Below are 57,671 nucleotides of genomic sequence, written 5' to 3'. Positions count from 1 at the left end.
GTCGCAATAATAGAGAGCATTCCTGCTATGTTGGTCGGGCTACTTCTCATCAGCGGCGGCGCGTTTTTTACTCATACATTGGCATACGCATGGGTAAGTCAGAAAGCGACTACCGCCAAAGCAACGGCTACCGCACTTTATCTTGTGCATTATTACGTCGGCGGAAGTATTGGAGGTTTCTTCTTACTGTATTGTTGGCAACACGGTAAATGGACTTCTGTGGTTGAAGGTGGATTAGCCTTATACCTTGTCCTGTTTGCATTGTGTTGGAAACTTTCCAAGCTAGATCGAGCAGAGCAAACTACGGCACTTGTCGCAGACTCTCGTTAAATCCTCTCCTAAACTTTCCTTTACCGTTGGGCACATACTAACCAACGGTAATCAATATTAATGTAAGTAACAAATAACGTTAATAACTTTTCTCGTTACAAACCTTAACTAATTGTTTAAGGTTTATTTACTTTGTGGCTATCCAACAACTCACAGAGTTATTAACGAACTACACCGTTAATATTAATGCTAACATTCTACACGAATCCGTGTATTAGCCCTCTAACAAACTTCCATGAAAAATTGTTAGAGGGTTCTTTTTAAAATATGAAATCACAAGATCGATAAATTGAAAGTTTTGTATAACAAGGACTATTAAAACCATTAGCCAAATAAGCAAAAATCGTTTAACAATATAATCACAATAACAGTAAAAATAGTTAATTAATCAACAAACCATGTCAGCCTATATAATCAAAATTAACATAAAACGAAGATTTTATGAGAGGTAAACAATGGGACGCGCTACAGCACAACGCAAACCTTTCCAAATTCTTACCAATCCTGATATAGAGAACTTATTGGGTGAGAACGCCCCACCTCTTTTCCCCGACGGGACACTATTCATAAACCGAAAAGTGAGCAAAGTGTATTGGTGTGTCGTATCTAACGGTGATTTGATGTCATTTGGAGGGCATGTTGGACGAAGTAAGAAAGCCTCGTCGCATAAGCTGCTGACAAGGCTAAGCGGCGATTTTATCGGTGGTTGGTTCTTGTGTCATGACATTAAGGTCATCTATACCGGGAATATCTCTCAACACCAATCTATCACTGAAGTAATTAAACATCGCAAGGTCTTTCGCAAAAGGCAAATTCCCGTAATGGAACCGACGATAAGAACCTTGAAAGATGTTAGATGTGCAAAAGATCTATGAACATCAATAATGAAGAAACCAAACATGACCAATAACAATATTCAAGTATTCTCTTTTTTCTCGTTATGTTTAGTTAACAATTGGCTAATACGAGATCTACTATCTTATTTTTCTCTCAAAAGAACATCTACGTATTAGTTATGAACACACTAACAATAAATGAACTATATGACCGTTTGAAAGAAAAGAAAGTCGAATCTGTCTGTTCTCAATGTGGCTCTGAATATTGGCGAACACCAAAGATCAATAGTCGCTATTCCAATATTTCGGCTCTACCAGATACTATCTATACGGTGACGATGGGCAACATTGAATATGCACATCTCTGTTGCGATAAATGCGGTTTCACTCGTTTTTTCTCAAAAGCGCTACTTTTTAGTCAGTAGCGGCATAAGAAGATGGATAAAGAAACGCTCGCACTCATCCTACTTTTATTTTCTGCCTGCGCTGTCGCAACGACAACGTATTACTTGCTCAATGCTTGTTGATATGGCGCGCATAGTTAAGTTTTTAGACCACCCGCTCACAAAGACCCTACTCAAGGTCTGCACTACTGACTGTGTTGAGCGTCTGGCCATTGCGATGATGTGGCTCTGCTTTCTTCTTTTGATAGCTCCAGCGTTTCTCACTCTCATGGAATTACTCACTTAAGGTTTTTTTGTTTTTAAGCGATTACAAGTGTCAATCAAACAAAGACAAACAAGGAGGAAGTACCTATGAAAAAACTGATATTTCTAGCGCTATCACTAGCTGCTCCGCTAGCCTTCGCTTACACAGTCAAGTACGACTATGAGTTTAAGAATGGTGATCATCGTATTTGCCATTACGATGACAACGGTCGTGACTACGTCGTTGAAGTCCCACTAGCTAAGTCTTGTCCTGCGGAGGTAGAAAGAAAATCCGATTAACGATAAAAGCCATCTTATACAAGATGGCTTTCTACTTTGTTGACTCAAAGAAATACTTCGAATTCTATGCTGTAAGTGTTAATTACGCTCTTTGGTGACATCTAGGTGTAAGCCCAATTGGTTAGCCATACTAAGTTCGTTTCGTTCAACAATATCTTCGATTATTTTGCCTTCATTATTGAAACGGAAATAGGTAAGGCTAGTCCATGTCACATCTTTTCCTGACACATCAAAACCCATCCACGTGTTTGAATTTTCAGCCTTATGCGTTAACGCCACGACTACTTCGCCCTCAGTCTCGATGACTCTTTGAAACGTTGTTTTCACACTTTCGTACCGTTCAGTAACACAAGATTTGAGCTTAGCTTCAAACTCTTCAAGCCCTCGTAATGTTGTTCCGCAATCCGGTCTATGGATCAAAGCATCAGCCGCAAAATATTCGCCCACACGCTCTGTTGCCTTTCCATCAACACAAAATTCAAAATAGTCTTTAATTGTTTGAACTTGTTTACTTGTCATCTTTATTCTCCTTTTACTTTACCTTTGTTTTTATTGTTATTTTATTAGCATCAGTAGATTTGAATAGACTTTAAAAGGTGGATAGGATGTCAACAATTAGTACACAATAAGAAGAACCATGAATCTACTTACACTTATGCGCTCGTTTATCAGTACAGTTGAAGAAGGCAGCTTCACTGGTGCTTCAAAGCAATTAGGCGTATCCAAATCTCTGGTTAGCCGAAACATTCGAGATCTAGAAAATCATCTAGGTACGCGGTTAATGAATCGTTCAACGAAAACACTGTCTTTAACTGATGCAGGTAAACACTACTACCTTGAGTCAAATATTTTAGTGACTAAGTTGGATACGCTGAACGACAGCATTAGGCACGATAGCGTTGCAATGTCGGGTACGTTGAACGTTCTCGCACCGAATGGTCTTACCGAAATCATGTTAATGCCATTCATCTGCGAATTTTGTACTAGGTATCCAGAAGTTAAAGTTAACCTACTCCTTGATGACGGAGTAAACGATATCTCTTCGCAAGGCTATGACGTCGCCATCCGCTCGGGTAACTTAGTCAAACAAGACCTAGATCTTGTTGCTACGAAACTCACTGAAAACCAATGCATTGTCTGTGCGTCACCACAATATTTGCAAAATCATGAGCCGATTCTACATCCAACAGACTTATTGTCTCATCGGGTAGTTGAAGACCCAAATCTTAAAAACTATTCTCTATGGCGTTTTCGCAAGGGCATAGAAGAACACGACATTGAGGTTTCGCCTTCGATTTCGGTCAATAGTGTTCAAGCCATTAAAGTGGCGCTGCTCAACCACTTTGGTGTCGCTATGCTCCCAAGACAATTGACTAAAAAAGAAATCATTGATGGTAAACTCATCGAAGTGCTCAGCCACTACCAATTACAAAACCGGGCAGTGTACGCACTCTATCGAGAACGAGTTAATACACCTCGAAAAGTCAGAACGTTTATTGAGGAACTTAGAGCTTTCTTAAAGCATTGACTATGATTGACAGTGATCCAAAAGAGTTTCAAATCCGCCTCAACTGCATTAGCATGTGGCGAACTGACGCTTTAACCAAATAGATGCGAGCATCATCTCACTTCAGCTGTTGGATTTTTGATGTCTCGGCTTAAGCAACTGAATAACAACAATGTGTTGATTACGAATATATATGAAAGAAATTAGACCCTTACGTGAAGAAGTAGTAAAGATCGAGCAGCAAGTTCAACAGTGGTTGAAAGATGTGGTTATTGGTTTAAACCTTTGCCCTTTTGCCGCTAAACCTGAAAGAAACAAGCAAATCAAAACCTTTGTTAGTCTGGCCGATAATGAAGAAGGTCTTTTAGAAGATATTCTGGGCGAACTGATGTTATTGGAGCAAACCGAAGTGACTGATCTCGAGACCACGCTGGTTGTAGTTCCGAACATGCTTGAAGACTTTATGGACTATAACTTCTTTATTGATTGGGTCGAAGCGCTTATCAAACAAAATGATTGGGAAGGTATTTACCAAGTCGCGACATTCCACCCAGATTACTGCTTTGGTGGTGCAGAGCCAGAAGACCCAGAAAATCTGACCAATCGTTCTCCCTACCCTATCTTCCACCTTATTCGAGAAGAAAGTATGGAGCGAGTGCTAAAGCACTACCCGAATCCGGAAGCGATCCCAGATAATAATATTGATCGCGTCAGCGCTCTAAATGAATCGGAAAGAAAACAATTGTTCCCATATCTATTTGGTCATTGATCAAATTCAAGCTCTGCTCAAGTCAACCTTACATTACGATTTTAGTCGTATCGAAACCGTTAACTCAGTGGTAGTTTCACCTTAATTGATTTGATGAGACTACCACCATGAAACCTTGGATTAAATTTATCCCTTTGATTCTGCTTGTCACCTATTTTGTGACCTACGACATCATGGATCAAATGGGACATGACAACGCAGCCCAAACTACGGCTCAAATAGAGTCAACAAAGTGATTAGTCTGCCCACTATGCTGTTAGTTTAGTGGGCGAACTTTTCCACGTATAAATGCCATACAATTCTGACAAGTCTTTGCTTTGTAGTATTCATGCCTACTGATACACTACAGCTATCCTTAAGACTCTATTCATTCAGCATTTTAATATGAGTTTATCTCTAACTATCTACAATACTGTTGGAGAAACAGGCATCGAACTTGCCACTTTTTCTAACGCTTGCTCCGATAGCATTCTCGCCCAATGGAATGCCATATCAACAGCAAACCAAGTCACGCCTCACTACCTCGTGCTTTTGGATGGCAAAGATCATGTGAATAGTAAGTTTATTAATCAAAAAGAGGTGTATCAGTTACTAGAACTATGGGGCAATTTCGATGACTTTTATACTGAACTGCCAACTGACAGATGACACTTCCAACACAAACTTGTGTCTAGTTAACGCCCATTTTACTGCGCTATTGAGTACAAGATGTTAAAAGGCCACCTCGAAAGGTGGCCTTTAAGTACGACGACTCGGGACCCTAATTCCGAAACGACGTTTTCCAAAAAGTACGTGTACTTTCTGAAACTGTAGACCAACCCGTTCTCGTATACATGACACCGATTGGTCGAAATTCACAGCTTGTTTTGGGGATCGAAATAATTCTAATAACAATCATGATCTTATTCAATCTTACAGTGATTAGATCGTGAACAAAGTGTACACACAAATTAGCAATAGTGATAATTCAATCACACTTATATCTACAATACGCATATATCGCATTGCTAGCGAAAAGCTATGGTGTTTGATAGGATCGTAAAACCTATACCAAAAGACAGAAATCGATGAAATTAACCAAACTTACCCAAGAGATTTTCGATCACCTTTATCGTGATATCACTGAGTTCCGTACTACATTTGACCTACCAGTAAATGACTCTAATTCTCTAGATGATGCAGCGGATACTTTGCATAGCTCTCTTGCTATCGAAGAAATGACTGAGTTGGCCGAAGCTGACAGCAAAGTCGAACAAGCGGACGCGATCATCGATTCTGTTTATGTCTTAATGGGTCGCTTAGTGCACCTTGGCGACAGCAAAGTAGAAGATAACGTGGCTATCAGTTACCTTATTGAGCTTCTACTGCATGTAGCAGCCAACCGCGACATCGACTTCATCAAATGCTGGGATGAAATCCACTCTAGTAACATGAGCAAAGTATGCCGCAACGAGCAAGAGTATGCGGAAACTGAAGCGCACTACGCGAAGCAAGGCATTGCCCTAATGGCCGTTCAAAAAGGCGAATACATCATCGCAAAATGTGCTGAAGATTTCGTTTCTGAAGCAAAAACAATTCGTAAAGGCAAAGTACTTAAATCCGTCTATTACCGCCCAGCAGATCTAACTCCTTTGGTATAGACCGAGCGACTTGCTTTAAAATGGCTATCCTTGTGATAGCCATTTTTGTTTCCCTTAGAATCATTCACCCCTTCGCTTTATTTCTACCTATCAAAACTGCAAGTTATGATTGAGCATCTATGCACATAACGAGATGAGCGTACAATGCCAGCCATTCGATACCAAGGCAAAAAACCTAATGCAAATTTATAAAAACTGGCGCTAGTTTAATACCTTAGTGCTATCGAATAACTCTTGTCGGCGCTCTCCCAAGCGTCACAGCTATACGCAGACTGATTGAGGCATCTTTGCCTTCTTGAGGTCAACACAGCATTGGTCACGGCATGTAAGTAATTACACGATTACTCACTGCGATTAGGTATCGTCCCAGATATCTGGTTGTGACTACAAAATCCCAAAAATGAACGCTCGGCGACAGCCGAAACAAAAAGAACTTAGGTTCTAAACGACAAATTCGTACTTGCGCTCGCGCGAAACGAAGTTGGCTTTTTACAATTTGATAATTAGGACAGAACTCATTTATATGGCAGTTTTTAGTAAAGAAGAGTGGTTTAGTAACATCAGCAACGATCTCTTAGCAGGTATTGTTGTTGCCCTAGCATTGATTCCAGAGGCTATTGCCTTTTCGATTATTGCAGGATTAGATCCTAAAGTAGGCTTGTATGCCTCGTTTAGTATCTGTGTCGTCATTGCTTTTACTGGCGCAAGACCTGGCATGGTCTCAGCGGCTACTGGAGCCATGGCTTTATTGATGACCTCTTTGGTTAAAAACCACGGATTGGATTACCTTTTGGCAGCAACCCTGTTAACCGGAGTGATTCAATATGTAATCGGTTGGCTTAAACTGGGCAATCTGATGCGATTTATCGCCAAATCGATCATTACTGGGTTTATCAATGCGCTAGCCATTTTGATCTTCATGGCACAATTGCCTGAGTTGACCGATGTGACATGGCACGTGTACGCACTAACACTAGCAGGATTAGGCATCATTTATTTGCTTCCTTTAATTCCTAAAATTGGCAAGGCGTTACCCTCTCCTTTGGTGTGTATTGTCGCGATTACCCTAATCAGTACCTACCTGGGTTTTGACGTCAGAACCGTTGGTGATATGGGTGAACTGCCTAATACTTTACCAGTGTTCCTTTTACCTGATATTCCATTCAATTTAGAAACGCTGCAAATCATCTTCCCTTATTCACTTGCCTTAGCAGTTGTTGGCGTGTTGGAGTCACTAATGACGGCGACCATCATTGATGATTACACCGATTCAACCAGTGATAAGAACAAAGAGTGCAAAGGTCAAGGTATTGCTAATATTGTTGCAGGATTACTGGGCGGCATGGCTGGTTGTGCCATGATTGGTCAGTCTATGGTTAACATGAAATCAGGAGGAAGAACTCGACTGTCCACCTTATTTGCCGGCGTAGCATTGCTGGTAATGGTAGTTTTTCTTGGCGACTTCTTAAAGCAAATCCCAATGGCTGCACTTGTCGCTGTGATGATTATGGTTTCCATCTCCACCTTCTCTTGGAAATCGCTGGTCGAGATAAAACATCACCCACTCCAATCCAATGTCATCATGCTAGCAACGGTGGTATCCGTGGTTATGACACATAATCTCGCCATCGGCGTGCTAGTTGGCGTACTTTTGGCTTCCGTATTTTACGCCAATGCCAGTATCTCTATCATGGATGTGGTCGACGAAGTTATTGTTGATGGAGAGCATATTACTCATAAGGTTCATGGGCAGATTTTCTTTGCATCAGCCTACGACTTCGTTGATATGTTTAGCTATGACAATGAGCACCCTGTGGTCACAATCGATTTATCAGATGCTCACTTTTGGGATATTACCGCGGTTGATGCCTTAGATAGAGTGGTATTACGTTTTTCCAAACTTGGTAATCAAGTTGAAGTCATCGGGATGAATCCTCAAACCGAAGCTCTGGTCAAAAAATACGGTAAATATGACAACCCTAACTTCTTAACTATGACATTCGGTCACTAATCACCATTGGGAGAACCAACAATGAGCTTACGTTATGACGAAGAACTCGCTACCTATTTTGGTGATGAAGATATGAAGTTAGATCGGCTTTTGTATCTACTGGAGCAAACGCGGAGATATGAATCAAGATTATATTGGATGAAATTGAAAGTGATGATTTTTGGGATCGCAATTCCATCCATTTTATCTGTTATTGCGATTTTCGTGGCTCTCAACCACTAATGTTAATTCTTCAGTTCAATCATTAAGCTAAGCATAGGTTAGCTGTACAAAGCTAACCTATTACGACGATGAGGCTGTTCGTCCAAATGCGCTGATCATTCTATTAACGGCATCATTAATCTTCAAAAATAAGATAGGCTCTGCCGTTATGCTCAACCTTTTGCACATTGGTCCTGTAAACCGAGTTAATGTTCTCAACTGTCAGAACATGCTGGCTACTCCCTACCGCTTCGAGTACACCATTGCTCAATAGCACAACATTGTCCGCCCTTCTCAAAGTCACGTTCAGATCGTGATTCGCCACAACGACAGTTGTACCCTGTCCAGTGACAAGATCTATGAGTCTATGGAGGTATTTTTCCTGGCCAATATCAAGTGGAGCCGCTGGTTCGTCCAGAATTAGATATTTGGCTAATGGGTTGATGGGTTTCCAAACTTGAAGACAACAAGCCGCTAACCGCACTCGCTGCCACTCACCACCAGATAAATGATGGACGGTACGACTCAACATGGTATCCAGATTAAGCAGTTCGACAATAGATAGAATGGCTCGATTTACCTCTTCGCTGTCATCTCTGCAATTTGCAGGAATGGATAACGAAAGAAACTGGTAAACAGGCATATTGAACGCTGGGCGAGCGGATTGACTGAGATACGCTCGCGTTAATGCAATATCTGGCAGAGATAAGGTCGACAGCGCCGTACCTTCAATAACAATGTCACCTTGATAGTCAATCACACCAGCTAAAGCTGCTAGTAAGGTGCTTTTGCCACTACCGTTCGGACCAATAACATGCGTTAGTTGTCCCGTTGGGATATCGATCGTCAATGGTAGTAACCTAGTGCCAATAGTTAGGTTATGAACTTGAATCATGACTCTTCACCAGCATCCAAATAAAGATCGGCGCTCCTATTGTCGTGGTCATCACTCCAACGGGTAGCTCAGCAGAATCCAATACTAGTCGCGCAAGTATGTCAGAGATCACCAACAATGTTGCTCCCGTTACCGCAGACAATGGCAACAGATAACGGTTTTCAGTGCCGAAAGCCAAGCGAAGTAGATGCGGGACAACTAATCCAACGAAGCTAATCACACCACCTAAAGCAACCGAGCCACCTACCAACAGCGATACACAAAGGATGAGTTGCCAACGGACGCGGTTTACATCCACACCCAATTGCTTAGCGTGAACTTCTCCTACCATCAACTTATCCAAAACCTTACCTTGAAGGCATAGCCAGACGCCTATTGGAATCATTAACACCGTGAGAACATGTTGATACCAACTTACGCCACCGACGCTTCCCATCAACCAGTACATTAACTGGCGAAGACTAAGCTCGTCACTGAAGTAGAACGCCCAAGTCACCACAGCGCTAGATAGAATTCCAAGTGCGACCCCCACTAACAGCAGTCGAGTTGTTGTCAATCTCATGGTTTTGGCCATACTCACCAATATCAAGGTGAAGCCAAGTGCCCCAACCACCCCAGATAACATAAAACCCAGTGGCGTCGCAGCCGCGGGAAAAGCAAACAAAATGATCACCATTCCCAAACTGGCACCGCCTGAAATACCCAGGACACCAGGTTCTGCGAGTACATTACCTAACAACACTTGCAGCGAAGCACCAGAGAGCGCGAGCGCGGCTCCAATCGCAGCGGCAGCAAGCAGTCTTGGTAAACGCAAATCATAGAGAAGACGAGACTCAAGTGCGGTCTGAGGTGAGAACGGATTAATAAAAAGCTCTCCAACCGATAGGTGGAGTAACGCGAAAATAACTAAGACGCCAGTCATCGCAATAATCAATTTGCGCCAGCGTCTTTGGTTTTGATTCAGTAACTGATTGAATTCCATTTGAGAAGCATAACAGCGGCGATGCAGAACGCCACTGTTTTTCGATCAATCGTAGACCAGTTGGTCATCCTCATAGCGGGTTGCCACTTTAACCACCATCAAGGCAGCGCGTTGCCCAACCACCACTTTGCGGTTCGGAAAAACAATGGCTTCATGATCGTTCTTTGCCATTAATGGTTTATCACCGTCATGGCCAAAGACTTCACCGTGTTTAAACTCTGTGAAATTCTCGACATCATCGTCAAACAAGAAGCCAAAATCATCATGGTGACGAACCACAGTGCGTGACACACGATAAATGACTGGCTGCTTCGCTAAATGCTCTGGTGTTTCTTCAGACAACAGATCTCGAGTAGCAATATCAAACGCAAGCAGTTTTTCCAGATCGTTTTCGCCAATTCGCGCTACACGCCCAAGCTCCATTGTTAACGCTTGTGCGCCATAATTCTCGGCGGAGAACCAACTAAACGTGCTCGACGGCGCATTGGATAACAGCACCGCATCCATATGCGCACTCGCAACGTAATCAAACAGAGCCTTGCTTCTTACCGCATGTCGTGAACGAGGGCTAACGACAAAAGAATAGTGTTTTGATTCACGAATCGCACAGTGCAAATCCAAATGCCAGCGACTTGCCTCTTCTGTTCCTTGATAAAACTTGTCGACTAACAATCTCAAGTGCTTAGCAATCGCCACCTCACGGTTTACGGCGTGCTCTTTACTACCGAATAATCGATTTAGATTCTCATCAATAAAACGCGTATGTCGGTTGGTAGCCTCTGGATGAGCAATGATAAACAGACAACGAGCATTCAGCTTTAAAAAGCCCGATTCTATGTCTTCCACCATTTTGCTGACCAGTTCCATCGGTGCTGTTTCGTCACCGTGGATGCCACATGAAATTATGATGTGTTTACTGTCTTTGTCTAGATGTTTTGGGGTAACTTCTAATACCCCACGATAACTCAGTTCCATTTTCACTCCATCTGGAGTGTTCAGCGATTTTGCAGTGAACTCAGTTTCGGTTTCCAATGTATCTTTCAGAAATGACTGGCGAAAAAGCGATTTCGTCATGCGCTGCTCCCTATCTAACAGCGGTATGGTAATGAAACATTCAATAAATTTATACGGATATGATCGCGTTTATCGAAGTAAGTCTCGTAACTTTAAGGCAAAACACCTATTTTACCGAAAAATCAATGTTGAGCACTACGCATGTGGTGACATAACTACTCTATCACCACATACGTTTCAGGCTTTCTTAACTTTCTAGGCTATCAAGCAAAGATTCAAATTCATCCACTTTCAACGCCAACTTAGCCATTCCTTCATTCCAAAATGAGGCTTGAGTGAGGTCTTTACCCATGTGCTTCAACACAACCTCTTCAGCTAAATAAGACCCTGTATCTCGTAACAAGGAAACATAGTCAGGGAAGAATGCCTCTCCTTTGGTTGTACGCTGTGCATAAACACCCTGGCTAAATAGATAACCAAATAAATATGGATAGTTGTAGAAACTCAGTTCTGAGATGCTGAAATGCAGCTTGCTCGCCCAGAAATATGGATCGGTTCCTGACATGGAATCACCATACCAATCACTCCATGTTGTCGACATAAGTTCGCACAGTTGCCTAGCGTCCAACTCATTTGTTTCTCGGGCTTCATAGAAGGCTTTTTCAAACTCATAGCGCACTGGAATATTGATCGTCAGAGCGTAGGCAGAAGATAACTCCTCCCACAGCATTTCTAGCTTCTCTTCCGTGGTTTGCGCTTGATCTAACAAGTAATCTCGAACGATATTTTCAGCAAAAATGGAGGCCGTTTCTGCCAAAGTCATCGGGTAATGAGTGCGACACAGAGGCAAGTCACGCATCACCCAGTTGTGAAAAGCATGTCCTAGCTCATGAGCTAACGTTAGCAAATCCGAGCGGCTACCACCCCAAGTCATAAAGACCAATGGCGTGCGTGTCGCGGCAAGCTTGGTACAATACGCGCCTAAACGGCGGTTGTTTGACGGCTCCGCATCAATCCAACCATTATCAACCATGGTTTGAACAAACTCCGCCATGGATGGGTCGACCTGTTCAAATGCGGCTTTAATGACCACGATGCCTTCTTCAAAAGAATAGATTTGTGCTTCGCCACTGTTTAATGGTGGCATCGCAGCTAGGTGGTTCCAAGGTGTCATCGCATCAAGTCCATGAACGCGAGCCATTAATCTTCCCGCTTTCTGACCTATTGCTTTACTCTCATTAGCAGCAGACATCATCGCATCCAGTGTTTCTTGTTGAATACGATTCTCGCGCAAGCTAGAGTCTAAGAAATGTTCTTGCTTCGCTTTTGAACGCTTTTTACCTTCATTGTGTCGCCAACCGGCTAAGGCATTCACGATGGCAGCAAACGACGTTTCATTAGCTTTCATGGCTGATTGAATGCCTTCCCAAGCAGCTTGCTGCTTAGCAAATTCACCACCATACAAGAGACTCGCCGCTGTTGAAAATCCTACGGTTTCAGAGCCGGAATCCGTTTTGATATCAATGGTCAGTGAGCCAGTAATATTATCGTATAACCTGCCCCATGCATCGCGTCCGTCCACTTGCATCGCTGAAAGCAGTTGCTCTTCCTCAATGCTCAGCTGAGTCTCGGCTTTGCGCTGCAATAACTCAATTTGAAAACCTTGCCCGGAGACTGAAGGATTATCATGATTTAAAACTTGTTCTATGAATGACACTTCCGCCAACGCTAGGGTATTTTCATACGGCGTAAACGCCTGCTCTAGCTCTGAGTTGAGCTGAGCAATACGTCCAATTAACTGTTTGGCTTGTGTATTTTGCGCATCTGTAGAGGCATAGCAATTTGCCAAGGTATTTACGGTCGCCAACAAAGTGCCAGCCGCCTCCATGGTTTGAATCGCATTTTGCATCGCTGACACGTTTTGACGTTCACCACTATGGCTGTTCAACAATTCAATAGAACGTTGAATCAAAGCAATGTCTTGCTCTACTTTTGGATCATCAAGATTTTGATAAGCTATTGATAGATCCCAAACGGCTTTGTTCATTGCGATATTTCCTTGTATTAGTGTTTCGCGAAACCTAAACATCATTGATTCCACGATACCTAGATAACGGTTGCTGACAGCCTTCGAAGAGGCACAGCTGCCGTAACTCACTGTTATAACTTAAAAGAATGTAGAGAGGCCCCGACCGTTTTCACTTTTACATGCGCAGGGAACTCGGAATTAAACTGTAAATGAGTGATAGAGGCATTGCCAATATCAAGCGTTGAGTAGAGCTTTGGATTGGCCCAATCTAAACCAACAACTTCCGCTAAAATCAGTCGAATTACACCACCATGAGCAACTACCAATGTTGTTTTATTGGGCTGACTAAGTAACGCCAGAAGGCTGTGCCAACCGTGAAGAACACGAGCTCTAAATTGACTCAGTGACTCGGCTTGTGGAAGAGGATGGTTCACCGGGTCACTCCAAAACGGCTCGACGCTCAACCAATCTTGTTTGCTCATCTTATCAAATGGGACACCATCAAAGGTACCAAAGTTCATTTCAGCCAATTCATCGACGTGCGCTACATCGATATTCATCGTTTGACTTACCATTTGCGCTAGCGTGGCACAGCGCTTTAAAGGAGAAGAGTAGATGTTTTGAATATCAATTTGTGTGGCGGCCAAAGCTGAGACAATGTCTAGGTTGGTATTCTTAGCAACTTCAACATCGGTTACGCCGTATAAAGCTGGAGGCGCCGATACTTTGCCGTGACGCATCAGTAAAATGTTCTGCATTACCTTCCCTTGTTACTCCACTCCGCAGTTACTTCAAAACTAACGGTAAACCAGCGGCGACAAACACAACTTTCTCTGCAATCTTTGCGATTTGTTGGTTCATACGCCCCCCATTATCCACAAAAAGGCGAGACACTTCGCCCATAGGCACAACCCCTAAGCCGACCTCGTTCGACACGACAATTACATGCGCATCACATTGTGCTAAGGCCTTGACTAAGGTTTCAATTTCCCTCATTAAACCCAGATCATCACAGTCGTCACCTAAATGGAAAAGGTGGTTGTTCAGCCACAACGTGAGGCAGTCAATAAGTACGACATCCGACGATGAGAAGGTCGATAATTGCTCCACCAGCGCCAATGGGCACTCCCACTCTCGCCAGCCAAGTCCACGTTGGCGACGGTGGTGCTCAATACGAGCGCGCATTTCGTTATCAATTGGCTCAGAGGTTGCTACATAATGCTTGGTAAGCCCCTCGCTAGCGTCAATTAAATCCGACACTCTATTTTCTGCAAAGCTTGATTTGCCTGAGCGAGCACCGCCTATTATCAATTCTACTGGCACAGACTTCTCCTATGGCACAGTGTATGCGAGCAAGATAAGGTAAACCGACAGCTCCACGATTTGTTGCGCAGCGCCAAGGCAGTCACCTGTGAATCCACCTAATCTCGCCATAAGCCAACGTTTAAATCCTATTCGAAATAACAATGCCCAAATCACTAAAGTAATAGTGATTTGCATACCCCAATAAACCGCTGGAAGCAGTGCACACACAGCGAGAAAAATAAGCTCTTTTTGTGTTTGTTGATTAGCTAGCGGTTTGCTTTTGCTACCCTCTGGATCAGACACATACGGCATCGTCGATATCAACGACGCCGCGACGGCTCGACTAAAAACATACGCCAGAATAATAGCGGCAATGAACTGGTTGTGGTTAGCAAGCTCTACAAGGGTGACGAACTTTAACAGTAACACCATCACGAGTGTGCTGACGCCGTATGTTCCAAGTCGGCTGTCTTTCATGATAAGCAGTCGTTTTTCGACCGTCATTCCACCGCCAATGCCGTCTGCCATATCTGCGAGGCCATCCTCATGAAATGCACCCGTTAATAGCAAACTAAACACCATTGTTATAACAACAGCGACAGACACTGGAAGCACAGTACTCGCAACAGTAAAAACGAGCCCACACAGTGCCCCAATAACAAAGCCCACTGCCGCAAAATAACGACCGGAGCGATTCATCCGCTCAGTGGAATATGGCGTGTCTTTAGGTATCGGCAAACGTGAAAAAAAACTCAATGCGAGACAAAACAGTTGCCATTGATAACGCCACCAACTGCGAGATTTTTCGTTACTCACACTGTTACTCCAGCACTTTCGAAGCTTGCCATTGAGTTATAAAACTCAGCTGAACATTTAATAAGTGGATACGCAAGTGCCGCTCCAGTCCCTTCACCTAATCTTAGCGACAAGTCTAAAAGCGGCTTCGCGTTAAATTGTTCCAATACATAACGATGCGCTGCTTCTTGAGAGGTATGAGAGAACATTAAAACATCTTCTAAGCTTGGTTCTAACTTAGCGGCGATAAGCGCTGCAACGGAAACGATAAAGCCATCCACCAACACTGGAACGCGTCGTTTTGCTGCTTCTAGAAAACCACCCACCATATGAACAATTTCAAAACCGCCCAGTTCGGATAAGATCTCCATGACTGATTTGCTCTGCACTCTATCGACACCTTGCTGAACCAACGCCAGCTTTAGCGCAAGTTGCTCGGCATTAATTCCAGTCCCAAGCCCTACGCTCTGGGCCACTGGTAGCTCGGTGATAGCAGAAAGCAACGCTGATGCTGAGCTAGTATTACCAATACCCATTTCGCCAAACATGAGTATGTTTGCGCCGCTTTCTATCTTTGATGCGACGATATTCCGTCCCGCTTCGATACCTTGTGTAGCTTGTTCTAGTGTCATTGCAGGATGTGCGGAGAAATCATCCGTTCCACATCCTAAACGACTCAAAACTAAGGTACCTGAACTATCTGAAACTGGCTCAAGCATTCCGCAATCTACAACGGAGAACGCTATCTCGTTAGCACGGCAGAAACAGTTAATTGCAGCGCCACCGGCAAGAAAGTTCATCACCATTTGCTGAGTTACCGCACTTGGCGCAATGCTCACTCCCCGCTCGGCTACGCCATGGTCCCCTGCAAATACGATGACATGCGGATTTGAAACATCGATACTAGTTGCTAAATTACCTAAAGAGAGGCTTTGAATCTTTGCCAACTGGAAAGCGATGCCCTCAAGCTTTCCTAATGCACCTAATGGCTTGGTCTTTTGGTCTATTCGGTTTTGAATAGATTGATCAAATGTATTCGCTAGCATGACGTCCTTTCTTTATGGTTTCACTTACTCTAACTCCCTGCAAAACGGTCAAAATTTGCATTAGAGCTTATGAGCTATACTTAGGGTTCACCTAGTGTACTTATTACGAGATCACAAACCAACTTTAGATCTCACCCAAATCTTGGAAGCATAACTTGAAGGACAGCCTTGTATTGCCAAGATCGTATCAACAAACGTACATTGAGAAGAAGGAATTGAGTTAAATCGGACTAGGTGTTGAAAATAACAACATAACAAAAAAGTGAGGAGGCAATTATGCTTACCAATCAAAGAGCTCCGTCTAAAAAAGGACCGCAAAATAGTAACAAGAAACGTTCTAATGTACCTTTATCGCTGACGTGACCAAATCACTTAACTGTAAGTAAAATAGTAAAGCCCCCTACAATGCTGTAGAGGGCTTTTTAGTGTCCGTCATTTTAGAGGGAAAGTTGGCTTGCTAAGTGTCAATCGGCTGCTGAAGTTCAGAAAATAGTTGTGCAAGGCCATCGTCTGAGATCACTGGTGTAGTTTTGTGGCAAGTAGAACAATTACTCGGCTTTCCATCGCACATTTGGCGCATCATAATATCATCTAAATTGCGCGTACCTTGCTTGCAATCATGCTCAATAGTTTTAAATACGTGACATTTATCTGAGTTAGGTATATCCGCTAACCCAACGATAGAAACTCCTTGCATCCTCGCAAGCACAAGAAGCTCTTCTATCTTCTGTTTTAATTCTTGATTCATATTATTATCCCGACTCTGGCGGTCTTTACCTGTCTATTTATACTAAAGTCTAATGTACTTATTAAATCCAACAACCTTGATCACTTAAATTGATACATTTGTCATATTTCTAAACTATCGTCCTATTTTTATAAAACGCTTCGCAAACGACAGCACTTTGTAACATGCCAGTAAATATATAGCTTCCAAGAATATAAAATGGGTTAAATATCACACAATTAAACGGCTAAATGCAATACGATGCATGATACTAAACCACCCAAGAAAGGCCAATTATTACACCATCATCTACCCTTATAATCGCACTTTTATCTACAAAACAATCAACAATAAAGAATTTTCACAACGTATCGGGCATGATTTACACAACTGTAAACACGGCCACTTCAATTTAGGTATACATTAGAAATGTTGAGTAAAATCGTTCTGAACACAGAAAACCCTTATGATTTATATCATATAAATCATAAGGTTAAATTGGCGGTGTAATGGCGCACATACTCACGAACATTGATACAAATGATGCTTATTCTCAAACAGGTGGTGGCAACAAATGAAACAAAGGATAAATGTTGCCGCTATGTATCCATTTTATTAAATGAACATTGTATTCCGATTTTAAAATATAGTAATTTATGACAGAGAAACCAATTTCATAGCTGAACAATATAATCAGAAGAAGAAAGACACATTTATTACAAGCAGTTGGGAAGGGATGAATATGAGAGCAGTCAAGGAAAAGAGCAGTCATACAACTTCAGGTAAAGATGAATCCCTAAATATTGGTGCAACGTATTTCAAAGAAGTCGCAGGACACGATCTTCTTAGTGCCGAAGATGAAAGACACATTGCAAGAAAAGCGCGAGCTGGAGATACATTAGCGCGACAGCACTTAATCAACTCCAACCTTAGATTAGTGATTAGAACAGCGAAGCGCTATTCAAACAGAGGGCTTGATTTCTATGATCTAATCAATGAGGGAAACATAGGGCTCATTCAAGCGGTTGATAAGTTTGATCCAGAGTTAGGTTATCGCTTTTCAACGTATGCAGTTTGGTGGATTCAGCAAGCGATTGACCGAGCGATCATGAACCAAGGCCGAACCATTCGTGTTCCTGTCCACGTTACAAAGCAAATACGTGAATGTAGCAAAGCAGCTCATGAGCTTCGCAAAGAAGGTAATCATGAGCCTACGTCTTCAGAAATAGCAGAGCGTACAGGCCGTGCACCTGAAGAAGTAAGCAAACTACTCAAGCTCTCTGAACAGTCCTTATCACTAGATAATGGCTGGGATGAAGAAGGCGATAAGAAAGATCACTTGCAAACCATCGATGATGACGATGTATTTGAGCTTCCAGAACAAGATATCGTGACCCAGAATCTAAATAAAGCTCTCATTGATTTGGTGGACAGTTTACCTGACAAACAACGCGTTATTCTACATCACCGTTTTGGATTACTTGACGATGATCCCAAGACATTAGAACAAGTGGGAGAAATTGTCGGCGTCACCCGAGAAAGAGTGCGTCAGATACAAAAAAGTGCCATGGAGACACTTCGAGATAAACTTAAACGACAAAATCTAACTCGAGCAGAAATTGATTAATTTCGCTTCTATCACAGCACGTTAGCTCAACATTTACTATAGTCCCACTTACCATCGGTTAGTGGGACTTTTCTTTATGTCATCAAGTTACAATGCCATCATCGCTGGCGCATCTGGGTTAGTGGGAAGCAAACTGCTCACACTGTTAGAGCGAACCGATCACATTGAAACGGTTTACGCGCTATGTCGCTCGCCTCTAGATACACACGCATCAAAAACGATCCAACTAATGGATGGGGCGCTCAGAGTTACAAACTGGGAAGACTCCTCGCCTACCCCTACTCTTGGATTTATCTGTCTCGGTACTACCCTTAAACAAGCTGGCAGCAAAGCGGCGTTGGAAAAAGTAGATTACGACCTTGTCTGTGATGTTGCTCAAACCATGAAGATGATTGGTGTAACGCGTATTGCGGTAGTTTCAAGCTTAGGAGCCTCTCCAAGATCTCTTTCCCATTATCTCAAGTGCAAAGGGCGCGTTGAACGTCGTATCGAAGGCATGGGATTCGACCAAGTTGTCTTTGTTCGACCTGGACCACTCGCAGGTAGAGAAAAACAGATCCGATCAGATGAAGTGGCTGTTCAAAAAATATTCAGCCTCCTATCACCTCTCATGATCGGCCCACTTAGATCATACGCCCCTATCCCCGCAGAGTCTGTTGCTCAAGCGATGCTCTATAGCGTAATTGAACATCATGATGCGAATTGCGTCGCATATAATTCTGCAAATATGTTGGATATTCTTTCTAGTTATCAAAACTAGCTCGAATATATATTAAACAGCATATAACAAATTGCTCTAACTAATGACATTAATTTATTGTTAACGATTACAACAGATCGGTACTTTAGCCATCTACACTTCTAATTACCTTATGCTAAATAAGGTTTATACGTCAGATGGATAAAAGGATACTTCAATGTCAATTGCGGTTGTCGCAGCGCTAGCGATATTTTTAGGCATACTCTATTTTTTGTATGGACAGCAACAAAAGAAACACGCCCTTTCACGTCTTGTTTTATTCGGTTTGGTTTTAGGGAGTGCTTTCGGACTCGGACTACAATTACTACTAGGTGAAGGTCACGCAGCAATTTCCGAAACCCTTGAATGGGTTAACGTTGTGGGCAGAGGCTATGTCGGTCTTTTAAAAATGATCATCATGCCTTTAGTCTTAGTTTCTATGATTGCCGCGGTGGTAAAACTGGAAAAAGGCGGCTCTTTAGGCAAAATTAGTGGCCTGACTATTTCTGTACTACTTGCTACGACTGCCGTATCCGCACTTATCGGTATTGCAGTCACTCAAGCATTTGGTTTAAGTGCTGAAGGGCTCACTGAAGGTGCACGTGAAACGGCTCGTATCGCGGTACTAGAAAGTCGCGTCGACCGTGTAAGCGATCTCACAATTCCACAAATGCTGGTTAGCTTCATTCCAACCAATCCATTTGCTGACCTAACCGGTGCCCGCTCTACTTCTATTATCGCTGTAGTTATTTTTGGTGTCCTTACTGGTATAGCTGCACGAAAAGTGATGGCCGAGAAAGAAGAGCTTGAGTCACCGATCCGCACTTTTGTCGATGCAACGCAATCTGTTGTTATGCGCCTGGTAAAAATGATTATGGCATTAACGCCTTATGGCATTGCGGCTCTGATGGCGAAAGTTGTCGCGACTTCAAGTGCAGGTGACATCTTAAATCTACTTGGTTTTATCGTTGCGTCTTACTTAGCCATTTTCTTAATGTTCTTGGTTCACGGTTTCTTGGTCTCACTTGTTGGCGTAAGTCCGAAAGAATATTTCCAGAAGATTTGGCCAGTACTAACTTTTGCGTTCTCATCTCGAAGCTCTGCTGCGACCATTCCATTGAACGTAGAAGCACAGGTTACCAAACTCAACGTACCACCAGCTATTGCTAACTTATCAGCATCATTTGGGGCGACAATTGGACAAAACGGTTGTGCCGGTATCTATCCTGCAATGTTAGCCGTAATGGTTGCACCAACTGTCGGTATTGACCCAATGGACTTTAACTTCATCCTGTCGTTAGTTGCCATTATTACTATTAGCTCTTTTGGTATCGCGGGTGTCGGTGGCGGCGCAACATTTGCTGCTCTTATCGTACTGCCAGCAATGGGGTTGCCGGTCACTATCGCTGCGCTACTTATCTCCATTGAACCTTTAATCGACATGGCGCGTACCGCACTGAATGTCTCTGGCGCGATGACCGCAGGTACTATTACTAGTCGTTTGCTCAAGAAGAAACAACCTGAGCTCGAGCAAGCTAACGCACAATAACTAGCTCAAGTCATTCTAGCGAAGCGGCCTTCATGGCCGCTTTTTTTATTATTAATTTCAGTGCGTTAAAATTTATTTCGATATTTATCGAAATATTTATTGATCTCAATCCAAATAGTTCTATAATTCCAAACATATCGAATCATTAGGACTAACTAATATGAACGCTGAATTTTTAGAAATGGCTAAAGAAACTGCAAACATGTTTGCCTTTCTAGCCACTGAACTTATCATTCTTTTCTTAGCAATAAGTTACATTGTTGGGGTATTGCAGGAGTTCCTAACACCTGAAAAAATCCAATCTATTCTGAGTTCCAAAAATGGCAAAGGTTACTTTATCGCTGCCCTTCTTGGCTCAATTACACCGTTTTGCTCATGCTCAACCATCCCTTTCTTAAAAGGTTTGCTGAGAGCGAGAGCGGGGTTTGGCCCAATGATGGTTTTCTTGTTCGCTAGCCCATTACTTAACCCTGTAATCATCGGCTTGTTCGTGGTGACATTTGGTATCAAAGTCGCAGTGTTCTATTTCTCTATCGCAATGTTCGTTGCCGTCACTGCTGGCTATGTACTAGAGAAACTTGGATTTGAACGCTACGTAAAACCTGAAGCATACCAAACCAACTCAGCAGCGAGCTCATGTGGTACATCATGTGGTGATACTGAACCTGCAAAAGTTGAAACTTCTTCTTGCGGCACATCTAGCGGCTGTGGCACTTCTGCAAAACCGGTTGTAACGCAGGCAAAAGAGTCGTCATGCTGTGCACCTGTGGCTGCGAAAACAAGCTGCTGCTCTAGCGAGGAACCAACCATTACCGACATCAACACTGATGGCAGTGCATGCTGTGGCACCACTTCAGCAGTAACAAAAGAAGATAGCCGTTGGCTACGTATTTGGAAATCGACTTGGAGCGACTTCAAACAAGTATTCCCATATCTAATGATAGGTATCTTGTTAGGTTCATTCATTTACGGGTTTATCCCAACTGACCTTATCGCAGAATATGCTGGTGAAGGTGTATGGTATGCGATTCCGATTGCAGCTGTTATTGGTATTCCACTATACATTCGTGCAGAGGCCGTTATTCCGCTAAGTGCAGCTTTGGTTCAAAAAGGTATGGCTTTAGGATCTGTGATGGCACTTATCATTGGCAGTGCTGGTGCCAGCTTAACAGAGGTTATCTTGTTGAAATCTATCTTCAAGAACCAAATGATTGCCGCTTTCTTAGTCGTTATCTTAGGCATGGCAATTAGCGCGGGTTACCTCTACAGCTACCTATTTGGTTAATACAACTTAGTAAACTTCAAAGCGCTGCTCGGCAGCGCTTTTTTCTTTAATTTTCAATAGTTATCGTCAAAATTACCACGCAAAACTTCATTTAATGTCTATAGTTTCTTATGAGTTGGTATCTTCAACGTAAGGGATTATGAACGACAAGGCCAAATTCGCGACAAAGGTAGCACTCAGTCTTACCCTCGCTTACCTCATTCCATTTGCATTAGGTTGGCCTCAGGCTTCTACTGCGGCTACCACTGTTATGCTCATCGCATCAACAGGAAGCCAACGTGAATCATTAGAGAAAGGAACCTTAAGAGTACTTGGAACCATAGTTGGTGCCGTTATTGGATTGTTGCTAGTCGGTATGTTCGCCCAAGATCGACTGCTATACATGCTGAGTGTTTCTGTTGTGGCATCCTTTATCTTCTATTTTAAAAATGCCTATCTAAAAGATCCGACGTTATTCATGTTAACAGGCGTCATGACTTTAATGATGTCAAACGGAGGAGATGCAGAAGGTGCATTCTTATATGGCGTAGACCGTGCTCACATGACCGTGTTTGGTGTCATTATTTACACTTTGGTAGGCACCTATCTGTTCCCAAGCAAAACAGAACAGAATCTTCGCCGTATGACCCACGACGTCGTTTCGCTCCAAAAACAGATCCTCGAACGCCTCTCGCCACCAATCTATACAACATCTCATATAACAGATTCGGAAAAGGCGTCTGAAACATCGTCAGACGATAATCAGTCCCCCAGTCTAAATGACTTAATTGAGAAGTTGTACGCGAGTCAAACCGCCTTAGAAACTCGCTTTTCTACCGAGAGTAAAGAATGCAGCGATGTGTCCGCTTACCTTCAAGAGTGGCAGCTCACGCTTCACTACACCAAACAGATAACCAATCTGCTGATAGCAACTTCTAGTTCGAACTTTCTGCAGGGTGAGCCTCAGAAATTTATCACCAATTACGATGAGTTTGTCGCCGATATTCAGCAATTATTCGAACAGTGTGAACACTACCTCCAAGCATCAGACGAGGGGTTAGAGTATCGTTGGCAAGAGCGAAAAGTCGCCTTAGACCTAGACTCTCTCAGTAATCATCCTCATCTATCTAAGAGTTCTGCCATTACCTTGGGGTATGTGCTCAACCGCCTTCATACCAGTATTTCGAGGCTGAACGAAACTGTTAGTTGTATCGATTCCGTTACCAAATCAGTGTCATTTGACGAAAAGCCTCGGAAAAGTGCCGGAGCTTTCCTATGGTGGGACGCAGAAAACTTTAAGACATCGATTAAAGTCTTTGTGACCTACTGGGTAGCCGCTTTTATCTGGATCTTTTTCAATCCTCCGGGTGGGTATAGCTTCGTCATTTTCTCCACCATTTTTGTTTCTTTACTCTCTTTCCTACCCGTGCATCCTAAATTACTCGGCTTTCTATTTACGTTCGGGTTTATCTTTGCCGTTCCCGCTTACGTTTTTGTTCTTCCCACATTGGAACTTGGCATCGAACTCGCCCTTTTCCTTTTTGCGTATACCTTTATTGGCTTCTATCTATTTAAAGGCCCCATCACAATCTTCTTTATGATCGGCCTCTTTATTCTCGGTATCGACAACGTCATGAATTACCATTTTGGCATTCTCCTTACCATCATGATGTTGTTCTATCTTGTGGTTTTAATGCTTGTGTTCGCCCATTACTTCCCTTTCTCAAGTAAAGCCGAACGCCTATTCTTATTGGTAAGACAAAGACTTTTCACTCATGTTTATCAATTAGTTGTTAAGCTTCAAATGCTAAACCGCTCAACCCTGGCTAACTTTACAATTCAATTACATCTAAAAACGGCCAATGTTGCAGCTAAGAAACTTGCATTGTGGGCAAGTAAGATCGATCTCAACTACTTTGACAAGAACGATCACCAATCACTGACTGCCTACACAAAGCAGTGTCGTAATTTAATAAATCATTTAAATACACTCGTCATCGCACAAACTCATCTGAAAAATAACCCATTGATTACTAAGCTTAGAAACGAGTACACGGACGAAAGCTTACTAACGTTAATCCGTACTCATAACCGTGTTCAAAGAGAGCGTGTACAAACGCTTGAAGACGTGCAATGCGAATACGCTAAAACAGAGGCTATTCTCGATGTGTTTTTTCAGCAGCTAGATCCTGAGCAGTACGCTCAAAAAGACATTGCAGAGTTCTATATCTTCCTCAGCTTAAAACGAAGTGTTTTTGAGTCTCTGATAAAAGTGGAAGAAGCGGTTCAGAATGTCGACCTCAATAATCTCAAAATGCATCGATTTTAGGAAAGGTAGTAATGATCTCTCATCTCACAAAGTCCTGTTTTATCGCGTTAGCCACGTTGTCTATGACAGCGTGTACTACGCTTGGTCCAGATTTTACACCGAGTCAAGAAACCCAACTTCCGTCATCGTGGAACGATTCAGACACACAAGCTAGCATGGACTCAACCGTAAAATGGTGGGAACAGTTTAACGACCCGACTTTGAACAAACTGGTTGATATTGCCTCTCAACAGAATTTAGATGTGGAAGCCGCCGGTTTTAGAATCTTGCAAGCGCGTTCAGTTCTGGGTATCGCCGATGGATTGCAATATCCTCAGCTACAATCCATATCTGGCAACCTAGCCAAAGCTTACGCCAATGAAAGTTCATTCAACAATGCAACCTTGAGCTTTGATGCAGGTTGGGAAATGGATGTTTGGGGAAAATATGCACGCGGAATAGAATCAGCCCAAGCGGGTTATTACGCCTCCATCGCTTCCTACAACGATATTTTGGTGACCATCACCTCTGAAGTGGCAAGAAACTATATTAATTACCGAACATTCCAAGAACGCATACTGCTTTCACAGCGCAATATCGAGATTCAAGAGCGAGTAGTCAACATTACGCGAGTGCAGTTTGAGTCAGGCAATGTCACCGAACTCGACGTTCAACAGGCGCGCAATCAACTATTCACCACCAAAGCTGCCCTACCGGCGCTAACTGTAGCGATGTTGCAAGCCAAAAATGCGTTGGCGGTCCTGTTGGGCACATTGCCTGAAGAAATAGAGCCCATTCTTAAGTCAGACATGGAGCAGAAACTGGTTCAATTTGAGCAGCGTTTTAAAGCTTCCGGATCAAAAAGCGCTATTTCGGAAAAGGGAGATGGCTCTATCGTTCCAGAAACCCCAGTATTAGCCAATCTTGTTGACGCTAGTTTGGTTATGCGCAGACCAGACTTACAAGTCGCAGAGCTTCAAGCTCATGCCCAAAGCGCTCAAATCGGTGTCGCTGAAACGGCGTTGTACCCAAGCTTCTCCCTCTTTGGATCCATAGGCATTAACAGCTCTGTACCTTCAGGCAGTAGTTTCAGCTTCAACGATTCGCTGACTTTGGTGGCCGGACCCGCAATGAGCTGGAACATTTTTCAATATGGGCGAGTGAAGAACAATATCCGTTTTGAAGACGCGAAATTCCAAGAAACCCTGACCAATTACAACAAAAAAGTACTGCAAGCGGTTCAAGAGGTGACGAATGCAATGGAAGCCTACGATTTGTATCGAGAACAAAAATCCCTGCGCTTAGAGTCAGTAAACGCCTCAGTTCGCGCGTTTAATATCTCGCTCACCCAGTATGAGAACGGACAAATCTCATTTGAGCGTTTATTGAACTCCGTCGAAAAAATGACTCGAAGCGAAGACAGTTACGCTCAAATTAAAGGAAACGTCGCTAACCAAGTTGTCGCCTTGTACAAGTCACTAGGTGGCGGTTGGCAAATTAACTCAGGAAAAGCGTTTGTGTCACCAGAGCATGTCGAACAGATGAACAAGCGCACCGATTGGAGTGACCAATTACAGCAAGAAAATGTTGCTCTACCTTCATTAACGCTGCGCACAGGCGCCAAACCACCAGCAACAGACAAGGAGGATAAATAGATGCCACATGAAATGTCGTGGGGAGATATTTACTTTTCTCCTTTGGTGTTAGTCCTGATTCTCGCGCTCATTGCGACTTGGATTACCGTCGTGATGCTAAACAAGGTGAAGCTATCAAGATTTATCGCCTTCCCTTCGCTCACATTCTTAGCAATCCTCGTGTTGTATGTCATTGCTATCGACCATTTCTATTTAAGGTTTTAGGAGCTCGTCACTATGAAAAAATCTCTCATTATTATCCTAAACCTGATTATCCTTGGTGGCGCTGGGTGGTTTGGGTATCAGAAATACCAAGACTATTTCAACAACCCTTGGACACGCGATGGACAAGTTAGAGCGAATATCATCAAGGTTGCCCCAAGAGTCTCAGGCCCGATTGTCAACGTAGCTATTGTTGACAACCAACAAGTCAAACGAGGCGACTTGTTATTTGAAATCGACCCTGAAACCTATCAAGTTGCCCTCTCACAAGCCGAAGTGGCTTTTCAACGAGCCATCATCAGCTCAAAGGGAAAGAAAATCGAGTACGACCGTTTGCTCGACATTCGTAAAAAAGACAAAGGAGCAGTCTCTCATAAGGATCTCATTCGACGCGAAATTGCCTATCAAGAGTCACTACTGCAAATCAAAGCCTCAGAGGAACAATTAAAGTCCGCTCGCCTCAATCTTAGCTATACGCGCGTTGTCGCCTCGGTGGATGGCTATGTCTCCAACCTTGATATCCGAGAAGGAACACAGGCCGTCGCTAACCAACCTCTTGTCGCCTTGATTGATGAAAACAGTTTCTGGGTATTTGGCTTCTTTAGAGAAAACCAACTACCAAGAATACACCCTGGTAGCCAAGCAAGAGTGACTTTGATGTCACATCCAGATGAACCTATTCATGCCACTGTCGATTCTATCGGCTGGGGTATCGCGCCCAAAGATGGCACAGTTGGCTATAACCTGTTGCCCAACGTCAATCCTGTCTTCCAATGGATTCGCCTCGCCCAGAGAATCCCAGTTCGTGTGTCGCTACATGAACTCCCTGAAGGAGTGCATCTGCGCTTTGGATTATCAGCGTCGATCATGGTGATGGAACAAAATGAAGACTAGGGAGAAACAATGATGGAAATGGGGAATCGGTTAAGAAAAATCAATGAAGACAATAATTTCTTCTATCTTACTGTGGCGTTAATCGCGTTACTTATCAGCTCAGCATTGGCCGAAATCGTTGGGCAAGGTGTAATAGATCATGTTCTTCAACTGTTTATCATCGTCACTTTCATTGTTTGCTTAGCCAGTCTGCGATTCGATAAAGGATGGACGCGATTTTTGATAACGCTGGTATGCCTATGGATCTTAGCGACGTTGGCAAAAATTGTCTTCGAGCTCCGTGAAATGGACTTCGTTATGCTCGCCCTCACCTTCTCATTCTTCTTTGGTACCTTTAAGTCGACAGCTAAACAGGTGCTCTTCCACGGCAAGGTCAACACCAACAAAGTCATTGGTTCAGTAGCATTATTTTTACTACTCGGCTTAATGTGGGCTATCGTTTACTTAATTATTATCGAATATTCCCCACAAGCCTTTACGGGGCTCGAAGCCATTACGTGGGGAGAGAATTTCTCTAACGCAGCGTATTTCAGCTTCGTTACGTTAACAACGTTAGGTTATGGCGACATCAGTCCAATTACTCCACTAGCACAAGTTGTCGTGTATTTGGAAGCCATTGTCGGAGTGTTCTATATGGCAATAGTCGTATCAAGTTTGGTAAGTGCAAATATTGAAAACAGGGAAAACAACAATGGATAGACAGACTGAACAGCGTCAAAGCAAGCTCTTTGTCAATAATATGGTGGAGTCGGCCATTCGAATTGGTTTATTGGTGATATTGCTGATCTTCACCTACGATATCATCAAACCTTTTATCATCCCCGTCCTCTGGGGCTCAATCATAGCCGTCGCCTTGTTGCCACTGACCAAAAAGTTAGAGCGCTCATTAGGTGGCAAACGGGGATTAGCCGCTACTCTGGTCTCCTTAATCGGTATTTCTTTGTTGGTGATCCCTTTCGTCATGGTTTCTGGTTCAATTTACGAGGGCGTCGCTCATACCACTGAAGTAATACAAAGTGGCGAGATAAAAATCCCGGGGCCCACCTCTAAGGTCGCCGACATCCCTGTCATTGGTGACAAGCTGTATAGCATTTGGAACCTGTTCGCCACTAACATGGAAAAAGCTATACAGCAGTTTTTGCCTGAGATTAAAGGCTTTCTCGGTACTGTCGCCTCCATATTAGGCGGCGCATTAACAAGCTTGATTATGTTCATCATTTCCCTCGCAATTGCCGGTGGATTTATGGCACATGCAGAGAAAATTTCAGGAGCGTTAGAAACCGTCGCAGTAAGAGCTGTTGGGAAAAAAGCTGAACAGTGGGCTAACTTGATGGCAGCAACTATTCGCAGTGTATTACTAGGTGTTGTTGGTGTGGCGTTTATTCAAGCGGCAATCATCGGTGCTGCGATGTTTGTGTTTAAAGTTCCGGCTGCTGGTTTGCTGACACTCGCAACATTGATCCTTTGTATCGCTCAGTTACCTGCTCTACTTATCGTTGCACCGGTAATTTTCTACGTTTATTCCACAGGAGACGGAACTAGTACGACACTGTTTACTATTTGGGCATTAGCGGGGGGATTATCTGATAACATTCTCAAGCCTATGTTGATGGGACGTGGCGTTGATGTGCCGATGCCTATTATCTTAATCGGTGCCATCGGTGGGATGTTATTCGCAGGAATTATTGGTCTGTTCCTCGGCGCTATTATTCTCGCCATTTGGTATGAATTGTTCTTATTCTGGATTAATTACGAAGAGCAGACCGAGTTATCAGAAGACGACGTTGAGGCATCATCTGAAAGTAATACGAAAGCCGAAAACAGCTAATACAATGGACAACGGATAAAAAACAGCCGATAAAGTCACTAAGCTTTATCGGCTGCGTTATTTAAGAGGCTGCGGAACGTTACTGGTGTTCGCTTAGAACATTTGCGAGCACATCCACTGCTTTTACAAGCTCTTCAGGCGTTGAGTTAGTGAAGTTCAAGCGAAGTGCCGAAGGCTGCCCGTTTGCCTCTGGATAAAATACAGGGCTAGGAACCACGGCAACACCTTTTGACAACAGTGCCTTAGCTAATTCAAACGTATCGCACAAAGGAATCCCAACCCAAATAAACATACCGCCATCAACAGAGTTCAACGTACAACTCTCAGGTAACTTAGCTTCTAATGCTTCAAATAGCGTTTGATAACGCGCCTTATAAATCCCTTTTACTGTATCTAGGTGGGCGTCAAAGTCATCATGTTTTAGCAAGCCCAGTAGCGCAGCTTGCATTGGAATGCTGGAGTGCAGATCGGCACCTTGTTTGATCTTAATAATCGGCTCAATATAGCTCTTCTTGCCAGTGACCACACCAATGCGAAGGCCTGGAGATGCAATTTTAGAGAACGAACGAAATACAATGGAGTTATCTGGACAAAAGGTCGAGACCATTGGCAATGCTTCTCCAGTAAATCGGAGTTCGCGGTACGGAGCATCTTCAATAAATGCCACATTGTATTGAATGCAAAGCTCCGCGACTTTTTGACGCGTTTCCAGTGTCCAACAAACACCTGTCGGATTGTGGAAATCTGGCACTGCATAAAACATTTTTGGCGAGTTGATCTTAAAGCACGCTTCAAGTTGTTCTAAGTTAGGGCCGGAAGCCACTTGTGACACCGTCACGATATTCGCCCCGACTAAGCCGAATACTTGCATAGCCCCCAGATAACTAGGCGCTTCCATTACGACCGTATCACCCGGATTAATGTAAGCTCTTGCCACCAAATCCAGACCTTGCTGAGATCCTGTACAAACAACCGCACTGTGATTGCTTGGTAGTTGGTAATAGTCCGATAGGAAATCGAGTAACGGCGTATACCCTGCCGTGGTTCCGTACTGGAATACCTCTGGCTTATCACATAACCCTTCAAACGTGGAGCGCATTAGCTCGATGGGGAATGTATCAGGATCTGGCAATCCTCCAGCCAGTGAAATGACGCTTGGATCGCTGGCTGCACTCAGAATTTCACGAATATAAGACGAAGGGACATTTTGAAGAGAGCGAGCGATTTCCATATATTTCCTTACCAATACAACTAATAGCGGGGCATTATTTTAGATTAAGAACAATTAATGATGTGTATAGAGAGATTTAAACTACCCCGCCATAACGAAAAATCAGCTTACACGCTATTGCAAGCTTCATGTTGTCCATTTATGCTTATAAACATGTCCATTTATGCGATTTTGATTGTGAATGCCCGTCATCTAACTCGAATCAACGACGTCCTGTTCTATATCCACAGTGATATAAGTAAAGAGCTTTCCGGAAAAGAGCTCGCTGCTATTGGGGCCTATTCCGAACAGCATTTCCATCGAGTATTTAAGGAAGTCGTTGGTGAATCACTGCATCAATATATCCGCCGCACAAGAATGGAATACGCCGCAAATCAATTAATGTTCGATACCAAATCTAGTATTCAGCAGATAGCAAATAAGAGTGGTTTTAGCTCAATATCATCATTTTCGCGTGCGTTCAAAGACGTGTTCAGACTCTCACCCGGTCAGTGGCGAAAACACGACCCTCAAGTGTCACACAAGCCTTATTTAGCGGACCCTGACGTTGCTGCGGGTTATGCTCGAGCTGTGGATCGTCCTATTCCCGCCCCCAAAATTATCGACGCGCCGCCGCGTCGCGTCGCATATATCCGTCACATTGGTTACAACCGCTCTATACGTAAGCCATGGCAAATGCTCAAAGCATGGGCAAGCGCTGAAAAACGAGATTTTTCGGTACAGTTTGGGTTACATCATTCGAACCCCGCTTGGGTTGAACTAGATAAGTGTCGCTATGTCGCATGCCTAGAAATTGATGCTCCGATCAAACTTCGAGGTACCGTAAACCAAATGACCATTCCGGGTGGTTTACACGCCGTCTTCCGTCTTCAAGGTGTTTACGGTGAGTTGCTTCCGCAAATAAGTCGAATCCAAGAGAAATGGTTACCGCAGTCTGGCTTCAAAGCCAGTGCAACCCCAGCTTACGTGCATTATCATCGCAATCATTTCTTGGCGACTGACGAAGTTTTTGAACTGGATTTTTATCTGCCTATCAGTTTTTATTGAACAGTTGCCTCTCCCTTTGCATTTGTTTTGTAACAAAGCACAAACGTGTGCCCTGTTTTCATCAATTGGTACGGTAATTTACTCGTGTCCACGGTAAGCTTGTGCCACTATCCAACCTACTCAACTTCTTATCAATTTGGAGCTTTGGCGATGAAAACAATCTTGGTAACTGGTGCAACAAGTGGTATCGGCTATGAACTAGCAAAAGAACTAAGCCATAAAGGCCACCAAGTAGTAGCAACGGGCCGTAATCCTGAAAAACTGGCACAGCTAGAGCAAGAAGCGAACTGTCATACCATCGCTGCCGACTTAACCGATCCTAATCAGACTGTCGAACTATTCCAAAAGGCGCTCGATAAGCTAGGTAGGCTGGACGTTCTAATTAATAACGCGGGTATGAACTTGCGCAAATGCGCTATTGAAGAGTTCACCTTAGAAGAGTTTGACCAACAGTATGCCGTCAACCTTCGTGCACCTGCGTTGTTGTGTAGAGAAGCCTTAAAGGTCATGAAACCGGCTAAATCAGGACAAATTATTAATGTGGTAAGCACAGTTGCTAAACGCTCTAATGAAACCATGAGTGTCTACACGGCGATGAAACAGGGCTTTGCGGGCTTTAGTGCAATCTTGATGAAAGAAGCTCAGCCTCATGGAATAAAAGTGACTTCTTTGTTCCCTGGCGGCGCAGACACCAGCTTTAGAGAAGCAGACCGCCCTGAGTATATGCACCCAGCAAGCGTTGCATCCACCATTTCTCTATTACTTGAACTGCCTAGTGATGTCGTCATGCATGAGATGACGTTTAGACCGCCGGTTGAAATTGAGTAGACATCTCCTTTGTAACAGTTGGTATGGGTGCTTGTTGAACGCCACAAAAGTGGTTAATTTAGGAACAGTACCCATTTCAAACACTACACAGAGGGAGCGATGAATGTGTCGTTGGCTAGCTTATCAGGGAACCGCAACTTATCTAGATGAACTAATTTATGTACCTGAACACTCACTGATTAACCAGAGTTTAGAGGCAAGAAAAGGTGCCACTCGAATAAACGCTGACGGTTTTGGGTTAGGTTGGTACACGCAACGTGATATCCCCGGTCAATTCCACGAAGTCATGCCTGCCTGGAGTGACGATAATCTTCGTTCTCTGACGCATCACATTCGCTCCCATCGATTTATGGCACATGTTCGCTCTTCAACGGGAACGAGCGTATCACGCTCTAACTGCCATCCTTTCGTAGTCGACAATTGGATGTTCATGCATAACGGACAAATCGATGAATTTGAAAAGCTGCGCTTCCAACTAGAACGTCTGCTGCCTGAATCGCTTTATCACTATCGAAAAGGAACGACCGACAGTGAGCTTATCTTCTTATTGATGATGAAAAATGGCCTGTCGAGCAATGTAAACAACGCCATTATTGAAACCATCAAAGATATCGAAAACGCCAAATCAGAAAGAGAGGTAGCCTTGCCATTTAAAGCCTCTATTTGCCTCTCCGACGGCGAACAGTTTTGGGTCGTACGATACAGTAGTGACCAAGAGCCACCGACTGTTTTTATTAAAGCAGAAGGAGAAAACGTCAGCGTTGCGTCCGAACCCCTCGAAAAAAGCAAAGAGTGGAAACTACTTAAACCACAAACGATTACCCATATACATGGTTTGAACCTAACGACGACGCAAATACATCTCGATATATAACGGCTGAGTTTTACCCTGAAGCTCTCGGCCTATAAACCCTGTTGAATGACACTAAAGTTGTTGAACTATTAGAGTGGTACTCGCAAGCATACGAGAAACGTACGCGTCAAAATACGAGTAATTAATAAAGCACAACATACTCGCGTAACAAGTTTAAAAGGGTCCATACCTAGCATGGACCTTTTCTGGGTTGCTTCAATCGCTAATCGATCAATCTACCCTGTTCATCGAAAAATGGATGAGGACCATCACTGTCTTCAATGTAGCTAATATGGGACACCACCGAATCATTCTCAAATTTGAGCAGTTGAATGGCTCTTGGCTCTAATGAAAAAGATGACGGTGCGTTAGGATCGAGGTCAAGCGTCACCGAATGGCTGTGTGACGGTCCAACCCAAACAGGAATTGAACGCCAAGTCGCGGTGATAGGACGGTGTAAGTGGCCAGCGCAAAGTCCGCGTACGTTATCAAACTGACTTAACACTTCATATAAGCTGTCTGCATTTGTCAGGTTTTGCACATCCATATGCCCTAATCCGACATGCATTGGCGGATGGTGTAGAAAAATAAGCACAGACTTATTAGATAAACGGGCTAACTGACTTTGCAACCACTCAAGTGTTTGTGAAGATAAAAAGCCATAAGGTTTGCCAATGACAGACGAGTCTAAACCCAATAAAACTTGTTCATCCTGCTCAACGACAAAGTTGCAAAACTCTGGGTGGTCAAAATCGACTAACTGTTGCAGTCCCACTCGCAAATTATCACGGTGATCGTGGTTACCCGGAACGACCCGAAGTGGTATTTGCAGTTTCTCTAGTTCTTGCCTGATGATTTGGTATTCCTGTTCCGTACCAAAGTCACCAAGATCACCGGTAATAACGACATAATCTGGTCTGGGGTTAAGGTGGTTGATATGTTGTACAGCATTCTGTAGGCATCGCAACGTATCCACCTTGCGATACGCGGGTTTGCCATCTTGTTTGATATGCAAATCGGTAAGTTGGGCAATTAACATAACTTTACTTCTTCAAAGGAATTAAACGACTAGGTTCAAAGGACACAGTCACAACTTGACCCGCCTGATATTCAGTGCGCTCAAAACAGTCAACCATGAGTTGAGACTCCTTTTGTACTCCAGACAAAGTGACACGGGTTCTGTCCCCTAAAAACACCGTACTCACTACGACACCGGTTAAAGCATCACAATCATCGCTAATGTCCTTCAAGATAATATCTTCTGGTCTTAGCATGACGCTCAATGAGTCATTTTTAGCAGAGATATTCGTGTCTATATGCTCTGGCAGTTTTAGGTACTTACCGGTGTCCAACAGCAACTTCCCTGCTTCTACCGCTCCTTCAAATCGATTCATTTGCCCGATAAAATCAGCTACAAAGCTGTTACTTGGCTGCAGATAGATATCCTTTGCTGAACCAATCTGGGCAATTTCACCATGGTCGAGAACGGCAATTCTGTCGCCCATCGCCATAGCTTCTTCTTGGTCATGAGTTACATACACTGCAGTGATGCCTAATTCTTTTAACAACGAGCGAATATCACTTCTCAAACGTTGTTTTAGCAAAGCATCCAAAGCTGAAAGCGGCTCATCAAGCAGCAACACATCTGGTTCGGTTATTATGGCACGAGCTAACGCCACACGTTGACGTTGGCCACCAGATAATTGATGGACGCCTCTTTGCGCATACTTTTCTAGGTCGAACATAGTCAGCATCTGCTTAAGCTTTTGAGCTCGTACCGAAGGATCCACGCCACGAACTTTCAGGCCATAAGTGATATTTTCGCTAACGTTCATATTGGGAAACAGCGCATATGATTGGAACACCATTCCGACTTTTCTTTGCTCAATAGGGAGCGCGGTAACCTCTTGATCACCAAAAGTTATTTGTCCGCCATTTTCATCAGCAAACTCCAATCCAGCTATAAGACGCAAGGTTGTTGTTTTCCCGCAACCAGAAGGTCCCAGTAATACTAAAATCTCTCCCGCTTCTATTTTTAGGTCAGTCGGTTTTAGAGCCAAGGTTCCATCTGGGAAAGTCTTGGTAATATCTTTCAGCGTGATTTCTACGCCAGTCATTGTTTGTTCTAACATTGAGTTCAATCTTAATTGCTTGTAACCGGCTTTCTGTTCAGCATCTGAGCCAGAACCAGCAACGGTAAAATGAGACAAAGGAAAATTAAGGTATAAGCAGAGCTAATCTCTAAACGCATGGAGGCGTACGAGTCAGCCAAACCAACAGGCAAGGTTTTGGTTAATGGCGTGTGAAGCATCCAAGTTAGGTTAAACTCGCCAATAGAGAGAGTGAGGGTCATCAACATACCAGCGACAATACCTGCTTTGCAGTTAGGGACAATGACATCAAAGAAACGCTGCCAAAAGCTTGCTCCCAAACTCGCCGCTCCCTCTTCCAACACATTGAAATTAATACTTTGCAGTACCGCCAACACTGACTTAACCATAAACGGCAAAGTGAAGATAACGTGACCCACTAAGATAAACGTCCAGTTAGAACGGAAATCACTAAAGTCACCGTAAGCGAGGATTAAACCAAGCGAAATTGCCATACCTGGAATGGCAATCGGCAAGGTTAAGATCTCATCAAACAACGATGCCCAACGGCTTTTGCTTTTCGCCAGCACATAAGCACAAGGTACGCCCACCAGCACATTAATAATGGTGGTCGCGATAGCAATTTGTAATGTTAGCCAAATCGTGTCTGAATAGAGTGCCCATACTTGTTCAACCCAACGAAGGGTCAATCCACTTTTCACACCAACAAAATAGTTGTTCGTTAGTCCAGCAACAATCGACATAAAAACAGGAACAATTAGAAACGCACAGACCAATAAAGTGAACCCAAGCTGGATATAAAAGTACTTATCTTTCTTCATTGATTAGCCTCCCATTGCCATAGACGAATTACCCTGACGCTTCGCTAACATCAAACACAACCAAGTCACTAGACCAAGGATTAAGCTCAAAGCAGCCGCCATAGCGAAGTTAGCATTGAGTGTGAACTCTGTGTAAATCGTCATTGGTAACACGTTAATGTTGGTTGCCAGAGTGAAGGCCGTGCCAAACGCGCCCATTGAGGTAGCGAAACAGATCGAACCCGATGAGATTAATCCTGGTTTTAACGCAGGTAGCGTTACGTCTTTGAAAATTTGCCAACGATTTGCGCCTAATGAACGCCCCGCTTCAAGTAGGTTTTGATCGAGTTTTTCTGCGGCACCCATGACCGTGAGTACCACTCGAGGTATTGAGAAGTACAAGTAACCCAAAAACAATCCCGCGATTGAGTAAGCAAACATCCAACGTTCCCCAGTAAGCAATAACCCTGCTTGGGCAAACAGACCTTGACGTCCTGCAAGCATAATGACGAAGAAACCAATCACCACTCCGGGAAATGCAAGCGGAAAGCTCAACATAGCAACCAGCAACTGCTTCCCCTTAAACTCATAACGCGTCAAAAACAGCCCACTGATCGTAGCCACCGCTAAACTCACAACTGTGACTAGGACAGAAAGCGTTACGGTTGAAAAAAGACTCTTCAAGTACAAAGGTCGGGTTAGAATTTGTATGTAGCTCTGCGCACCGCCATCAACTAACGAGACCTGCAACAGTTGCACCACTGGTAACAAGAAAAATGCGCAGCTCACTATTACAGCAGGCAGAATAAGCAAAATAGATAGATGATTCTTTTTCATAAAAACAATGGCGGAAATCTTGTCCGCCATCCATGGTCCGGTGAGGTTTAGTTGACTTCTCTTAGATACAGGTCAGCGAATGCGGCTTGGTTTTCAGACATCTTTGCAAAGTTAACTGAACCAACGCGCTGATATTCAGAGTCAGGTAGGAACTTACTCTTCGCATCCTCATCCATCACCCCATCAATAACTGGTCGTAAATACGCCTTTGCCCAAACTTGTTGGCCTTTTTCGGATAACACAAAATCCAAGATTTTTTTTGCGTTGTCAGGGTGTGGCGAGTCTTTCACCATGCTCATTACATAAGGAACAGCAATAGAACCTTCCTTCGGAATGACAAATTCCACATTAGAGAAGTCGTTATATTTGGCGCGATACGCATTAAAGTCATAATCCAATAAGATTGGAATCTCACCCGAAATTACACGTGCATACGAGGTTTGTTTTGGGACAATCGGGCGATTTTTCGCAAGTTTGCGGAAGTACTCAATAGCAGGTGTGAAGTCAGTGATATCGCCCCCCATTGCTTCATTTACCGCTACCGCGCTTGCGTAGCCCACAAACGCACTGGTTGGGTCAAGATAACCAACCATGCCACGATATTCTGGTTTAAGAAGATCTTCCCAACTCTGCGGGACCGGCGCTCCATCTAAAGCATCAACGTTAACGAAGAAGCCAATGGTTCCCGAATGAATTGCAAACCAATTACCGTTTGGATCTTTCATCCCCTCTGGAATTTGGTCCCAATTCTTCGGTTTGTACGGTTCTACTACCCCTTGGTTAGTCGCGTTGATGCCAAATGACACACCATAATAAACAACGTCTGCTACTGGATTGTTTTTCTCCGCAACTAACTGAGACAGAGACTGACCGGAATTTTTGTTGTCCATCGGAACTCGAATTCCAAGTTCTTTATTTATCAGCTGTAATTGCCCTCCCCAGTTCGCCCACTCTGGAGGGCAGTTATAGCAAATTGCGCTAGATGCCTGCGCTTGAAATGAAGCGCAAGCCAAACCAAATAGCATTCCCGCTAGTTTTTTTGTTTTAGAGCCTAGTGTAAAAGTCATTATATTCTCCAATATGTGACTATTCGTTGTTTTGTAAGTGCGGCACCACGTCAAGTGAGCCATTCATTTGCAATTGATAATCCAGAGCAAGTTGAGTCGATACGCTCGCTCCTGCTTTGGCGTTAAATAAAATATCTACAGCGACTTGCCCCATTTTTAGATGTGGTACCGCAACCGTTGCGAGAGTCGGGGTGATAAGCTGAGCTAAACTCATGCCGTCAAAACCGATAATTGAGATGTCCGAAGGTACATGTAGACCGTTGGCTTTCACGGCATTTATCGCCTTCAATGCCAGCAAATCGTTACTACAAAACCACACTGTAGGCGCCTGTTCTCTCTGGATAACACTCATCTCTTGGTCACCAAATGGATCAAGCTTGTTTTGGTCTACTTCTAGTAGCTCAGTTAATTCCAATCCATTGTCATTAAGACCTTTTTTAAACCCTTTATAGCGCTGCTCAGCACGATCAGATGAGACAAATCGCCCCGTTAACATGCCAACTCTTCGGTGTCCTAATTCCACGACTCGCTGAGCTACATCAATACCGGCTTGATAGTTATCAACAAAAACGCAAGGTTCTTGCTCATCTGAACGGTTGTGCAATAAACAGTAGGGAAACTTAAAGTCTCTCAGAAGTTTCAATGCTTCATTTTCAGAGGTATCTGCGATCGTCAAAATGACACCTTCGACACGCTGCCTTATCAGGTCGATAACCGCTTGCTGCTCTTGGCCACTGTCATATTGAGTGTCAACAACCACAACCGAGTACCCAAAGTGCCTCGCTCTTTGCTGGATGCCGGTAACTACCTCTGAAAACACAGGGTTAATTAAACTTGGAATCACCACTCCGAGAGTTGGATTTTTATTGAATTCAATTTGGTCATGTCGTTGCTCAACACTGTATCCAGTGAGAGTAATGACCTTCTCAATTCTCTTGCTCGTGGCATGCGCTACAGATTGAGGCTGATTTAGATAACGAGAGATAGTTGCAGGTGACACTCCTGCAAGTTCTGCTACATCTTTGATATTCATCGCCTCTCCTCCGTTGTTGAACGCAAGATTAAAGAGGACACATTACAGTTTTATTAAGGAGAAAATGAAGAAGCATCAATTTAGCCGCCATATCGATGCATGTTTGCGACATATATCGACAACATAATTCATGAAACACTTTCATTTCATTGAATTTAACGGAAGCAAATTAAATTGTAGAGTAATGTGAAATAACGATTAATGTCACAGAAACTGGGGGAAATATGAGTGGTCGCCGAAAGGATCACGATGATTAAGCTGAAATGCAGCGAAAGAGATTAAGCGCTCTGGCTCATTCCTCATACTAAATGCTAATCGCCATCCTTTCGGTAGAATTTACTGAGTTGTGTGGCTATTGGCCTTTGTAAGTGTTATCGCTCTCATTGAGATTCTTAATCAACCTAGCGGGTGTTCCACCATATAACGAGTCGGGCGGTACGTCACTGTTCACAACGGAATTAGCGGCAATGACGGAACGCGCTCCAATGGTAACACCTTGATTGATCACCACATTACCTCCAATCCATACATCGTCTTCCACCGTAATCGGTCCACAGATCGTTTCCCAGTTGCGACGCTTGAGGTAGTTTAAGTCGTGGCTAGCGCAATAGAACTGCGTATTTGGCCCTATCAACACGTTGTTACCAATCATGATTTTGGCACCATCTAGCATGGTGACATTCATATTAATAAAGGTCTTTTCACCAATCGAAATCGTCTTACCAAACTCACAATAGAATGGAGAACGTACAATACTGGAATCTGCAATATTCCCCATTAACTGTTGAAACAGCTCACCACGTTGAATGTCATCAGTATTTTTATTTATTGCCTGTAACAGAAGGGAGGCGTTTTCGCGGATTTGGTTAATGCTTTCGGCGCCGCCATCGAACTCTTCACCAGCAAGCATTTTTTCGAACTCAGTCATGTTGTCTCTCAACTCGGATCTTTTTTGCTGCTGAATTGTATCACCAACGCGTCATTCGGGCAGTGGATTAGTGCTTATACCTAAAAGTATTACTGTCATCGATAATCTCAATTTTTACCGGTGCTATCCCTTTACTAATGTCGCCAATTTGTTCAAATGACTTGCGAGATAAGTCAATAATTCGACCTTTTACAAACGGGCCTCTATCGTTGATTTTGACGTCCACTGTTTTATCATTAGCGGTATTTGTCACTCTCACGATCGTTCCAAAAGGTAACGTTTTATGAGCTGCGGTATAAGCCCTCATGTTATAGCGCTCACCACTCGCAGTGCGTCGTCCGTGGTATTTATTCCCATACCAAGACGCTTGACCTACAAGTTCATGGGATTTTGCATAACTTCGAGTTTTGGAACTATCAATTGAAGCGGTTGAAGAGCAACCAGCTAGAAAAGAGAACATTAATGCAACAAAGATGAAATTGATCTTCTTGATATTATTTGGAAATTGAAATTTATTCATGTCGTGTTTATCTATTCTTGAACTGTTGACGCTTTAGCAATAAAGCTCATAAAAACAACCGAATGGGACAAAAGCCAACATTCGATATCAATGGCCGATTTTTCCACGACCTCGATGCCACTCGGTCATGCTCAAGAAAGATTTTAGACATGAAAATACCAAAGTTCACTGCCTTTGAGATCCGTGCCAAATTACATCGTTATTTTGACTTCATAAACGTATCATAAGGCTTTTCACCAAACAGCTTTTGGTACCGCTCAGAATATCGACTCCACCCATCAACCCCTGATAATACCGTAGCTTCTAATACTGAAGAGCACTTCCCTTGAAGCAAAATATTTCGAAATTTAAATAGATTAACGAGCAAATAGAATCGCTTGGGTGCAATGAACAAATACTCTTTGAAAAAGAGGTTGATGCTTTTGGTGCTAATATCTAATTCATTAGCTATCTGCTTCAGCGACATCACTCGCGTCGTTTTCTGTTCCATCATTTTCACTATTTTTGTCATCAGATGCTTTCTAGGCCTGCGACTTGGTCCATGCAGCGATTGGGGGCGCAGTGGAGGGAGTTCATCCAAAAGAACGGTGATCAAATCAAGGACAGCTTTCGTCCCACCATGCCCTTGTTTCTCAGTCGGCTGTTCAAAGACAAACTTACCTACCGCCTTAAACTTGTCTAAGTTCCTTTTCGAAACAGTAACTGGGACAAGGGAATCACTGAAACTCTTCAATTTTCTAGAGGGCCCAGCTATTTCACTTAAGATAACCGTGGTGTTCTGGGGAATAAATAATGCAAAGGGAACTTCAGAACGACTTGAGACTATCGCAACTTGGTCAGTGTTAATCCAACTACCATTAAAACACACGGACTGACTTTCCATTGTGGTGATCATCAGGGTAATTTCTGGTGAATGTAATCGAGTTTGCAAAGCACACTCAGGCTTAAACAGAGCGGAGTAAAGTGTCAGTGCATGAGGAGTTGTGAATGCTGTATAACGAATCGTTGGACGATTAATTTGTAAAAATCCATACTGACGCTCGGTAACATGATTTGGTTCATTGGGAAAATCAAACAGGACCTTGCAGTTTGCTATCGCAGTTATCTCACTAGATAACTGCTCGAAATTGAGTTTTTTTTTACTATTAGTGACTGCCATTCAGCCCTCTTACCTTCACTTATACCCTAAAAGGCTAGCAACCACCGCAATGCTTTCTAGTGACCCCAAACGCATTGCGGGTTCCAAATCACTGCGCTATCAATTGGGGTAAATCACTTTCCAGTCATTCTTCATATCTGCGATAGTCCAACCTTCTTTCTTGGCTTCGTCTAGTCCCTTATCTAGGCGGCCAACCGAAGAATTACGATCATACTTCCACTCTCGCCCTTCATCAGTATGATGCACATAAAGGCCGAAGGTGACACCTTCTTGTTGGGTCGTCCACTGCATCATCTGCAAATCACCGTCAGAATTACCAAAAGCCGCAATAGGTTGGCGACCTAGTCTCTTGTGAATACCAATGACCTTACCCGCTTTGTCATTAATATGAGCGACGTTTGGCAAGCGTTGGATTTCAATGCCATTACTAGTGTAAGCGAACTCTGTCTCTATTTCGCTGCCAATAACGTACTCCGGAGAAATACCATACACTTCCTCTGTCCAAGGACGCATAAAGTCTGCTCCTCCACCAGAAACTATGTAGGTTTTGAAATCATTGTCACGAAGAAAGTCGAGCACTTCCAACATCGGTTGATAAATCATCTCCGTTAGAGGCCTTTTAGTGATTGGGTGTTTAGCGTTCTTCACCCAAGCTTGCACCATTTCCTCAAATTCCACAGAGTTCATACCGGCATGCGTTGCCATAACCATTTTCAGCAATCCTTCCTCACCATGAGACAGGGCTGCTTTTATGTCGCCTTTCAAAACAGACGCAAACGGCTCTTCGGTTATCCACTCAGGGTGCTTCGGAGCAAGCTCTTTAATACGGTCCAAGGTAAAGAATAATTGAAAATACATCGGCTTCTCGGCCCATAACGTACCATCGTTATCAAATACTGCGATACGCTCTTCGGCTGGGACGTAATTATCAGAGCCTTTTGTGGTAACAGTTTCAACAAATTCAACAATAGCAGATTTAGTAGCGCCATCGTTCCAAGAAGGTAGAGGATCAGGATGTTGCGCTGCAAAAACAGGAGTAGATAGAACAGCTAAGCAGACAAGGCTTTTGAAATGCATTTTCATAATTTGCTCTCAGTATTGTAAGTGTATTCATTGACGTTTGGCATCAGTAAGATGGCTAACCAGAACTGAGAGAATTATGCATTGCACGATCTAAAAATAATCTGCAAAAACGGAAAAGTTAAAAAAACGCTATGCCTAAAAGACATAGCGTTCAATACACTATCGAATGGTGATTTCCTATCGCCCTTCAATGTTACTCATTTAAATCCAATTCATTATGAATCAGAGTTACGCATTGAGAAGCAAACAACATCTTAGGACCAAGGCTGATTTTCTCAGTACCTAGACGCTTTAAACTATTAAAACTCTTCTTCGGCATTGGAATATGGTCGGTAAGAAGAAAACAAGAATTACCGACAAACTGTTGTTCTCGAATGAAGGTGCCTTTCTTATCCATCATGTAGAGCTGATAATCTTCCGCCAGTTCTTGAACCAGCTTTTCGAAGCTAATGGTTCGTACAGTAATACCCGCTTCAACTTCACGTTCTTGCTCTTTACCCATACCTTGGGATACGTCTAATGCTCTGGCAACTTTATCGAGTAGCACTTTCTCATGAAAGCCACCAACGTTACTGATGTCGTTTGAGCTAAAGCGTATAGTGCGAGAGTAATCTTTAGTACTTTCTAGGACGAGGTAAACCACCACATCTTCACGATGAGACTGCGCAACAAAGATCGTGTTCATCAACGTGTGAGCTAAAATTTCGGTATGAGCCTCCTGACCAACGGAAGCGAGAAGTTGCTGGCTTTCGGTAGGGGCGGAACGAGCTCGAAGTACAAAGGCGCGCATAGATGTAAAATCCTACTTAATGAATATAACGAATAACTTAACCAAGATGCTCTATCGCCAATAAGGCAATAGTTACTGTGGGTCGCCATTATCACAGTTTTGCTTGATGAAGTAACGGCAATAATTTAGCTATTTACAGAAATAGTCTTCAGCAGGGTGTGCGTTGAACAAAAGTATTTAAGTCAAACTGATAACTTGTTGAGGTTGCCAGACGTTTCACTGATTTGAACTAATCGCTTATGGTAGCATCGACAATCATCGACACGGATCCACACTATCATCATGCACTCACGTCTTTTTGCCCTACCTTCTGCTGAACGAGAATACATAAATCGCTTGTGCGACGTGCTTCAGTTAATCGCAGGTACTAATATCGTTGGTATCTACTTACTTGGCTCAGCAAGTCAGGGGAGTTATGTTGGGGGTGAAAGTGATTTAGACGTCCAAATGGTGGTAGCGCAACCCCTTTGCGACGCTCAAAAGCAGGCTATCATAGAGGCGCTATCGCACTCTCACCTACCCTGCCCAGCAACCAAATTGGAGTTCGTGGTATATCACAAAGCCCAACTGCGCACAGCACAATCGCTGCACTACGCTATTAATTTCAATACGGGTCGCACCTTAAAGAAAGACTACGTTTCGTTTGACCATAATAATGACCCCAGGCATTGGTTCCTACTCGACATTGCAATGGCCGGCGATTGGGCGATAACGTTATTCGGTGAATCGTTTAATCGCATATTTCCCAGCATTGAACCATCTCTTTTGTTGCAAGCAATGCACGAGTGTCTTACTTGGTTTAACAAACATTATCCGGACAGCAAAGATTGCTATCAGTGCGCTTGCCGCATTCATAGCTATCTATTACGGGGAGTGATGGTCAGCAAACGGCAGTCATTATCAGAGGTGGCTTTAACGGAACAATGGAAGAGTTTACCTGCTCAGGAGTTTGTGGAATCAGTGCTTCAGCAGTTAGATGCGAAGATTGCACACCAATAACCAAGTTGGAAGTGGCACGACGCTCTTATGTTCGCGCCACATACTCAAACTTATTGACACCTATTTATGAAGCACGACTAGTCACAGCACCTGCTTGTGGAATATGTCGTTCTACATTATAAGATGAACAGTTAAGCTTATTTCCCTATTACTAGACTCACTAGAAATAAAGTACTAGTAATAATAAGCAATATCATTTCTTTTTTACGCATATATTATTCTCCTTCGATTTTTAACGAACGACTAAACTTCAGAACACTTAAAATGGAACTTATAATTTAATGAGCTATCAAAAAGAGGAGCATTGACTCTATAAACTATATTACCTTCCACTCTAATTAAGGTAAATATGAAAATAACATCAAATATAAATTAATCTCGATAGTTAAAGCCATACCACAAAAATACAATTAACAATCAAATATAACGCTGAATTACAAAACGAAATATGTCGAAATACTTTCCTTTCCATGAAAAGTAGACTCAATGGACGATGATCGTTACCAGTTATTTTTCTCTTCGCCACATCTTATAACCACTAGCGTGCATACTTTTTCCCAACAAGTGCGTCGCAACCGGTGCCGTCAGCAAAATAAATAACATGGTGCCTAGTACACGTGAGGTTACTGTAATATCCGGAATCCCCACCGCTACAGCAGCCAACAACGCTGTTAATCCCATAGTATTAGCTTTGGTTGATGCATGCATTCGGGTATAAAGATCCGGCATTCTTACCACTCCAATACTAGCAACGATAACAAAAAAGGTACCGATACAGAGCAAAATTCCCGTTATGATTTCCATTACTCTTCCTCCTCTAATGTTCTCTTCGCTATAAAGCTTGAGAAAGCAATCGTGCCCAAAAATGCTACCAGACCTAGCGTTATCGCAACGTCTAATAATGATTTCTGCCCACTATCTAAAGTATGTACTGCAATAAATCCAACGGTAATGAATGCAATCAAATCGAGTGCAACCACTCTATCCGCCAAGGTCGGACCTAATATTAACCTGATAAATACCATCACCAAGCTAAATAATAATCCAGCGTAAGAAATGGTAATAGTAAACTGCAACCAACTATCCACGAGTCACCTCCAAAATACGCTTTTCCATCCCTTGTTTGATAGTTTGAATAACCTCTTCATGCTTAGGTGCGAACATAGCGTGAACGACCAAGTGTTTTTTATCTTCAGTGACATCCAAACTTAGACTGCCTGGCGTTAGTGAAACCATATTAGCCAGTAGCGTAATTTCTAAGTCTGTCGTCACATCCAGAGGCACATAAACAATATCCGGGTCACTCAAGTGTGTTGGCGTCACCACATCCCAAACCACTTGAGCTGCGGAAATCACCATCTCATAGCAGAAGCACAGAAACAGCTTAATCACCGCACTGAAACGTGTGAAATAAGTAGATTTCATTCCAAATGGTTGACTTAGTCTCAAAGCAAAGAAGCCAACCGTAAACCCAACCACGAAATTTAGACCACTGTATTCGCCGTTGATCAGCATCCAAGCACCTGCTAGGAAAACATTGAGGAAAAAGTAATTCATGCTCCACCTCCTAAGACCGCATTAATGTAGGCGCTCGGGTCTAGTAACTGCTCTGCTGCTCCCATGGCTAGCTGGAAAAAAGGCTCTGCAATGAATCCAAACAACAGCGCCATTGATGTCAGGCTGATGATAGGTGCGTAATACAACACCTTGGTTTTCTTACACAGTTTTTTCGCCGGCTTATTTTCTGGTTGTGGCTTCCAAAACGCTTCGCTCCAAATTTTGGTCATCGAAAACAGTGTCAGTAGCCCAACAAATAGAGCTGTACCCGCTAGCCAATAATACTCAACGTGTAGACTGTCTCGAATAACCAGAAACTTACCCCAGAAACCTGACAAAGGAGGAAAACCTGCAAGTGAAAAGGCTGGGATCAGGAACAGAAACGCCAGCAATGGTGTCGATTTGTATACCCCGCCTAAGTGGCGCAATTCACTCGTGCCATACTTGCGTTCTAATACCCCACCAATCAGAAACAGATTCGACTTCACGATAATATGGTGGACGATGTAGAAGATCGTTCCAGCAAGCGCTAACGGTGTCGCGATGGCTAGACCCATTGCCATATAACCAAGCTGGCTAATACTGTGGAACGACAAGATCTTCTTTACGTTGAACTGACTCGCCGCACCTAAAACGCCAGCCAACATAGTTAACCCAGCAATCCATAACATTAATGGTTGCCAACCACTGTCCGACAAAGGAAACACAAGGGTGAACATCCGCATAAGCGCATAGATGCCAACTTTAGTCAGTAGTGCAGCAAACAGAGCAACAACACCACTCGGTAACGTATGGTATGACGCTGGTAACCAGGCAAACAGTGGAAATAATGCCGACTTAATGGCGAACGCAAACAAGAATAGCACCGCCACCGTTGACTGAGTTTGCGGGTGAATGGATGCGACTTTCCCATGCAAGTCAGCAAGATTCAAAGTGCCCGTTGCCCCATAAAGCAAACCAATCGCCAGCAAGAACATTAGCGTTGAGATCAAATTCAACATTACGTACTTAACGGCTCCATCTACCTGTTCACGAGTGGCATCCAGTACCATTAATCCGAACGAGGCAATCAGCATCACTTCAAACCAGACATATAGGTTGAATATATCCCCCGTTAAGAACGCCCCGTAAACACCTGCCAATAGAATATGGATTAATGAATGGAACAAGCTATACGACGGTTTAGGTCGTAAATCTGCCATGGCATAGAATACGATGATTACCCCAATGAAAGCAGTCATGACTACCATGCCTGCACTCAGCATATCGGCGACAAATACGATACCAAATGGCGCCGCCCACTGACCAAACGCGACCGCTTGTGGGCCCAAAGTAGTGACATCGGCAAACAGCATTACGCTGGCGAGCAAGGTGATTAGCGCACTAACACCACTAATCCACTCAACGTATCTCAAATGATTGCGACTAAAGAAAACTAAAGCCGAAGTAAGCACTGAGAGAACGACAGGTAACGTTAACCAAAGCGACATTACTGCTCCTCCTCTGAATACGTCATTTGATCAATATCCACTGTTAAGGACTCTTGATAGGCTCGATAAAACAGCACAAGCGTGAACACCAATAAACCAAACCCAATAACAATCGCCGTTAAAATCAATGCTTGAGGTAATGGGTTTGCAGCACCTATAGGCGGCACAACTGCATTAGCATCAATCAATGGTGGCTCACCTACTGTCAGCCTACCCGCTGTAAAGATCGCCATATTGACAGCACTACTCAGCATAATTAAGCCAAATAGAACGCGTAACAAATGGCGCTCGAGCATCAAATAGATCCCAGCGGCAACAAACACCCCTACGACCACACTCCATAAAATTTCCATTAGTTAAGCTCCTCACTGACGTGCAGTACCATTCCCATAACACCACCAATAACACCCAGATAAATACCAATATCAAAGATCAATGGTGTGCCGAGCGGAAGTACATCTTTCCACCACAACCCAGTCAAGAAAGGTAAGTTGAATAACAAGCTGATAACGCCTGCGATAAAGCTCAGCAATACGCCAAACATAGCAATACTGAATGGCGCGAAGTGCAATCGCTCACGCACATACTTGGGAGACTCTGCAAACATCAGTAGTGATAAACCAATCACTGCGATAAGCGCACCGATAAAGCCACCACCAGGCGAGTTGTGTCCTCGCATCAGGAGATAGAGTGAGAACACCAACATCAAAGCAACAACGATATGCGAAGCAGTACCAAAGATCAGCGACTGAATGTTCTTGTAGGTCACACTACCCGGCTTCAGTAGACTGACCGCACATAGCCCAGCCATTACCACCACAACCACTTCACCAAAGGTATCGAACGCACGGAAGTCCACTAGAATTACGTTCACAATATTGCGCCCGTGACCGCCAGGAACGCTGTTGTTAGAAAAGAACTCTGCCACACTGGTATCCATCGGCTGTGAAGTAATGTTGATAAGCAGCATAGTGATGGCAAAACCAATCACACTAGCAACCACTGCGTGGAGCGTTTTTCTTTTTATTGAATGTTGACGAACCGTGGCCAGCTTAGGCACATGACGCATCAGCAAGACCAAAAACACCACCATTAGCGTTTCTACCAAAAGTTGCGTCTTAGCCACATCAGGAGCGCTGTAGATCATAAACACCAAAGTTGTCATGAAGCCGATCATTCCTAACGCCGCAACCGCAAGAAGTTTCGTCTTAGAAACAATGACGACAACCGTAGAGACAATAAGCAGTAATGCTACTGCAAACTCGTAGAACTTAACGTCAACAAGTTGGTTAATCATAACGTCCGAAGAAATATGAACTTGAGATACCAGTAGTACTGCTAACGCTGAAAATGAAATCAACCCATAAAAACTCATGCGCTTTCGCTGCATCAGATTAGTTTGCCAAGACGCAAATGCCATCATTCCTTTTAGCAAACCATCAAACACCTTGTTCGCATTAGGCAAAGTGATAGATAACCGTGTCCACTGAGCGAGTAGCCAAGGGTAAATCTTATACACTGAGACACCTAGCAAGAGCGTCACCGCACTTAACACCAGAGGCAGATTAATGCCATGCCATAACTTGAGTGGCTCTGGCTCAGATATCGGAGCAATCGAGGTCACGCCGGGCAAAATAACTTGTTCATTAAGCCAGCCAAGCCCCAGTACCGTCGCGAGTACACTAACTAGCGCAAGCGTAATTGGAGGAAGCCACAGCCCCTTATTTACCTCAATAGGTTTGGCTGGTGTTGGTTCACCCTGGTATTTCCGTGAGAAGGGCTTTATTAGAAGAGCAAGCACCAACGTAACGGTCAGTGCATTGACCACCAGCATTAACAGTACCGCTAACGAGCTCACTTCCAAACCAGCTTTGTACATGTACTCTTTACTCAAAAAACCTGGTAGTGGCGGAACGCCCGATGTAGATAGCGCCGCGATAAATGCAGCCACAAAGCTAATTTGTAATACCGGACGTAATCCACGAAGCACCCCAACCTCACGAGTCCCTGTCGCCTTATCGATGTTGCCAATCACCATGAACAAGCCCGCTTTATACATCGAGTGAGCAACGATCAACATTAATGCAGACTTAAGCGCCAAATCGGTACCAATACCTAACAAAAACGTCAGCTTGCCGAGAACGACTGTTGTACTGTAGGCAAGCATTAGTTTTAGGTCGGTCTGTTTTAAAGCTAGAACAGCGCACCAAAGCGCCGTGAAACCACCCACTGTTGTTAGGGTATAAAACCAAACCTCGCTGTGGGCGTAAATGGGCGAAAGCAGAGCTAATAAAAAGATCCCGGCTTTCACCATTGTTGCCGAATGCAGATAAGCACTCACAGGCGTTGGTGCCGCCATCGCATTAGGTAACCAGAAATGAAACGGGAACTGCGCTGACTTGGTAAATGCACCCAATATAATGAGTAACAATGATGGTACAAACAGTGCGTGGTCATGAATGACCGACGCCTGCTGTAAAATAGTCGTCAATTGATAGCTTTCGGCCATGTTCCCTAAAAGAATCAGACCCGCTAGCATCGCTAAACCACCAGCGCCAGTAATAAGTAAAGATTGCAGTGCATTCTTTCTAGAAGTTGGGTTCTCGTGGTTAAAACCAATCAGCAAATAAGACGTAATGGTTGTTAGTTCCCAAAAAACAAATAGTAACAACACGTTATTACTGAGCACTACTCCCAGCATCGCTAACATAAATGCCGTTAAGTAAAAGTGAAATTTGAGACGGTTCGGATATTCACGCAAATAAGCCAACGCGTATATTTGCACTAAAGTACCTATACCGCTAATCAAACAGGCAAATAGAAATGATAAACCGTCGAGCCTAAAGCTGAGATCTAAGCCTAAGCTTGGAACCCACGATGCAGTCCACGCCACGCCTTCAGGGCTATACAAGTATAAGATTGAAAGAAATATCGACAGAGGAAACACAGCAAACAACGCGAATAGCTGTGAGCTATGCAGGTTTGCACGCTCACCTTGTTTGCCGAGTTTATTGGACGTCAATGCAGCCTTTTCGATGTTCAAGTTAATACTCACCTTTATCTACTATATCCAAGTGAATTCACGCTAAATACCAAATTGCAGAAATAGCAAAACGGTCACTTACCATTGCAGCAACCTTATTCGATTAGTTCCATATACCCGAAGCAGTGCTTGTTTTAGATGAAGAGTTTTCTGATAGCCAACATGAAGAAGTGAATAGCTAATTTAATACCAGAACAATCATTGAGCCGATTTATTAATCAATCTTTACATCCTAAACGATATAAATTCTATCCTTGGCGAGTATTTTAGTACCAGAATACAATTGTAAAGAGTCGTTGATTAGTCGTAATTCTAATTTCTGAATGTATAAGAAAGCCAATTTTTTAATATATTTATTAAAAATATCTGGAATAGATGACAGTTTGTAACGAATAGTGTCAGAAGGGATAAGTAGGATTAATGGTATTGAGATTTAAAAATAACCTTTAATTATCAGTAGATTAGAGTAAAAAACAAATCACCAACACATTAAAGAGGGTTATCAATATGATATTAGTCCTCCTTTAGTAAAAATGGTTCAACACCAGAAACTCGAAAATACCGAATAATAACTTATGTTTTTTCAAACGATATATCAGATAGAATTAAAAGCAAGTAATAAATTGCAATTATTCCTTTCAAGATCACGTTTATAACTTAAGCAAATTCAAGTTTACTTTAGTCATTTACTAAACTTAGGAATTGGATAGTTGATTAACCTAAGAGACCAGTATGACACCACAACATTCGGTATGGTCACCCCTTTTATGGTGTAAAGACATCGATAAAAGGTCTGCTTGGGTGACGATACGAATGATAGAGGGGTGTCTATTGCTACTTTGCGCCTTTCTGTTCGCGCATTTCTTCTAATCCACCTGCGTTGTGGACATTACTAAAACCAACAGAGGTCAAATAGTCCATTGCTTTACCTGAACGGTTACCACTTCGGCAATACACAACGATCGGTGTAGACTTATCGACATTAGCAAAGTACTTATCAATATCAGATAACGGATAGTTCACTGCATTTGCCAAATGACCATCAGCGAACTCATCAGGAGTGCGCACGTCCACAACCATTGCACCTTGTTCTATCATTTGCCAACCTTGTTCTGCGCGTTCAGATGCCATCACGCTAGCACTAGTCAATGCGACGCAAAGTACCGACAAGGACAGTATTTTCTTCATAAATCCTCCTAAGTAATAAGGTGTTATATTAATCAAGGAGCTAGCGCAGCCTTTCAAACACTATCGTCTGATCTAACTCTTCATGATAAGGTTGGTAGTCAAAGCCTTTATCGAAAATATAGCTGGTTACAAGAGAACGTACACACGCAATGAGCTCTTCAGCATTCCAAGGCTTCTCAAAATAGTGACTAACACCTGCCGTATTTATCGCCGTAATAGTATCGGAATGCGTGGCCTGCCCTGTTAGCAACACTTTTTTGGTTTCTTTAAATCGGCTATCTCTGGAGACTTCCGTCAGCAATTCAACCCCCGTCATCCCCGGCATGACATGGTCAGACACGATAACAGCAACGCACTCCCCGTCAGCGTCAAGATCTTCCATTAAGTCGAGAACCTCTTCTCCTGATTCGCAATCTTCGATGTTTAACCAATTCGCTAAAGGCTCCAAATCTTGAATAACCGCGCTCAATACTTCGCGCTGGTCATCGACACAAATGACGTTAAGCTTCTCCATATGCTTCTCCTACAGGTAATTTGACTCGGAAAATGGTGCTCTCCTTATCGCTTTTCACGACAATCGTGCCACCATTTTCACTAACGATTCGTTTAACGATGGATAACCCTAGCCCTAAGCCAAACGATAGACCGCCCTTCTTAGTCGTGAAATTGGGCTGGAATATTTTTCGGCGGGTAGGTTCATCGATTTCCGGCCCATTGTTGGCAATGGTGACCAAAATTCTTTGATTCGATAACTTTGTTTGAATATCAATTTGAGGTGATTCAGTTTGCAACATGGCATCGCAAGCATTTTTAACGATATTACTCCATATCTGTACATACTCAGTGGATGCCCCTTTGATTAAAGGCAGCGTTGCGGGACGCAGTCGAACAGAAACGCGTCGTAAATCACTTTGTAATAGAGCAAGGGCTTTATTGATGGTGTCGTTGATATCAAGTAATTCATCAGGCTCCCCGTCAGTACGTCCCAGTTGCTTCACAGATTTGACGATACCCACTGTATGTTTGGCCGCGACTCGTAAATCATGAAGATCGCGCCCCATTCCCCAGTACTTTAGTGCTTGCTCAGGGTCTGCTAACCAAGAATCAGGAATCGTGTGGCTTGCAGTGGCTCTAGCTAGACGTTTCGCGAGACTTCGTTCCAATCGATATTGTGACTGTATTTGCTTGGTAAGCTGTCTTACTTCACTTGATGACGCACTTTGTCCTTGCATCAGCCCCACATCGAAGAACTGACTTGCCTCTGGATGCACCTCTTCTAGAAGTTGAATTAAATCTTGCTGTAACCGTTCTGTTTTACTGCTCACCACACCAATAGCGTTGTTAAGTTCATGCGCAATGCCGGCAGCGAGTTGTCCAAGCGTCGTCATTTGCTCCGCTGTGTGTAGACGCTGCAGGGCTTTCTCTTTTGCTAATGCTTCTTGAGTCGCACGACGCTGACGTCGCGACAGTTCGTTGACCATTACTGGCATAAACTGCGCATTGAGTGGCCCTAACGTTTCCGGCGAAACGGCAGGCGTATGCCTATCAATCCACGCTAATGTGACTTCGGTTTTTGCTATGACTGTTGAGGACGCAGTCCAAGTCCCTGAAAAGAAACTATGGACTCCAATAAACGCACCAGCCGACGCTGTGAAAAGTTTGGTAAGCTTGCCGTCTTCATCACTTTCAAAGTAACCTTCCAGCTCACCTCGCAATACAAGATAAAGACGGTCATTTTGACCACTTTGACGCAGCACGACCTCATCGGCAGACAAGGTTACCTGCCGATCACTTTGCGAGAAATAATGTCGTACTAATTGCTCCATAAACTCTACCCAATATGTCCCACGGCATGTAATAGCCAAACCAATACGAAGCTAAGCAATACACCAACCACACCAAGAATCACGCCTACTTTGGCCATCTGGTTACTTTGTACATGTCCCGTTGCGTGTGCCAGTGCGTTAGGTGGCGTGCTGATTGGCAGCGACATACCCAATGACGCAGCGAACGTGACGACGAGTATCAGCGTAATTTCGCCGCCCAGTGGTGTCAGCGACGGCATAGACGTGCCTAACGCCGCCATAATTGGCATCAATAAGTTAGCGGTTGCGGTGTGCGACATAAAGTTTGCCATCACCAAACACAAGAAAGCAGCCCCAAACAGCACCACATATGGTGAAAAAGCATCAAATGGAATGCTATGTACAACAAGTCTTGCAAGGCCCGTTTTGTCCAAAGCTAGTCCAAGCGCGATACCACCTGACACCAGCCACAACACGTCCCAAGAGATCTTCTTGAGATCTTCTTTATTGATAATGCCTGTCAGCGAGAAGATTGCGACTGGAATCAGTGCGACGGTGTACGAGTTCATTCCGTGGCTGGAACCCATCAGCCAAAGTACGATAGTCAATGTGAACGTAATGTAGACCATGATGGCTTTCGGCGTTTTAAGAAACTTACCTTTGATTGAAAGCTCAATTTTCTTTTGATCGGCACTATAAAGGGAGTTAATTAGCATCCAAGCTAACGCCATCATGACCACTACAAACGGCACACCAAACGCCATCCATTCACCAAAACTGATGTAGTTATCACCCACGAGATATTTAAGAGCAATAGCGTTGGGAGGCGTACCAATTGGCGTACCGATCCCTCCGATATTAGCCGCGACAGGGATACATAATGCAAACGCAATTCGTCCAGGATCTTTGGGACCAAAAACAGCGATAACAGGCGTTAAGATAGAGAGCATCATCGCCGTAGTGGCGGTATTCGACATAAACATGGAGAAGATGCCGGTTATTAACATCAAACCTAACATGACGAATTTTGGGTCACTGCCAAATGGCTTGAGTAACACTCGCGCTAAGTTAACATCAAGGCGATATTTTGTTGCAGCCATCGCCAGAAAGAAACCACCAAGAAAAAGCATGATGATCGGACTGGCAAAAGTTGCCATGATTTCGTTATAACTAAGTAGCTCACCAAAATGGGGCTGTCCTTCATTCAGCCTGAACAGGTAAAGCCCTTTATTCGATACCAGTAACAGCTCAAGCACAATAATCACCACAGAGGTGGCGTAGATAGGGATAGGTTCGAACACCCAACACAAGGCGGCGAGAAGGAAAATCGCGATAACGCGCTGCTGGATAATGGTCAATCCGTCGAAAGGAAATGCCGATAGTGGCAAGAGCAAAACGATTAATGGGATAGATATCGGAATGATATACTTTAAATATTTTTGCATGGTACTGCTCGTCCTGAGAAATATTATACTGTGAGCAGTATCACGCCGCTATGTGTGGAGCTACTTAGCGTAGGATCAAAGTTTTTGCATATTTATCATGAAGTTTCTTGGAGTGTGAATTGGGTAACAATTTGTTATTGTTACTCACATCAGTGATTACACTTATATAAATAACACCATAAAGGTTTAGCTGTAGGAAACCAGACAATGAATCCACTCACCATTTTAGATGGCGGTATGGGAAGAGAACTCAAGCGCATGGGCGCACCATTTTCTCAACCCTACTGGAGCGCACAAGCCTTAATAGAAGCGCCGCATTTTGTAGAACAGGCTCATCAGCAGTTTATTGATTCGGGTGCCGATATCATCACGACCAACAGCTATGCCTGTGTACCTTTCCATTTGGGTGATGTTCTCTATCATGAGCGAGGAACAGAGCTCGCAGGTTTGGCAGCGAAGCTGGCTAAAAATGCGGTATCACACAGTAACCGCGCAGTCACTATCGCAGGCTCCCTGCCTCCGGCATTTGGTTCTTACCGTCCAGACCTGTTCATGGCAGAGCGAGGGGCGCAGGTTTGGCAAGACTTAATGCAGGCTCAGGATGCGTATGTCGATATTTGGTTGGTCGAAACACTCTCCAGTATTGAGGAAGCACAGGTGGTATCTCAGGTACTTGCTGAGTCTACAAAGCCTAAATATTACGCGTACACCTTGTTAGATGATGTTAGCCAACTGGGTAAGCTGCGCTCAGGTGAAACAGTAGTCGATGCGGTGCAGTCTCTGCTAAAACACAACCCAGATGGCATCTTATTCAACTGCTCTATTCCAGAAGTTATTGAAGCAGCTTTAGCAGCAACGGCAAAGGTGTTAGAAAGTCACCACTCTTCAATTTGCTTGGGAGCATTCGCCAATAGCTTTACGCCAATTCAGTCTGGGCATAAAGCAAATGATGCAGTACAAGAGTTACGAGAAGTCTCTCCACAAGAGTATTTGCAGTTTGCCAAGAAATGGCAGCAGCACGGAGCGAATATTATTGGAGGTTGTTGCGGTATTGGGCCAGAACACATTGAAGTGTTGGCTAAGTGGAAAGCAAGCGTGAAATAACGCCAAGTCAATAATACAGATATGAAAAAGCCAGACGATGAATTATCTGGCTTTTAAGTCGGTTACTTGCGATGGCCTAATCGCACGGTTCCCTGAGTCGAAAACCAAAGCGCTTCCGAGCGGCGGCGACCTAATAAGATAGGGCCATCATCGTAAAACAGGAAGTTCTTCCAATACTTTTTAAACACCGACCATTTAGTTTCAATCACGTTGTACTTCTCATAACAGAAATACACTGTGACGTCGTCTTGCCAATCGATAAACTGATTCACGGCTTCAGGAAGCTCGTTCTCATCTGCTTCCCACGCAGCCATCCAATCAACATCATCTTGCCAATTGCTGTCTTTCATTGGCCAATCTTGTGAGCTTAGACGTTCTGCATCTGGGCTTTGGGCGCTGATATTTTCTTTCCAAAACTGCGCCGCACGCGCTTGAGTCATGGGTTTAATCTGTGGCCAATCTTGCTCAGGAACAGGCATTGATTGATGAGTAAAAATCCATTTTCTTTGGTATTCATCCAAAGTTATGTAAGACATTCAGTCTCCTAATTTCTTAACCAGCCATTTTCTGTGGCTTCTTCTATCAGCAATTTTGCTTTATCCCAAAGCACTTGTGAACCTTTTTCTATACGTTGGTTCACTTGCATCACTTGTTGTTTGCTAACATTGTTTTCGATCCAGCTTTGACCATCATTATGGTAGTTCAATAACATCGGGATAAGTCTATCTAACGCCTTAGCAAATCGGGCCTCTGCCGATTCTGCTGCCTCAAACTCGCGCCAAACCGAAAATAATGCCTCTCCTTGGTCATCGGGCAACATACCAAACAAACGCTTGGCGGCTTCAAGTTCAGTTTGCTGCTGCGTTTCATATGCGGCGGTGTCGTAAATAAAAGTATCGCCAGCATCGATTTCAACCATGTCGTGTAACAAAAGCATTTTGACGACTTTTGCAATATCGACAGGTTCGTTAGCATGCTCTTGCAACAGCAACGCCATCATGGCGACGTGCCAACTGTGCTCGGCACTATTTTCGAAACGACCATCCGCACATCGAACTCGAGTTCGGCGCAAAACGGCTTTTAACTTATCAAGTTCCATCAATAAGTTGAGTTGCTGCTCAAGTCTAGTCATTAGGATGGCTTCCAATTAGGGTTAATCAACGACGTTAACACGTGATCTTCCCATTTATCATCGATTAAAAGATAGTCTTTAGCAAAACCTTCCCGTGTGAAGCCCATCGCGTTTAATACCGCTTCACTGCGAACATTTCTAGGCATATATGATGCGGCAATACGATGCATGTTTTGCACATCGAACATATACGGTATCGCTAACTTCAACGCACGGCGCATATAGCCATGGCCTTGTGCATTTTCTGCTAAAGAGTAACCGAGGTTGCATGAGTGAAATGGAAAACGTATCAAGCTGCTAAACGAGATCGTCCCCTGCATCTGGTTCGTTTCTGCATCGAAAATTAAGCAGTAATACGCCAGCCCCAAACGGTGCAACTCTTCTAACTTCACCAATTTGGCTGCCCACGAGTCGACTTTATAAAAGTCGGCATCTCGTTTTGGTTCCCAAGGTTTGAGAAAGGTCTTGTTATCTCGAAAATACTGAGCAATCGTGTAAGCATCAGAGGGCTTAGCCGTTCTC

General features: G+C 43.5%; 60 protein-coding genes (2 of these 60 only partly in view). 25 read left to right on the top strand and 35 right to left on the bottom strand.

Annotated elements, in window-relative coordinates; genetic code table 11:
- The 4 genes from MMA19_RS16675 to MMA19_RS16660 all read left to right on the top strand — a co-directional run.
- Positions 1-330, top strand: partial view of an MFS transporter gene (locus MMA19_RS16675; protein WP_240206713.1) — the 3' end only. The gene continues 882 nt to the left of window position 1, outside the view; the window shows 330 of its 1,212 coding nt (coding positions 883-1,212); its start codon lies beyond the left edge, outside the window; the stop codon is at positions 328-330.
- Between the two features lie 455 nt (positions 331-785).
- Complete coding sequence (locus MMA19_RS16670; RefSeq protein WP_006070585.1) at positions 786-1,205, top strand: hypothetical protein; 420 nt, start codon at positions 786-788, stop codon at positions 1,203-1,205.
- Positions 1,206-1,345: 140 nt separating this feature from the next.
- Positions 1,346-1,591 (top strand): hypothetical protein, encoded by a 246-nt coding sequence (locus tag MMA19_RS16665; RefSeq protein ID WP_240206712.1) that lies wholly within the window; start codon positions 1,346-1,348, stop codon positions 1,589-1,591.
- Positions 1,592-1,921: 330 nt separating this feature from the next.
- On the top strand, positions 1,922-2,113 hold the full coding sequence (locus MMA19_RS16660; protein ID WP_198557706.1) for a hypothetical protein: 192 nt from the start codon (positions 1,922-1,924) through the stop codon (positions 2,111-2,113).
- A gap of 78 nt (positions 2,114-2,191) precedes the next feature.
- Here MMA19_RS16660 and MMA19_RS16655 read toward each other — a convergent pair whose 3' ends face one another.
- Entirely contained in the window at positions 2,192-2,632 is a 441-nt protein-coding gene (locus MMA19_RS16655) for an ester cyclase (RefSeq protein ID WP_240206711.1), read from the bottom strand.
- Between the two features lie 118 nt (positions 2,633-2,750).
- On the opposite strand from MMA19_RS16655, the gene MMA19_RS16650 reads away from it, so the two are divergent.
- The 6 genes from MMA19_RS16650 to MMA19_RS16625 all read left to right on the top strand — a co-directional run bounded on the left by MMA19_RS16650 (position 2,751) and on the right by MMA19_RS16625 (position 8,262).
- Positions 2,751-3,641, top strand: coding sequence for a LysR family transcriptional regulator (locus tag MMA19_RS16650; RefSeq protein WP_240206710.1), 891 nt, complete (start codon positions 2,751-2,753; stop codon positions 3,639-3,641).
- A 172-nt stretch (positions 3,642-3,813) separates the two neighbouring features.
- Complete coding sequence (locus MMA19_RS16645) at positions 3,814-4,389, top strand: DUF1415 domain-containing protein (protein WP_031494765.1); 576 nt, start codon at positions 3,814-3,816, stop codon at positions 4,387-4,389.
- Positions 4,390-4,773: 384 nt separating this feature from the next.
- On the top strand, positions 4,774-5,037 hold the full coding sequence (locus MMA19_RS16640) for a hypothetical protein (RefSeq protein WP_006070579.1): 264 nt from the start codon (positions 4,774-4,776) through the stop codon (positions 5,035-5,037).
- 419 nt (positions 5,038-5,456) lie between these two features.
- Positions 5,457-6,029 (top strand): nucleoside triphosphate pyrophosphohydrolase family protein, encoded by a 573-nt coding sequence (locus MMA19_RS16635; RefSeq protein WP_006070578.1) that lies wholly within the window; start codon positions 5,457-5,459, stop codon positions 6,027-6,029.
- 523 nt (positions 6,030-6,552) lie between these two features.
- Positions 6,553-8,040 (top strand): SulP family inorganic anion transporter, encoded by a 1,488-nt coding sequence (locus tag MMA19_RS16630; RefSeq protein ID WP_240206709.1) that lies wholly within the window; start codon positions 6,553-6,555, stop codon positions 8,038-8,040.
- A 21-nt stretch (positions 8,041-8,061) separates the two neighbouring features.
- A complete protein-coding gene (locus MMA19_RS16625) occupies positions 8,062-8,262 on the top strand; it encodes a hypothetical protein (RefSeq protein ID WP_006070576.1) in 201 nt (66 codons plus the stop codon).
- Positions 8,263-8,377: 115 nt separating this feature from the next.
- Here the strand turns inward: MMA19_RS16625 and btuD are convergent, their stop codons facing one another.
- From btuD to MMA19_RS16580, 9 genes are all read right to left on the bottom strand, one after another.
- Entirely contained in the window at positions 8,378-9,136 is a 759-nt protein-coding gene (gene btuD / locus MMA19_RS16620) for a vitamin B12 ABC transporter ATP-binding protein BtuD (RefSeq protein WP_006070575.1), read from the bottom strand.
- The gene (gene btuC, locus MMA19_RS16615; RefSeq protein WP_038228343.1) at positions 9,120-10,118 is read right to left on the bottom strand and encodes a vitamin B12 ABC transporter permease BtuC; all 999 of its coding nucleotides are present in this window, start codon (positions 10,116-10,118) and stop codon (positions 9,120-9,122) included. The genes btuD and btuC overlap by 17 nt, the downstream gene beginning before the upstream one ends.
- Before the next feature lie 45 nt (positions 10,119-10,163).
- Complete coding sequence (locus tag MMA19_RS16610) at positions 10,164-11,192, bottom strand: succinylglutamate desuccinylase (RefSeq protein WP_006070573.1); 1,029 nt, start codon at positions 11,190-11,192, stop codon at positions 10,164-10,166.
- Between the two features lie 187 nt (positions 11,193-11,379).
- Positions 11,380-13,179 (bottom strand): M3 family oligoendopeptidase, encoded by a 1,800-nt coding sequence (locus MMA19_RS16605; protein ID WP_240206708.1) that lies wholly within the window; start codon positions 13,177-13,179, stop codon positions 11,380-11,382.
- A 113-nt stretch (positions 13,180-13,292) separates the two neighbouring features.
- Positions 13,293-13,919, bottom strand: a complete 627-nt coding sequence (locus MMA19_RS16600; protein WP_006070571.1) for a histidine phosphatase family protein — start codon at positions 13,917-13,919, stop codon at positions 13,293-13,295.
- A 28-nt stretch (positions 13,920-13,947) separates the two neighbouring features.
- On the bottom strand, positions 13,948-14,484 hold the full coding sequence (gene cobU / locus MMA19_RS16595) for a bifunctional adenosylcobinamide kinase/adenosylcobinamide-phosphate guanylyltransferase (protein ID WP_240206707.1): 537 nt from the start codon (positions 14,482-14,484) through the stop codon (positions 13,948-13,950).
- Between the two features lie 9 nt (positions 14,485-14,493).
- On the bottom strand, positions 14,494-15,282 hold the full coding sequence (locus MMA19_RS16590; protein ID WP_198557702.1) for an adenosylcobinamide-GDP ribazoletransferase: 789 nt from the start codon (positions 15,280-15,282) through the stop codon (positions 14,494-14,496).
- On the bottom strand, positions 15,279-16,307 hold the full coding sequence (gene cobT / locus MMA19_RS16585; protein WP_240206706.1) for a nicotinate-nucleotide--dimethylbenzimidazole phosphoribosyltransferase: 1,029 nt from the start codon (positions 16,305-16,307) through the stop codon (positions 15,279-15,281). The genes MMA19_RS16590 and cobT overlap by 4 nt, the downstream gene beginning before the upstream one ends.
- Before the next feature lie 457 nt (positions 16,308-16,764).
- Positions 16,765-17,055 (bottom strand): hypothetical protein, encoded by a 291-nt coding sequence (locus tag MMA19_RS16580; RefSeq protein WP_006070567.1) that lies wholly within the window; start codon positions 17,053-17,055, stop codon positions 16,765-16,767.
- A gap of 721 nt (positions 17,056-17,776) precedes the next feature.
- On the opposite strand from MMA19_RS16580, the gene MMA19_RS16575 reads away from it, so the two are divergent.
- The 10 genes from MMA19_RS16575 (at position 17,777) to MMA19_RS16530 (ending at position 29,099) form a co-directional block, all read left to right on the top strand.
- A complete protein-coding gene (locus MMA19_RS16575; RefSeq protein ID WP_038222111.1) occupies positions 17,777-18,661 on the top strand; it encodes a sigma-70 family RNA polymerase sigma factor in 885 nt (294 codons plus the stop codon).
- 76 nt (positions 18,662-18,737) lie between these two features.
- A complete protein-coding gene (locus MMA19_RS16570) occupies positions 18,738-19,421 on the top strand; it encodes an NAD(P)H-binding protein (protein WP_006070565.1) in 684 nt (227 codons plus the stop codon).
- Between the two features lie 157 nt (positions 19,422-19,578).
- Positions 19,579-20,949, top strand: coding sequence for an L-cystine transporter (locus tag MMA19_RS16565; RefSeq protein ID WP_124941017.1), 1,371 nt, complete (start codon positions 19,579-19,581; stop codon positions 20,947-20,949).
- 160 nt (positions 20,950-21,109) lie between these two features.
- Complete coding sequence (locus MMA19_RS16560; protein ID WP_038228320.1) at positions 21,110-22,234, top strand: permease; 1,125 nt, start codon at positions 21,110-21,112, stop codon at positions 22,232-22,234.
- A gap of 139 nt (positions 22,235-22,373) precedes the next feature.
- A complete protein-coding gene (locus tag MMA19_RS16555; protein ID WP_240206705.1) occupies positions 22,374-24,542 on the top strand; it encodes an FUSC family protein in 2,169 nt (722 codons plus the stop codon).
- Between the two features lie 11 nt (positions 24,543-24,553).
- Entirely contained in the window at positions 24,554-26,176 is a 1,623-nt protein-coding gene (locus MMA19_RS16550) for a TolC family protein (RefSeq protein ID WP_124941015.1), read from the top strand.
- Positions 26,177-26,380: a DUF1656 domain-containing protein gene (locus MMA19_RS16545; protein ID WP_006072343.1), complete on the top strand. Its 204-nt coding sequence runs from the start codon at positions 26,177-26,179 to the stop codon at positions 26,378-26,380.
- Between the two features lie 12 nt (positions 26,381-26,392).
- Positions 26,393-27,271 (top strand): HlyD family secretion protein, encoded by an 879-nt coding sequence (locus MMA19_RS16540; RefSeq protein WP_240206704.1) that lies wholly within the window; start codon positions 26,393-26,395, stop codon positions 27,269-27,271.
- 12 nt (positions 27,272-27,283) lie between these two features.
- On the top strand, positions 27,284-27,970 hold the full coding sequence (locus tag MMA19_RS16535; protein WP_096441819.1) for a potassium channel family protein: 687 nt from the start codon (positions 27,284-27,286) through the stop codon (positions 27,968-27,970).
- Positions 27,963-29,099, top strand: a complete 1,137-nt coding sequence (locus MMA19_RS16530) for an AI-2E family transporter (RefSeq protein ID WP_240206703.1) — start codon at positions 27,963-27,965, stop codon at positions 29,097-29,099. Before MMA19_RS16535 ends, MMA19_RS16530 begins: the two co-directional genes overlap by 8 nt.
- 79 nt (positions 29,100-29,178) lie before the next feature.
- On the opposite strand, the gene MMA19_RS16525 is transcribed toward MMA19_RS16530, so the two are convergent.
- A complete protein-coding gene (locus MMA19_RS16525; protein ID WP_240206702.1) occupies positions 29,179-30,330 on the bottom strand; it encodes a PLP-dependent aminotransferase family protein in 1,152 nt (383 codons plus the stop codon).
- Positions 30,331-30,507: 177 nt separating this feature from the next.
- Here MMA19_RS16525 and MMA19_RS16520 point away from each other — a divergent pair, with 177 nt between their 5' ends.
- The 3 genes from MMA19_RS16520 to MMA19_RS16510 all read left to right on the top strand — a co-directional run bounded on the left by MMA19_RS16520 (position 30,508) and on the right by MMA19_RS16510 (position 33,079).
- Positions 30,508-31,377, top strand: a complete 870-nt coding sequence (locus MMA19_RS16520; protein WP_240206797.1) for a GyrI-like domain-containing protein — start codon at positions 30,508-30,510, stop codon at positions 31,375-31,377.
- Between the two features lie 150 nt (positions 31,378-31,527).
- On the top strand, positions 31,528-32,205 hold the full coding sequence (locus tag MMA19_RS16515; protein WP_240206701.1) for an SDR family oxidoreductase: 678 nt from the start codon (positions 31,528-31,530) through the stop codon (positions 32,203-32,205).
- Between the two features lie 103 nt (positions 32,206-32,308).
- Positions 32,309-33,079: a class II glutamine amidotransferase gene (locus MMA19_RS16510; RefSeq protein WP_171391596.1), complete on the top strand. Its 771-nt coding sequence runs from the start codon at positions 32,309-32,311 to the stop codon at positions 33,077-33,079.
- A 202-nt stretch (positions 33,080-33,281) separates the two neighbouring features.
- Here the strand turns inward: MMA19_RS16510 and MMA19_RS16505 are convergent, their stop codons facing one another.
- From MMA19_RS16505 to trmY, 11 genes are all read right to left on the bottom strand, one after another.
- Positions 33,282-34,097: a phosphodiesterase gene (locus tag MMA19_RS16505; protein WP_124941011.1), complete on the bottom strand. Its 816-nt coding sequence runs from the start codon at positions 34,095-34,097 to the stop codon at positions 33,282-33,284.
- A gap of 4 nt (positions 34,098-34,101) precedes the next feature.
- Complete coding sequence (locus tag MMA19_RS16500) at positions 34,102-35,190, bottom strand: ABC transporter ATP-binding protein (protein WP_240206700.1); 1,089 nt, start codon at positions 35,188-35,190, stop codon at positions 34,102-34,104.
- An 11-nt stretch (positions 35,191-35,201) separates the two neighbouring features.
- A complete protein-coding gene (locus tag MMA19_RS16495; protein WP_062460049.1) occupies positions 35,202-35,990 on the bottom strand; it encodes an ABC transporter permease in 789 nt (262 codons plus the stop codon).
- A gap of 3 nt (positions 35,991-35,993) precedes the next feature.
- Positions 35,994-36,806: an ABC transporter permease gene (locus MMA19_RS16490; protein WP_038222552.1), complete on the bottom strand. Its 813-nt coding sequence runs from the start codon at positions 36,804-36,806 to the stop codon at positions 35,994-35,996.
- 47 nt (positions 36,807-36,853) lie between these two features.
- Positions 36,854-37,831 (bottom strand): ABC transporter substrate-binding protein, encoded by a 978-nt coding sequence (locus MMA19_RS16485; protein WP_240206796.1) that lies wholly within the window; start codon positions 37,829-37,831, stop codon positions 36,854-36,856.
- Between the two features lie 61 nt (positions 37,832-37,892).
- A complete protein-coding gene (locus MMA19_RS16480; protein WP_031495695.1) occupies positions 37,893-38,906 on the bottom strand; it encodes a substrate-binding domain-containing protein in 1,014 nt (337 codons plus the stop codon).
- 352 nt (positions 38,907-39,258) lie between these two features.
- Complete coding sequence (locus tag MMA19_RS16475) at positions 39,259-39,834, bottom strand: sugar O-acetyltransferase (RefSeq protein ID WP_031495696.1); 576 nt, start codon at positions 39,832-39,834, stop codon at positions 39,259-39,261.
- A 67-nt stretch (positions 39,835-39,901) separates the two neighbouring features.
- Positions 39,902-40,354 (bottom strand): septal ring lytic transglycosylase RlpA family protein, encoded by a 453-nt coding sequence (locus MMA19_RS16470; protein ID WP_240206699.1) that lies wholly within the window; start codon positions 40,352-40,354, stop codon positions 39,902-39,904.
- 199 nt (positions 40,355-40,553) lie between these two features.
- Positions 40,554-41,513: a hypothetical protein gene (locus MMA19_RS16465; protein WP_240206698.1), complete on the bottom strand. Its 960-nt coding sequence runs from the start codon at positions 41,511-41,513 to the stop codon at positions 40,554-40,556.
- Between the two features lie 99 nt (positions 41,514-41,612).
- The gene (locus tag MMA19_RS16460) at positions 41,613-42,596 is read right to left on the bottom strand and encodes an HAD family hydrolase (protein ID WP_240206697.1); all 984 of its coding nucleotides are present in this window, start codon (positions 42,594-42,596) and stop codon (positions 41,613-41,615) included.
- 193 nt (positions 42,597-42,789) lie between these two features.
- A complete protein-coding gene (gene trmY / locus MMA19_RS16455; protein ID WP_006072313.1) occupies positions 42,790-43,386 on the bottom strand; it encodes a tRNA (pseudouridine(54)-N(1))-methyltransferase TrmY in 597 nt (198 codons plus the stop codon).
- A gap of 282 nt (positions 43,387-43,668) precedes the next feature.
- Here trmY and MMA19_RS16450 point away from each other — a divergent pair, with 282 nt between their 5' ends.
- Positions 43,669-44,385: a hypothetical protein gene (locus MMA19_RS16450; protein ID WP_240206696.1), complete on the top strand. Its 717-nt coding sequence runs from the start codon at positions 43,669-43,671 to the stop codon at positions 44,383-44,385.
- Positions 44,386-44,892: 507 nt separating this feature from the next.
- Here MMA19_RS16450 and mnhG read toward each other — a convergent pair.
- The 10 genes from mnhG to MMA19_RS16400 all read right to left on the bottom strand — a co-directional run bounded on the left by mnhG (position 44,893) and on the right by MMA19_RS16400 (position 54,913).
- Positions 44,893-45,189, bottom strand: coding sequence for a monovalent cation/H(+) antiporter subunit G (mnhG, locus tag MMA19_RS16445; protein WP_031494385.1), 297 nt, complete (start codon positions 45,187-45,189; stop codon positions 44,893-44,895).
- Complete coding sequence (locus tag MMA19_RS16440; RefSeq protein WP_006072309.1) at positions 45,189-45,473, bottom strand: cation:proton antiporter; 285 nt, start codon at positions 45,471-45,473, stop codon at positions 45,189-45,191. The genes mnhG and MMA19_RS16440 overlap by 1 nt, the downstream gene beginning before the upstream one ends.
- Entirely contained in the window at positions 45,466-45,942 is a 477-nt protein-coding gene (locus MMA19_RS16435) for a Na+/H+ antiporter subunit E (protein WP_006072307.1), read from the bottom strand. Before MMA19_RS16435 ends, MMA19_RS16440 begins: the two co-directional genes overlap by 8 nt.
- Positions 45,939-47,432: a proton-conducting transporter membrane subunit gene (locus MMA19_RS16430; RefSeq protein WP_240206695.1), complete on the bottom strand. Its 1,494-nt coding sequence runs from the start codon at positions 47,430-47,432 to the stop codon at positions 45,939-45,941. Before MMA19_RS16430 ends, MMA19_RS16435 begins: the two co-directional genes overlap by 4 nt.
- Complete coding sequence (locus MMA19_RS16425; RefSeq protein WP_240206694.1) at positions 47,432-47,785, bottom strand: Na+/H+ antiporter subunit C; 354 nt, start codon at positions 47,783-47,785, stop codon at positions 47,432-47,434. Before MMA19_RS16425 ends, MMA19_RS16430 begins: the two co-directional genes overlap by 1 nt.
- A complete protein-coding gene (gene mbhE / locus MMA19_RS16420) occupies positions 47,785-50,412 on the bottom strand; it encodes a hydrogen gas-evolving membrane-bound hydrogenase subunit E (RefSeq protein WP_240206795.1) in 2,628 nt (875 codons plus the stop codon). Before mbhE ends, MMA19_RS16425 begins: the two co-directional genes overlap by 1 nt.
- A gap of 897 nt (positions 50,413-51,309) precedes the next feature.
- The gene (locus tag MMA19_RS16415) at positions 51,310-51,663 is read right to left on the bottom strand and encodes a rhodanese-like domain-containing protein (RefSeq protein ID WP_006072300.1); all 354 of its coding nucleotides are present in this window, start codon (positions 51,661-51,663) and stop codon (positions 51,310-51,312) included.
- Positions 51,664-51,703: 40 nt separating this feature from the next.
- Complete coding sequence (locus MMA19_RS16410) at positions 51,704-52,177, bottom strand: response regulator (protein ID WP_031494351.1); 474 nt, start codon at positions 52,175-52,177, stop codon at positions 51,704-51,706.
- Positions 52,164-53,489, bottom strand: coding sequence for an ATP-binding protein (locus MMA19_RS16405; RefSeq protein WP_124941003.1), 1,326 nt, complete (start codon positions 53,487-53,489; stop codon positions 52,164-52,166). Before MMA19_RS16405 ends, MMA19_RS16410 begins: the two co-directional genes overlap by 14 nt.
- Before the next feature lie 5 nt (positions 53,490-53,494).
- Complete coding sequence (locus tag MMA19_RS16400) at positions 53,495-54,913, bottom strand: SLC13 family permease (RefSeq protein ID WP_240206693.1); 1,419 nt, start codon at positions 54,911-54,913, stop codon at positions 53,495-53,497.
- A 207-nt stretch (positions 54,914-55,120) separates the two neighbouring features.
- Here MMA19_RS16400 and MMA19_RS16395 point away from each other — a divergent pair, with 207 nt between their 5' ends.
- Positions 55,121-56,017: a homocysteine S-methyltransferase family protein gene (locus MMA19_RS16395; protein WP_038228272.1), complete on the top strand. Its 897-nt coding sequence runs from the start codon at positions 55,121-55,123 to the stop codon at positions 56,015-56,017.
- Positions 56,018-56,079: 62 nt separating this feature from the next.
- Here the strand turns inward: MMA19_RS16395 and MMA19_RS16390 are convergent, their stop codons facing one another.
- The 3 genes in view from MMA19_RS16390 to rimJ are tightly spaced (at most 8 nt apart) and all read right to left on the bottom strand, a layout consistent with a single transcriptional unit that may run on beyond the window.
- Positions 56,080-56,553 carry a DUF2947 domain-containing protein gene (locus MMA19_RS16390; RefSeq protein WP_171391589.1) on the bottom strand — a complete coding sequence of 158 codons (474 nt, stop codon included), beginning with the start codon at positions 56,551-56,553 and terminating at the stop codon, positions 56,080-56,082.
- An 8-nt stretch (positions 56,554-56,561) separates the two neighbouring features.
- Complete coding sequence (locus MMA19_RS16385) at positions 56,562-57,149, bottom strand: HD domain-containing protein (RefSeq protein ID WP_240206692.1); 588 nt, start codon at positions 57,147-57,149, stop codon at positions 56,562-56,564.
- On the bottom strand, positions 57,149-57,671 hold the 3' portion of the coding sequence (rimJ, locus tag MMA19_RS16380) for a ribosomal protein S5-alanine N-acetyltransferase (protein ID WP_006072288.1). Its footprint extends 56 nt past the window's final position; only the last 523 of its 579 coding nucleotides appear in the window; its start codon lies beyond the right edge, outside the window; its stop codon occupies positions 57,149-57,151. Before rimJ ends, MMA19_RS16385 begins: the two co-directional genes overlap by 1 nt.

The organism is Vibrio sp. CyArs1, assembly GCF_022432925.1.
In the GTDB taxonomy this organism is placed as follows: Bacteria; Pseudomonadota; Gammaproteobacteria; order Enterobacterales; family Vibrionaceae; genus Vibrio; species Vibrio mediterranei.
Note: the sequence above shows the minus strand (reverse complement) of the source record. Positions and strands in the feature narration are given on the sequence as shown.

Coding starts and splice junctions, on each gene's coding strand:
- MMA19_RS16540 (WP_240206704.1), top strand. CDS start 26,393: ATGAAAAAATCTCTCATTATTATCCTAAACCTGATTATCCTTGGTGGC.
- MMA19_RS16485 (WP_240206796.1), bottom strand. CDS start 37,831: ATGCTATTTGGTTTGGCTTGCGCTTCATTTCAAGCGCAGGCATCTAGC.
- MMA19_RS16395 (WP_038228272.1), top strand. CDS start 55,121: ATGAATCCACTCACCATTTTAGATGGCGGTATGGGAAGAGAACTCAAG.
- MMA19_RS16385 (WP_240206692.1), bottom strand. CDS start 57,149: ATGACTAGACTTGAGCAGCAACTCAACTTATTGATGGAACTTGATAAG.
- MMA19_RS16570 (WP_006070565.1), top strand. CDS start 18,738: ATGTCATCAAGTTACAATGCCATCATCGCTGGCGCATCTGGGTTAGTG.
- cobT (WP_240206706.1), bottom strand. CDS start 16,307: ATGCTAGCGAATACATTTGATCAATCTATTCAAAACCGAATAGACCAA.
- MMA19_RS16390 (WP_171391589.1), bottom strand. CDS start 56,553: ATGTCTTACATAACTTTGGATGAATACCAAAGAAAATGGATTTTTACT.
- MMA19_RS16625 (WP_006070576.1), top strand. CDS start 8,062: ATGAGCTTACGTTATGACGAAGAACTCGCTACCTATTTTGGTGATGAA.
- MMA19_RS16600 (WP_006070571.1), bottom strand. CDS start 13,919: ATGCAGAACATTTTACTGATGCGTCACGGCAAAGTATCGGCGCCTCCA.
- MMA19_RS16630 (WP_240206709.1), top strand. CDS start 6,553: ATGGCAGTTTTTAGTAAAGAAGAGTGGTTTAGTAACATCAGCAACGAT.
- MMA19_RS16525 (WP_240206702.1), bottom strand. CDS start 30,330: ATGGAAATCGCTCGCTCTCTTCAAAATGTCCCTTCGTCTTATATTCGT.
- MMA19_RS16670 (WP_006070585.1), top strand. CDS start 786: ATGGGACGCGCTACAGCACAACGCAAACCTTTCCAAATTCTTACCAAT.
- mnhG (WP_031494385.1), bottom strand. CDS start 45,189: ATGGAAATCATAACGGGAATTTTGCTCTGTATCGGTACCTTTTTTGTT.
- MMA19_RS16530 (WP_240206703.1), top strand. CDS start 27,963: ATGGATAGACAGACTGAACAGCGTCAAAGCAAGCTCTTTGTCAATAAT.
- MMA19_RS16575 (WP_038222111.1), top strand. CDS start 17,777: ATGAGAGCAGTCAAGGAAAAGAGCAGTCATACAACTTCAGGTAAAGAT.
- MMA19_RS16565 (WP_124941017.1), top strand. CDS start 19,579: ATGTCAATTGCGGTTGTCGCAGCGCTAGCGATATTTTTAGGCATACTC.
- MMA19_RS16410 (WP_031494351.1), bottom strand. CDS start 52,177: ATGGAGAAGCTTAACGTCATTTGTGTCGATGACCAGCGCGAAGTATTG.
- btuD (WP_006070575.1), bottom strand. CDS start 9,136: ATGATTCAAGTTCATAACCTAACTATTGGCACTAGGTTACTACCATTG.
- MMA19_RS16480 (WP_031495695.1), bottom strand. CDS start 38,906: ATGAATATCAAAGATGTAGCAGAACTTGCAGGAGTGTCACCTGCAACT.
- MMA19_RS16505 (WP_124941011.1), bottom strand. CDS start 34,097: ATGTTAATTGCCCAACTTACCGATTTGCATATCAAACAAGATGGCAAA.
- MMA19_RS16560 (WP_038228320.1), top strand. CDS start 21,110: ATGAACGCTGAATTTTTAGAAATGGCTAAAGAAACTGCAAACATGTTT.
- MMA19_RS16535 (WP_096441819.1), top strand. CDS start 27,284: ATGGAAATGGGGAATCGGTTAAGAAAAATCAATGAAGACAATAATTTC.
- MMA19_RS16415 (WP_006072300.1), bottom strand. CDS start 51,663: ATGAAGAAAATACTGTCCTTGTCGGTACTTTGCGTCGCATTGACTAGT.
- MMA19_RS16495 (WP_062460049.1), bottom strand. CDS start 35,990: ATGAAGAAAGATAAGTACTTTTATATCCAGCTTGGGTTCACTTTATTG.
- MMA19_RS16430 (WP_240206695.1), bottom strand. CDS start 47,432: ATGTCGCTTTGGTTAACGTTACCTGTCGTTCTCTCAGTGCTTACTTCG.
- MMA19_RS16450 (WP_240206696.1), top strand. CDS start 43,669: ATGCACTCACGTCTTTTTGCCCTACCTTCTGCTGAACGAGAATACATA.
- MMA19_RS16515 (WP_240206701.1), top strand. CDS start 31,528: ATGAAAACAATCTTGGTAACTGGTGCAACAAGTGGTATCGGCTATGAA.
- MMA19_RS16545 (WP_006072343.1), top strand. CDS start 26,177: ATGCCACATGAAATGTCGTGGGGAGATATTTACTTTTCTCCTTTGGTG.
- MMA19_RS16550 (WP_124941015.1), top strand. CDS start 24,554: ATGATCTCTCATCTCACAAAGTCCTGTTTTATCGCGTTAGCCACGTTG.
- MMA19_RS16640 (WP_006070579.1), top strand. CDS start 4,774: ATGAGTTTATCTCTAACTATCTACAATACTGTTGGAGAAACAGGCATC.
- MMA19_RS16490 (WP_038222552.1), bottom strand. CDS start 36,806: ATGAAAAAGAATCATCTATCTATTTTGCTTATTCTGCCTGCTGTAATA.
- MMA19_RS16610 (WP_006070573.1), bottom strand. CDS start 11,192: ATGACGAAATCGCTTTTTCGCCAGTCATTTCTGAAAGATACATTGGAA.
- MMA19_RS16405 (WP_124941003.1), bottom strand. CDS start 53,489: ATGGAGCAATTAGTACGACATTATTTCTCGCAAAGTGATCGGCAGGTA.
- MMA19_RS16650 (WP_240206710.1), top strand. CDS start 2,751: ATGAATCTACTTACACTTATGCGCTCGTTTATCAGTACAGTTGAAGAA.
- MMA19_RS16510 (WP_171391596.1), top strand. CDS start 32,309: ATGTGTCGTTGGCTAGCTTATCAGGGAACCGCAACTTATCTAGATGAA.
- btuC (WP_038228343.1), bottom strand. CDS start 10,118: ATGGAATTCAATCAGTTACTGAATCAAAACCAAAGACGCTGGCGCAAA.
- MMA19_RS16660 (WP_198557706.1), top strand. CDS start 1,922: ATGAAAAAACTGATATTTCTAGCGCTATCACTAGCTGCTCCGCTAGCC.
- MMA19_RS16555 (WP_240206705.1), top strand. CDS start 22,374: ATGAACGACAAGGCCAAATTCGCGACAAAGGTAGCACTCAGTCTTACC.
- MMA19_RS16400 (WP_240206693.1), bottom strand. CDS start 54,913: ATGCAAAAATATTTAAAGTATATCATTCCGATATCTATCCCATTAATC.
- MMA19_RS16470 (WP_240206699.1), bottom strand. CDS start 40,354: ATGAATAAATTTCAATTTCCAAATAATATCAAGAAGATCAATTTCATC.
- MMA19_RS16465 (WP_240206698.1), bottom strand. CDS start 41,513: ATGGCAGTCACTAATAGTAAAAAAAAACTCAATTTCGAGCAGTTATCT.
- MMA19_RS16435 (WP_006072307.1), bottom strand. CDS start 45,942: ATGAATTACTTTTTCCTCAATGTTTTCCTAGCAGGTGCTTGGATGCTG.
- MMA19_RS16635 (WP_006070578.1), top strand. CDS start 5,457: ATGAAATTAACCAAACTTACCCAAGAGATTTTCGATCACCTTTATCGT.
- MMA19_RS16580 (WP_006070567.1), bottom strand. CDS start 17,055: ATGAATCAAGAATTAAAACAGAAGATAGAAGAGCTTCTTGTGCTTGCG.
- MMA19_RS16475 (WP_031495696.1), bottom strand. CDS start 39,834: ATGACTGAGTTCGAAAAAATGCTTGCTGGTGAAGAGTTCGATGGCGGC.
- MMA19_RS16665 (WP_240206712.1), top strand. CDS start 1,346: ATGAACACACTAACAATAAATGAACTATATGACCGTTTGAAAGAAAAG.
- MMA19_RS16500 (WP_240206700.1), bottom strand. CDS start 35,190: ATGTTAGAACAAACAATGACTGGCGTAGAAATCACGCTGAAAGATATT.
- MMA19_RS16425 (WP_240206694.1), bottom strand. CDS start 47,785: ATGGAAATTTTATGGAGTGTGGTCGTAGGGGTGTTTGTTGCCGCTGGG.
- MMA19_RS16605 (WP_240206708.1), bottom strand. CDS start 13,179: ATGAACAAAGCCGTTTGGGATCTATCAATAGCTTATCAAAATCTTGAT.
- trmY (WP_006072313.1), bottom strand. CDS start 43,386: ATGCGCGCCTTTGTACTTCGAGCTCGTTCCGCCCCTACCGAAAGCCAG.
- MMA19_RS16460 (WP_240206697.1), bottom strand. CDS start 42,596: ATGAAAATGCATTTCAAAAGCCTTGTCTGCTTAGCTGTTCTATCTACT.
- MMA19_RS16645 (WP_031494765.1), top strand. CDS start 3,814: ATGAAAGAAATTAGACCCTTACGTGAAGAAGTAGTAAAGATCGAGCAG.
- MMA19_RS16655 (WP_240206711.1), bottom strand. CDS start 2,632: ATGACAAGTAAACAAGTTCAAACAATTAAAGACTATTTTGAATTTTGT.